The 57,671-nt window shown below is 53.8% G+C and carries 47 protein-coding genes (1 of these 47 running past the window's edge); 5 read left to right on the top strand and 42 right to left on the bottom strand.

Translation table 11 applies throughout. The features are described from left to right. Positions 1-408, bottom strand: partial view of a glycoside hydrolase family 172 protein gene (locus LQ229_RS15655; RefSeq protein WP_216540689.1) — the 5' end (the start) only. The gene continues 675 nt to the left of window position 1, outside the view; only the first 408 of its 1,083 coding nucleotides appear in the window; it begins with the start codon at positions 406-408; its stop codon lies off the left edge, out of view. A gap of 192 nt (positions 409-600) precedes the next feature. Between LQ229_RS15655 and LQ229_RS15650 the strand changes: the two genes are divergently transcribed. Next, positions 601-1,656 (top strand): LacI family DNA-binding transcriptional regulator, encoded by a 1,056-nt coding sequence (locus LQ229_RS15650; RefSeq protein WP_216540690.1) that lies wholly within the window; start codon positions 601-603, stop codon positions 1,654-1,656. A 388-nt stretch (positions 1,657-2,044) separates the two neighbouring features. Here the strand turns inward: LQ229_RS15650 and LQ229_RS15645 are convergent, their stop codons facing one another. Both LQ229_RS15645 and LQ229_RS15640 read right to left on the bottom strand, forming a co-directional pair. Continuing rightward, positions 2,045-3,175, bottom strand: coding sequence for a DUF4185 domain-containing protein (locus LQ229_RS15645; protein WP_230192232.1), 1,131 nt, complete (start codon positions 3,173-3,175; stop codon positions 2,045-2,047). Further along, positions 3,172-5,217 (bottom strand): glycoside hydrolase family 88 protein, encoded by a 2,046-nt coding sequence (locus tag LQ229_RS15640; protein ID WP_230192231.1) that lies wholly within the window; start codon positions 5,215-5,217, stop codon positions 3,172-3,174. Before LQ229_RS15640 ends, LQ229_RS15645 begins: the two co-directional genes overlap by 4 nt. Before the next feature lie 333 nt (positions 5,218-5,550). Between LQ229_RS15640 and LQ229_RS15635 the strand changes: the two genes are divergently transcribed. Further along, positions 5,551-6,024, top strand: a complete 474-nt coding sequence (locus LQ229_RS15635) for a heme-binding protein (RefSeq protein WP_216540693.1) — start codon at positions 5,551-5,553, stop codon at positions 6,022-6,024. Between the two features lie 127 nt (positions 6,025-6,151). Here the strand turns inward: LQ229_RS15635 and rbsK are convergent, their stop codons facing one another. From rbsK to LQ229_RS15595, 8 genes are all read right to left on the bottom strand, one after another. Then, positions 6,152-7,081 carry a ribokinase gene (rbsK, locus tag LQ229_RS15630; RefSeq protein WP_216540694.1) on the bottom strand — a complete coding sequence of 310 codons (930 nt, stop codon included), beginning with the start codon at positions 7,079-7,081 and terminating at the stop codon, positions 6,152-6,154. Between the two features lie 26 nt (positions 7,082-7,107). Next, entirely contained in the window at positions 7,108-7,719 is a 612-nt protein-coding gene (locus tag LQ229_RS15625; RefSeq protein WP_216540695.1) for an SIS domain-containing protein, read from the bottom strand. Positions 7,720-7,863: 144 nt separating this feature from the next. Continuing rightward, the gene (locus LQ229_RS15620; protein ID WP_216540696.1) at positions 7,864-8,847 is read right to left on the bottom strand and encodes a LacI family DNA-binding transcriptional regulator; all 984 of its coding nucleotides are present in this window, start codon (positions 8,845-8,847) and stop codon (positions 7,864-7,866) included. A gap of 891 nt (positions 8,848-9,738) precedes the next feature. Next, on the bottom strand, positions 9,739-11,454 hold the full coding sequence (locus LQ229_RS15615) for an alpha-glucosidase (protein ID WP_216538306.1): 1,716 nt from the start codon (positions 11,452-11,454) through the stop codon (positions 9,739-9,741). Between the two features lie 18 nt (positions 11,455-11,472). Further along, positions 11,473-13,182, bottom strand: a complete 1,710-nt coding sequence (locus LQ229_RS15610; RefSeq protein WP_216538305.1) for a glycoside hydrolase family 66 protein — start codon at positions 13,180-13,182, stop codon at positions 11,473-11,475. Between the two features lie 12 nt (positions 13,183-13,194). After that, positions 13,195-14,016, bottom strand: a complete 822-nt coding sequence (locus tag LQ229_RS15605) for a carbohydrate ABC transporter permease (protein WP_230192230.1) — start codon at positions 14,014-14,016, stop codon at positions 13,195-13,197. A gap of 14 nt (positions 14,017-14,030) precedes the next feature. Continuing rightward, a complete protein-coding gene (locus LQ229_RS15600) occupies positions 14,031-14,912 on the bottom strand; it encodes a sugar ABC transporter permease (RefSeq protein WP_216538303.1) in 882 nt (293 codons plus the stop codon). A gap of 95 nt (positions 14,913-15,007) precedes the next feature. Beyond that, positions 15,008-16,309: an extracellular solute-binding protein gene (locus LQ229_RS15595; protein WP_216538302.1), complete on the bottom strand. Its 1,302-nt coding sequence runs from the start codon at positions 16,307-16,309 to the stop codon at positions 15,008-15,010. Positions 16,310-16,495: 186 nt separating this feature from the next. On the opposite strand from LQ229_RS15595, the gene LQ229_RS15590 reads away from it, so the two are divergent. From LQ229_RS15590 to LQ229_RS15580, 3 genes are all read left to right on the top strand, one after another. Beyond that, positions 16,496-18,340 carry a sensor histidine kinase gene (locus LQ229_RS15590; protein WP_216538301.1) on the top strand — a complete coding sequence of 615 codons (1,845 nt, stop codon included), beginning with the start codon at positions 16,496-16,498 and terminating at the stop codon, positions 18,338-18,340. Beyond that, on the top strand, positions 18,333-19,952 hold the full coding sequence (locus tag LQ229_RS15585) for a response regulator (RefSeq protein WP_230192229.1): 1,620 nt from the start codon (positions 18,333-18,335) through the stop codon (positions 19,950-19,952). The genes LQ229_RS15590 and LQ229_RS15585 overlap by 8 nt, the downstream gene beginning before the upstream one ends. Before the next feature lie 137 nt (positions 19,953-20,089). Next, positions 20,090-20,524, top strand: coding sequence for a hypothetical protein (locus tag LQ229_RS15580; RefSeq protein WP_230192228.1), 435 nt, complete (start codon positions 20,090-20,092; stop codon positions 20,522-20,524). Positions 20,525-20,912: 388 nt separating this feature from the next. Here LQ229_RS15580 and LQ229_RS15575 read toward each other — a convergent pair whose 3' ends face one another. The 31 genes from LQ229_RS15575 to LQ229_RS15420 form a co-directional block, all read right to left on the bottom strand. Then, entirely contained in the window at positions 20,913-21,812 is a 900-nt protein-coding gene (locus LQ229_RS15575) for a transposase (protein WP_216538298.1), read from the bottom strand. A 436-nt stretch (positions 21,813-22,248) separates the two neighbouring features. Continuing rightward, positions 22,249-23,403, bottom strand: a complete 1,155-nt coding sequence (locus LQ229_RS15570; protein WP_230192227.1) for an extracellular solute-binding protein — start codon at positions 23,401-23,403, stop codon at positions 22,249-22,251. A 1-nt stretch (position 23,404) separates the two neighbouring features. Further along, on the bottom strand, positions 23,405-24,616 hold the full coding sequence (locus LQ229_RS15565; RefSeq protein ID WP_216538296.1) for a CaiB/BaiF CoA-transferase family protein: 1,212 nt from the start codon (positions 24,614-24,616) through the stop codon (positions 23,405-23,407). Then, positions 24,606-25,673, bottom strand: a complete 1,068-nt coding sequence (locus LQ229_RS15560) for an aldose 1-epimerase (RefSeq protein WP_230192226.1) — start codon at positions 25,671-25,673, stop codon at positions 24,606-24,608. Before LQ229_RS15560 ends, LQ229_RS15565 begins: the two co-directional genes overlap by 11 nt. Before the next feature lie 26 nt (positions 25,674-25,699). Then, entirely contained in the window at positions 25,700-26,488 is a 789-nt protein-coding gene (locus LQ229_RS15555; RefSeq protein ID WP_230192225.1) for an enoyl-CoA hydratase/isomerase family protein, read from the bottom strand. Between the two features lie 19 nt (positions 26,489-26,507). Further along, positions 26,508-27,281: an SDR family oxidoreductase gene (locus LQ229_RS15550; RefSeq protein WP_230192224.1), complete on the bottom strand. Its 774-nt coding sequence runs from the start codon at positions 27,279-27,281 to the stop codon at positions 26,508-26,510. Between the two features lie 114 nt (positions 27,282-27,395). Then, on the bottom strand, positions 27,396-28,991 hold the full coding sequence (locus tag LQ229_RS15545) for a response regulator (protein WP_230192223.1): 1,596 nt from the start codon (positions 28,989-28,991) through the stop codon (positions 27,396-27,398). Beyond that, the gene (locus tag LQ229_RS15540) at positions 28,984-30,771 is read right to left on the bottom strand and encodes a histidine kinase (protein ID WP_216538291.1); all 1,788 of its coding nucleotides are present in this window, start codon (positions 30,769-30,771) and stop codon (positions 28,984-28,986) included. Before LQ229_RS15540 ends, LQ229_RS15545 begins: the two co-directional genes overlap by 8 nt. 41 nt (positions 30,772-30,812) lie before the next feature. Continuing rightward, complete coding sequence (locus LQ229_RS15535) at positions 30,813-31,646, bottom strand: carbohydrate ABC transporter permease (RefSeq protein WP_216538290.1); 834 nt, start codon at positions 31,644-31,646, stop codon at positions 30,813-30,815. 11 nt (positions 31,647-31,657) lie between these two features. Continuing rightward, positions 31,658-32,533 (bottom strand): sugar ABC transporter permease, encoded by an 876-nt coding sequence (locus LQ229_RS15530; protein ID WP_216538289.1) that lies wholly within the window; start codon positions 32,531-32,533, stop codon positions 31,658-31,660. Between the two features lie 90 nt (positions 32,534-32,623). Beyond that, entirely contained in the window at positions 32,624-33,904 is a 1,281-nt protein-coding gene (locus LQ229_RS15525; RefSeq protein WP_216538288.1) for an ABC transporter substrate-binding protein, read from the bottom strand. Between the two features lie 347 nt (positions 33,905-34,251). Continuing rightward, entirely contained in the window at positions 34,252-35,175 is a 924-nt protein-coding gene (locus tag LQ229_RS15520; RefSeq protein WP_216538287.1) for an ROK family protein, read from the bottom strand. 63 nt (positions 35,176-35,238) lie between these two features. After that, positions 35,239-36,999, bottom strand: coding sequence for a methyl-accepting chemotaxis protein (locus LQ229_RS15515; RefSeq protein WP_216538286.1), 1,761 nt, complete (start codon positions 36,997-36,999; stop codon positions 35,239-35,241). Between the two features lie 32 nt (positions 37,000-37,031). Further along, complete coding sequence (locus LQ229_RS15510; protein ID WP_216538285.1) at positions 37,032-38,003, bottom strand: ABC transporter permease; 972 nt, start codon at positions 38,001-38,003, stop codon at positions 37,032-37,034. Beyond that, positions 37,987-39,483: a sugar ABC transporter ATP-binding protein gene (locus LQ229_RS15505; protein ID WP_230192222.1), complete on the bottom strand. Its 1,497-nt coding sequence runs from the start codon at positions 39,481-39,483 to the stop codon at positions 37,987-37,989. Before LQ229_RS15505 ends, LQ229_RS15510 begins: the two co-directional genes overlap by 17 nt. Positions 39,484-39,561: 78 nt before the next feature. After that, a complete protein-coding gene (locus LQ229_RS15500; protein ID WP_230192221.1) occupies positions 39,562-40,728 on the bottom strand; it encodes a substrate-binding domain-containing protein in 1,167 nt (388 codons plus the stop codon). A 59-nt stretch (positions 40,729-40,787) separates the two neighbouring features. Beyond that, entirely contained in the window at positions 40,788-41,957 is a 1,170-nt protein-coding gene (locus LQ229_RS15495) for an alanine racemase (RefSeq protein WP_230192220.1), read from the bottom strand. 95 nt (positions 41,958-42,052) lie between these two features. After that, the gene (locus LQ229_RS15490; protein ID WP_230192219.1) at positions 42,053-43,135 is read right to left on the bottom strand and encodes an ROK family protein; all 1,083 of its coding nucleotides are present in this window, start codon (positions 43,133-43,135) and stop codon (positions 42,053-42,055) included. A 1,029-nt stretch (positions 43,136-44,164) separates the two neighbouring features. Next, positions 44,165-45,754: a response regulator gene (locus LQ229_RS27140; protein WP_290370040.1), complete on the bottom strand. Its 1,590-nt coding sequence runs from the start codon at positions 45,752-45,754 to the stop codon at positions 44,165-44,167. Next, the gene (locus tag LQ229_RS15475) at positions 45,729-47,528 is read right to left on the bottom strand and encodes a sensor histidine kinase (protein ID WP_216538280.1); all 1,800 of its coding nucleotides are present in this window, start codon (positions 47,526-47,528) and stop codon (positions 45,729-45,731) included. Before LQ229_RS15475 ends, LQ229_RS27140 begins: the two co-directional genes overlap by 26 nt. A 34-nt stretch (positions 47,529-47,562) precedes the next feature. After that, positions 47,563-48,417, bottom strand: coding sequence for a carbohydrate ABC transporter permease (locus LQ229_RS15470; protein ID WP_230192218.1), 855 nt, complete (start codon positions 48,415-48,417; stop codon positions 47,563-47,565). 6 nt (positions 48,418-48,423) lie between these two features. After that, complete coding sequence (locus LQ229_RS15465; RefSeq protein ID WP_230192246.1) at positions 48,424-49,296, bottom strand: sugar ABC transporter permease; 873 nt, start codon at positions 49,294-49,296, stop codon at positions 48,424-48,426. Positions 49,297-49,377: 81 nt separating this feature from the next. Then, positions 49,378-50,721 (bottom strand): extracellular solute-binding protein, encoded by a 1,344-nt coding sequence (locus tag LQ229_RS15460; RefSeq protein WP_230192217.1) that lies wholly within the window; start codon positions 50,719-50,721, stop codon positions 49,378-49,380. A 43-nt stretch (positions 50,722-50,764) separates the two neighbouring features. Next, a complete protein-coding gene (locus LQ229_RS15455; protein ID WP_230192216.1) occupies positions 50,765-51,895 on the bottom strand; it encodes a Gfo/Idh/MocA family oxidoreductase in 1,131 nt (376 codons plus the stop codon). Further along, entirely contained in the window at positions 51,892-52,719 is an 828-nt protein-coding gene (locus tag LQ229_RS15450) for a TIM barrel protein (RefSeq protein ID WP_216538275.1), read from the bottom strand. The genes LQ229_RS15455 and LQ229_RS15450 overlap by 4 nt, the downstream gene beginning before the upstream one ends. Positions 52,720-52,782: 63 nt before the next feature. Beyond that, positions 52,783-53,538, bottom strand: coding sequence for a glucosamine-6-phosphate deaminase (locus tag LQ229_RS15445; protein ID WP_230192215.1), 756 nt, complete (start codon positions 53,536-53,538; stop codon positions 52,783-52,785). Between the two features lie 3 nt (positions 53,539-53,541). Continuing rightward, positions 53,542-54,522 carry an ROK family protein gene (locus LQ229_RS15440; RefSeq protein ID WP_216538273.1) on the bottom strand — a complete coding sequence of 327 codons (981 nt, stop codon included), beginning with the start codon at positions 54,520-54,522 and terminating at the stop codon, positions 53,542-53,544. Then, positions 54,519-55,586: a Gfo/Idh/MocA family oxidoreductase gene (locus LQ229_RS15435; protein ID WP_216538272.1), complete on the bottom strand. Its 1,068-nt coding sequence runs from the start codon at positions 55,584-55,586 to the stop codon at positions 54,519-54,521. Before LQ229_RS15435 ends, LQ229_RS15440 begins: the two co-directional genes overlap by 4 nt. Before the next feature lie 491 nt (positions 55,587-56,077). Beyond that, a complete protein-coding gene (locus LQ229_RS15430; RefSeq protein WP_216538271.1) occupies positions 56,078-56,653 on the bottom strand; it encodes a GNAT family N-acetyltransferase in 576 nt (191 codons plus the stop codon). A gap of 15 nt (positions 56,654-56,668) precedes the next feature. Continuing rightward, complete coding sequence (locus LQ229_RS15425) at positions 56,669-56,809, bottom strand: hypothetical protein (RefSeq protein ID WP_230192214.1); 141 nt, start codon at positions 56,807-56,809, stop codon at positions 56,669-56,671. A 14-nt stretch (positions 56,810-56,823) separates the two neighbouring features. Then, on the bottom strand, positions 56,824-57,420 hold the full coding sequence (locus tag LQ229_RS15420; RefSeq protein WP_230192245.1) for an ankyrin repeat domain-containing protein: 597 nt from the start codon (positions 57,418-57,420) through the stop codon (positions 56,824-56,826). Between the last annotated feature and the right edge of the window lie 251 nt (positions 57,421-57,671).

The raw sequence follows: 57,671 nt of genomic DNA, 5'->3' as shown, positions 1-57,671 counted from the left end.
ATTGACGGCAATCGGCAACGAGTTCACATTGCTTCGCTCGCACCAGCCGTTGCAGAAGAAATCGCCGATCGGCACTTCCACCGAAGGCGTCTCTTCCCCGTCCCAATACATGCGCAGAATCATATGGCGCCAACTGTTGGGGAAACAGGTAAGCCATAGGTGCTGAATCGCACCCGGCCCGACAATGTCCGCCAGCACAAACTCGGTTCCCGCCTTGATCTCGACGGAAGGGGAGATCTTCCACCCTTGTCCGAGATCCCGGGCGCATTGCGCCCCCGTTCCTTCCGTGGCCATGCCGGCCTTTCCTTTTTCCCCGGTGAAATTTTCCGCGCTGATCGATCTCGTCTTGGCGTTCGACAGACGCGTCAAATTCCCTAATCCCATGTCCAGTCCATTGAATGTGTTCATGGTATGCCTCCTTCTCACAGGTTTTAATAACATAATGAGTGCGTTTACATTTTTATCTATTACTTTACCGGTAAAGTTATTATACGTGACTCATTCTTGAGGCGCAATTATATTTTTTTCGTACTCAGATTTACTTTTTTTCATTTTTTCTATATAGTTTTATCGATAAAGTAAATAGCGAGGGATACATTGATGAAGAAGCGTGTGACGCTGGACGATATCGCCAAGGAAGTCGGTATTTCGAAAATGGCCGTGTCGCTCGCAATGCGGGACGACGTTTCCGTTAGCCAGGAAACGATCGAACGCGTGAAAGAGGTTGCCCGCCGTCTAGGATATACGCCGAACCGGTTCGCCCAGGGGCTCGTCAACGGCAAATCGTATACGATTGCCTTGTTAATCGGCGGCTCGCTGCACGACGATTATCAGAACAGAATTGTCCGTGGCGCCATACCGTACGCCATTGAGAAAGGCTACACCCTGTCGGTAGCCCCTTCCGAGTGCGATACGAATCTTGAATCGTCCTATATTCGGAAATACCAAAACATGATGGTCGACGGTTTCTTGGCATTCCATTGCCTTTCCGTCCACCCGTACAAAACGTTGAAAAAAAACGGCGTTCCTTTTGTACTCTATACCAAATATTTCGAAGAGCTCGACAGCGATTACGTCGTATGCAACGACGTTTCCGGCGGATACCGGATGACGCAGCATTTGCTTGAGCTCGGGCACCGGGAGATCGCCTTCGTCTATGACGAATATCTGGAACGTTCCAGCGAAGTGGTTAACCGCAAGAAAGGCTTTATAGCCGCGCTCGAAGAGTACGGCATTGCCGCCGAAACGGTCCGATCGATTCCGTTCGCCATGGATCTCCGCACCGGCAAGATCGACCTAACGAACTATGTCGACGCGAACCGCGAATTTGTGGACGCGATGCGGAGCAAGGACAGGCCGACCGCCCTGTTTGTTTGCAACGATGTGCTCGCTTCCTCCGTTTATATGATCTTGAAGCAACTTGGATTGAGCATTCCCGGAGACGTTTCGGTGGCAGGTTACGAAGGCGTTTATTTGGGACAAATTTTGGACCCGCCGCTCACTACGGTGGAAACCCCGATTGAAGAAATCGGGCGCAAAGCCTGCCAACTATTGATCGACAAGATCGAAGGAAATGTCCCGAAATCCGAAATAGCGCAAATTAAACTGGAGCCGGCGCTGGCGATCAGGGCTTCGACCGGAGCTCCGCCGGGTTGAATCGAGGAGCCGCCCGCATTGGAGTCCAGCCAACCGAGGCCGAATTGTCCCGCTTCGATGGGGACCCCTCCAACCGCGGCCGGGTTCCCCTGCTCCGATCGGACCTCATAACTGTTCCAAATGGACTGTTTGAGAGAATGATCGTACACAAGTTGTACGTAGTACAACATTTTGAGAGTTTGAAGGACAGAATGGAGCGCAATGTTGTACATTGTACAACAAAATCGGGAGATGTAAGGGCAGAATCTCCTGTTTGACCCCAATATGTTGTAAATTTTACAACAATGGCATAATTGTCAATTAGCGACAGGGTTTTATGTTGTAAATCGTACAACATAAATCCTCGCCTTCTGAACAGGTGCCGGGAGCGTCCGCGGACGCTCCCTTGTTATTTTTCCAGTGTCGCCTTCATCCAGAACACGTTGTAAGGTTCCCACAGCGATAAGGTAAAATAGATCGTTCTCCCGCCGTCCTCCGTAAACTTCGGATTCATGAAAGGAGCGTATAACCCGGGATACTCGTCTTTATCCGCCAGCGTCATCTCCGGACTCCACGGCCCCCAAGGCTCGATTCCTTCCCGGATGACAATGCCCGTCCCTTCCTTCAGATAGGTCATAATCCACCGCTCCAGATAAGGATTCCAGACGACGGACAGTTCCCCCACGCTCTCATCGTCTTCCACGACGAACGCCGCATCGTCCATCGACTCGGACCATACCGACTTCCCCTTGTCGTCCGTCCCGGCGTAGTACCGATATGCGTTCAGGTCTTCAATCTCTTTCTCATCCACTTTCATCAGCTTCACATCGCCGAACCGCCCGGCCGGAATGCCCCAGAAATAAATGTCCGTCCGGCCGCCGTCCAATTGGACCGCATACGGGCTTACTTGAACGAAATTGCTGTCGCCCGGCCATTGGAGGCCTTCAAGCACCTCCCAGTTCTCGCCTCCGTCGGTCGACTTCGATACCCCCGCATAGTTGGCTTCCCATTGTCCGGGATCGCCCCAATGTTTCACGGACATGAAATATAAGTACATATTATCGCCCGCGGCAATGCCGTGGGTCGGTATCGTCGTCATTTCCCGATGATCGGCTTTCAACGAAGGGATGACTTCTTTCGCGTGATCCCCGTAATCGGCAATCATGCGGTCGATCGTCATGCCGTCGGACGGATCGTTGTCGGAACTGACGGCGATGACGTTGGAGCGCCAATCGGAGCCGCCCGCGCCGGTATGGCCTGGCGGACGGTAACCGAACGTATCGCCGAAGACGAAATAGGTTTTGCCTTGGAAATTGATCATCGATCCCAAATCGGTGCCGTACACATCGTAGCGGGTCGTATCGTTCGGAGATTCCTCCCCTGTCAACTGCGACACCTTCGTCAAACCGCTTATTCCTTTCAGAATAAACGGCGCATCGCTTGCCACGCTTCCTTCGCCGGGCAACGGGCCGGTTGCAGGCGGCGCGCAGGCTGTGGCCAAGCCGAGAACGAGCGCGACGAGCGCAAGTTGGCGTATCATCGTCGCTCCTCCCCGCGCGAAAGCGATTGCCCGTAACGCTCCCTCAACACGTCGCCGTACCGTTCCCGCATGCGAAGATACGCCTCGGCGGCGGCTCCGTTTCCCCAATCGTAGATGGTGAATCGCCCCATACCGCGCCCTTCCGGATTCGTCGCACCTTCGTGGCCGTAGTTTTCCATCATAAATCCGTAATCGCGTTCGGTAAAGAACGGATGCGCCTTCTCCCATTGGATTTTGGTCTTCTCGTTCTCCGGACAATACATCATGACGAAAGAGGCGCGCAAGGCGGCGATTCCCCGCTCGATGTATTCGGTTCTGTCCAGCTCGATCCCGTACCGGACGATCAATTCGGCGAAGAGGCTTTGCCGCGAATCGTTCCATTCTCCGTCGCAATTCATGACCCCGAATCCGCCCAGCGCTTCCACATAAATATAAGGCGGTTGCCAAGACGCCTGCGTCATTAGCAGTTCGTCCATACATCGCTCCCCAACCGATACATATCGCTGCCGGCCGGTCGCAAGATAGCATTGCAGCAAGGCCTCCGCCGTCCAGTAGATCGAAAAATTGCATTGTTTGTACATATTATTGCGCGGCACTTTGGAACCTACCCGACCGTTTCCGTAAGGACAGCAAGACCAGTAGGTTTCAAAGTCCTCCCACCGCCCGTCCGGAACGACCTCGGCCATCACGATATCCATCGCCTTCAAGGCCGCAGTCAAATATTTACCGTCCTTTTTCATTTCATACAGTTTGAGTAAAAAGGTGACGGACAACGATGTCTCCGGCGAGTCTTTCAAGATCTCGTACGGCTCGAGCGTCGACTTGTTCAGCCATGCGGGGAAATAACCTTTTTCGTCCTGCAAAGCGAGCAACCTCTCCGCATACGCCTCCGCATAGGCAAGCAACCGTTCGTCCCGTTCCAATTCTTCGTACCACCGCAGCATTAACAGCGCGGTCCAGCTCATATCCAGCACATGATAAGGCGCATCCCGGAGCGAACCCCAAGGATGAATCGGGTTGCGATTGGAATTGCCCCAGAAGGAAGTGCCCCAGCCTTTGGAGCGGTTGACGGTCTGTCCGTCGATCTGAAGCGTTTCCATTTCCGTCCCGATCACGGCGGGGAATACGCCATTGGACAGCGGCGCCGCCAGTGCCAGCTCTTTCGTCATGAGCGCGCGCCGCACGAGTTCTTCATTGCCTTTGCTTGTTCCATATCTGTACAACCCTTGCGCCGATCTTAACGAGTTGAACCACGCCTGGTTCCAGATCGACCGCGCTTCCCGCTCGCTCGGAATGCCGGGATAATTCGGGCTCTGGGATACGTCGACGATAAACGCGGGCGCCCCTACCTTGACGCCGTCCAGTTCGAACTCTTGCCAGACGCTGTCCGCCCAGTTTTCGAAAGCCCAGCGATAGGTATGCTCCACATACCGTTCCAGCGGCGCGACCTTGGGAGCCCCTTGCCGGAACAATTTCCCTCCCCAGCGGTCCCACAAAAACGCAAGCACCGGACGCCACGGATTCGCAATGGAATCGAGATCGCATTTCATGATATAAAATCCGATGCGAACCTCCCCGGGCGGATATACCGCTCCCTCAGCCTTTTCAAACAGCACATGTTCCGTTACCTTATAATTGCTCATGCCAAGCGTCAGCATATTCCGGCCTGCGTCCATATCCATATACCACCTGACCGGCGTGCCGGCTGCCAGCAGATCCAGATCCGGGATCACCGCCAACCATTGCCGTTCGTCGTGAACGATAAGCGCCGGGGAACGGAAACAATGTTGATCGATTATATGATTGTCCGTCGGCGTAAGATGCGGAGCCCAGTGAAACTTCGGCGCAAAAGCCGGCATGATTTGCAACTGCCAGTCGTCCTGCGGCACCTGCTCCTCCAACGAGAACGACAGCGTAACATGCGTCAATCGGCCGTCTAGCTCCTGTCTCTCCAACGTTGGCTCATAAGGGCCCAACCAATCATACGTCACACTTTTAACAAATGGGTCCGCGGCGTCGTTCCAAATCTTTTTTTGGCTCATCGGGCATCGCCCTCCTGTTCTATTTTGGCTAACGAAGGTATCGCGAATGAATCGCGTTGTTGCTTCATGGTTCGCATTGAAACGCCTCATCTTCACAACTTTACCGGTAAAGTTGTGGTTTACAAAAAAATATAGCAGAGAACGCCAAAGTAAGCAATATCCAATTTCTCTTATAAAGAGAACGCATTCGCTGCCTTAGATGGCGCAAATGGCGGTCACAAATGCGGAAGGTTTTGACCCAAGAAAAATGCGTACCCGCTATCCCTCCCTCCGCATTCACCCTTTCCGCGTTTTCATCATATTCTTTAGCAGTATGAGGAAGGAGTGAGATCGTTGAGTAAGCTTACTTTGGAAACGGCTAAGCGATTGTTGGTTGCTGCCGAACAAAAGTCCCGTCAGATGGGACTGTCCAGCAATATCGCCATTGTCGACGACGGGGGAAATTTGGTCGCTTTTCTTCGTATGGACAATGCGCGAATCGCCGGGATTGAAATTTCGAAGAACAAAGCGTGGACGAGCGTGAGCATGCAGATGCCGACCGCCAATTTGGCGCAATCGGCGCAGCCGGGCGGTCCTACGTTCGGCATCAATACGACCAACTTCGGTAGAGTGACGATCTTGGGAGGAGGCATCCCGTTAACGGTCAACGGGCGTATTGTGGGCGGTATTGGCGTAAGCGGCGGAACGAGCGCCCAGGACATCGAGATTGCCAATGCGGCGGTGCAAGCTTTCGCGGCGATGGGCGGCGGAAAACCGGGGGCTGCGCGGTACGGCGCTCCGTTCGGTTCGGTGCAGCTTCCCAGTTAAACATGCGCGAGCTGTAGTCGAGGCCGGCGGCATGTGCTCGCGATCGCCGTTGCCGATCGCAAAGAAGAGGCTTCCCCTTATCCTTGGGCATCATTCCCGTCAGGATAAGGGAAGCCTTCGCCATCCGTTACGGCTGCTCCACCGCCTTCACATTCATAAACCGCTCCACTTCGCCGAGCGTCGGCAAGGAAGGGATGGCCCCTTCCTTCGTCACGGTTAACGCTCCGACGGCGTTAGCGAACCGAACCGCTTCGGCCAGCGGAACCCCTTGCACGAGCTGCACCGCCAGCGCGCCATTGAACGAATCGCCGGCCGCTACCGTATCGACGGGCTCGACGGCATATCCTTCCACATGTTGGCATCCGCCTCGATGGCAGATCAACGCGCCTTTGTCCGCCAACGTCACGATGACGCATTGAACTCCCCTGGCTAGCAAACTGCGGCCGGCGAGTTCCGCATCGTTCATATTGCGGACGGGCATGCCGCTGAGCAATTCCAGTTCCGACTCGTTCGGCGTCAAATAGCTGACGTTCCGCAGCAATGCATCGCTTAATTGCCGCGCGGGAGCCGGATTGAGCATCACAGGAACGCCGTGGGACGCCGCCAGTTCGGCCGCTCTCTCGACGACGGACAGCTCCATCTCGAGCTGCATGATCAATAGATCCGCCTGCCGAATATCCGACTCAAGCCGATTCACTTCATCGAGCGTATAACTCATATTCGCGCCCGGCACGACAATAATCCGATTTTGGCCGGAACGATCCAGCACGACGGAACCGATGCCGGTAGGCACATCGTCCATGCTTATAATATGTCGCGTATCGACATGTTCTCTTTGTACGGCGGACAGCATCTCTTGGCCGAACATGTCTCTCCCTAGCTTGCCCGCCATCATCACCTTCCCGCCCAGACGGGCCGCCGCAACGGCTTGATTCGCTCCCTTCCCGCCCGGGAACCGGCCGAAGCTTTCGCCGATTACGGTTTCCCCGGCCTCCGGCGCCCGAATGGCGCGAACGACCAAATCCATCATAAAGCTGCCTAACACGAAAATCCCCATATCGTCTCCCCCAGTTACGGCGTGCATTACGCCTGTTTCGTTTCTTTCGACAACTGTTGCCCCAAGCTTCCTCCCGGGTGGTACAAGTAGAAGTCTTCTTTGGAAAAGCCCTTCATCCGGCACAGCACGACAGCCAATGCGTCCCCGATCGCAAGCTGCAGCAAAGCGCTGGTCGTGGGAGCCAGGCCGAGATGGTCGGCTTCTTGCCGGTAATGATACGTTAAGGCGACATCGCTTCGCCGGCCAAGCGTGGAGTCGGCGTTCTTCGTAATCGCAATCCGCGCCGCCCCGATTTTTTCGACAATCGGCAGCAGATTCAACACTTCTTGCGTCTCCCCGCTATTCGACAGCAGGATCACGACATCCCGCTTGTCGATCATCCCGCTGTCTCCATGCACCGCCTCCGCCGAATGCACAAAAAAGGACGGCGTCCCCGTGCTGGATAAAGAAGCGGCGATTTTCTTGCCGATATGCCCCGATTTCCCGATCCCGGTCACGACGACTTTCCCTTGGCATGCGGCAATCAGGTCGATGGCCTTTTCGTATTCTTCTCCGATATGTTGGCTGATGCTCAGTAGAGCGTCCGCTTCGTTGCTGAGCGCCTCTTTGACGAAATTTCTCACCGTTTCGTTAGCCATGCATTTCCACACCTTTCACATAAGTTAACGTTTACATATAAATAAATAAAATCCCGAAAAACTAGTACTCTATTAACACTAAATTTATAGGTTAACGTTTACACATGAAGCAAAAAACTTATCCGTCGGCAGAAAGACCTCTTCCTACTTCCGGATCAATTGCGGATAAAACATCCGATTTTCATAATCGGTTCTTTTGAGCTTCAACCGTTTCAGCACTTGCTCTCCCGCCGCGTCTCCGATCTCGTACGGGTTCTGCCGAATGACCGACAGCTTATGCCGGAACAACGCGGAAAACTCCAAGTCGCCGAAAGAGACGACTTCCACATGATCCGTCGGAATGCCCATTTCATGAAGGCCCAAGTACAACCCATAAGTCATTTCGTTATTCGCGGAAAAGACCGCCGTCGGCTCCGGCGACAGCTTCATTAAATGTCGAATCGCCGCCACTCCCGATTGTTTCGTGTAATCGCCGCTATAGACGTAGCGCTCGTCAAGCGTAAGCCCGGATGCGGCAAACGCGTCGTTCACGCCTGCAAACCGTTCTTTGGCCGTAACGACGGACTTGGGTCCGTTGATGACGCCGATCCGGCGGTGGCCTCTCTCCAGCAGCAACGCAACCGCCTCCGCCGACACGGAACGGTTATCCTCCGCGATGACGTCGAATTTTAACCCTTCCAACCTTCTATCGATCAAAATCACATGAATCCCCAACGAATCTACCATCTTTAATTTCTCGCGGTTTTTCCCCGTACCTGCTATAATTAAAGCTTCGACTCTTTTTTCCATCAAAAAATCGAGCGATTCGCTCTCCTTGCCGGCATCCTCTTCCGAATCCATCAATAACAAATGATAGCCCTCGCTCATCAATTTCCGCTGAATTTGTCTCGCAATCGACATAAAATACGGGTTCGTCATATCCGGCAAAATAATGCCCACCGTCCGCGTCTTCTTCTGCTTCAAGCTTCGGGCGATCAAGTTAGGCTGATAGTTCAGCTTTTGAATCGTTTCGAGCACGTTCTCGCGCGCCTGTTCGCTCACATATCCTGTATTGTTTAAAACACGCGATACCGTCGCCGTAGACACGCCGGATTGCTTCGCGATGTCCTTTACTGTCAACTTTTTCAAAACCATCGATCCTCTCAACGTGAAAAGTCGTCCTGTCGTCTCATCTTATCCCAAAATTATAAACTTTTCCCCGCCAGAATTCCAGTTCACAGCAACGAACGTCGCTTTCTCATCTAACGTCTCCTGAATGATACCGGACCGCTTTAAGGCGGATAACCCGACGCTGTCATCGGACTCACCTCCTTATAGGTTATCGTTTACACATACAGAATGAAGATGCCGCTTGTAACATCATGGTGCTTCGAATGAAAGTTTCAGGCCGTATCGCTGCCGCAGCATCTGACCGTAACGGTCTTTAATGCAAAGATATGCTTCGGCGGCTGCCCCGTTGCCCCAGTCGTAATCGTAAATCATCCCATGCCGCCGCCTTCCGCATCCGTCGCTCTATACGTTCTTGCCGCTCATCGGACATCAACCTCTCTTCCGTACATTGTTATCAAGATGCGACGCGGGTTAGGGACTTTTCATCCCCACATTTCCCCGGCACCGCGGGACGCGAGCAAGGCGGCTACGAAAACGCTGGTGCATAAAGCGCAGTATCTTACGTATGTTATCGTTTACACAAAAATATAACAAAGAACATGGGAGGAAGCAATATCCAATTTTGCGGAATCGCCTCGTCGCTTGTCGCAGTGGAAACTTGTTAATCCGGCACTACCTAGCACAGGTAGATCAACCAACTATGAAGCAGGCTCAGTCGAGTTTGTTCGAAATTTCATACATAAACTCGCGATTGGAGCCCTGATCCTGCTAATGTATGCGAAAAATCGTACACAATATGCGGCGCATGCATCGAATCGACTCACGTCCAAACTATCCGCAATGAATCAGCGGTAAGAAAAACCCCCGGACAAGTCCGGGAGCTTAGCCCTACCGCTTTAGCCGCAACGCTTAATCGCAAATATACACCCTCGCCTCATACGGCTTCAATACGAACCGTTCGCCGGGTACCGACCCGTCGGCCACGGGATAGTTCCCGATCAACAGACGGGCGCCCGCCGCGTCTACACCCGGTTGGGGCAGCCATTCCGGCTCGCCGTCGGAGAAGTTGAGGATGACCAGCAGCGTTTGTCCGCCCAGCTTGCGCGTATAGGCGACAATTTGGTCATGCTCGGGCAGCAGCATGCGGAAATCGCCGTACACAATAATGTCATGCTCCTGGCGCAGACGAATAAGCTGCCGGTAATAATGATAGATGGAGTTCGGATCGGATTGCTCCTTGCTTGCATGGATCGTCTTGTAATTCGGGTTGACCGCGAGCCATGGCGTGCCTGTCGTAAATCCGCCATGCGGGGCGTCGTTCCATTGGAACGGGGTGCGGGCATTGTCCCGCCCTTTGGCATAGATCGCCTCCATCACTTCCCGTTCGTCGGCGCCCTGCTCCATTTTCTCGCGATACATATTCAAGATTTCGATATCCCGATAGTCTTGAATCGAAGGGAAGCGGACGTTGGTCATCCCGATCTCTTCCCCTTGATAAATAAACGGCGTGCCTTGCTGCATATGCAGAAATGTCGCCAGCATCTTCGCGGATTCCACGCGATACTCGCCGTCGTCGCCGAAGCGCGACACCATTCGCGGCTGATCGTGATTATTCAAGTATAAGCTGTTCCAGCCTTTGCCCTGCAATCCGGTCTGCCATTTGTTGAAGACGGCCTTCAGATCGGCCAATTTCCACGGCTTCACATCCCATTTGTTCACGCCGGAATCAAGCTCCATATGCTCGAATTGGAACACCATGTTCAACTCGCCCCGCCCGGAAGACGTATACTTCACCGCTTCCTCGACCGTCGCACCCGGCATTTCTCCGACCGTCATCACATCGTACTTCGCCAGCACTTCCCGGTTCATCTCTTGCAGAAACTCATGGATGCGCGGCCCGTTCATGAAATATTGCCCGCCCCATTGATACCGGTCCGCGGATTCCTCTGCCGCATCGGGATACGACGTATCCTTGGAAATGAGATTGATGACATCCATACGGAATCCGTCGATGCCTTTATCCAGCCACCATGTCATCATATCGTAAATCTCCCGGCGCAGCTTCTCGTTCTCCCAGTTCAAATCCGGCTGTTTCTGCGAGAATAAATGCAAATAATATTCATCGGTCTGCTCGTCAAGCTTCCAGGCGGATCCGCCGAAGAACGACACCCAATTGTTCGGTTCCCGTCCATCCCGTCCATCCCGGCCTTCTCCGCCTTCTCCGCCTTCCCGTCCCGGACGCCAAATATAATAGTCCCGCTTTGGATTGTCCTTGGACGAACGCGCTTCGACGAACCAGGCATGCTCGTCCGACGTATGGTTCACGACCAAATCCATAACGAGCCGAATGCCGCGCCGGTGGGCTTCCTGCAGCAGTTCCTCCCAATCTTCCATCGTCCCGAACTCGTCCATAATCGCTTGATAATCGCTAATATCGTATCCGTTGTCGTCATTGGGCGAAGCGTACACCGGACTGAGCCAAATAATGCCGATTCCCAGTTCCTTTAAATAATCCAGCTTGGAGACGATCCCCTGCAAATCGCCGATTCCGTCCCCGTTGCTATCCATAAAACTGCGCGGATAAATCTGATAGACGACGCTTTCCTTCCACCATTTCCGTTCCAAATCCATCTCTCCCCGTAATCAACTGTCAACTTTTTGCTTAAGTTCGATCGCCAACAGATTCCACACGTCCAGCGCAGGAAGCGTCGCTTCCAGCGTCTTGCCTCGCAAACTGTCGGTAATCTTGTATTCGACCGGCTCCGGTCTGCCCATATTGCGATCCGGCGACATCAGATAGACCGCCTCGACCTCCCGCTCGAGCAGCACCTTCACATGGATATCCGCCGCCGGATGCGGCTTGTTCTTGCCTTCGTTCCACAAATCTTCCTCGTTATTGGTCAGATTGATGAAGCTGATCGTTTTCACATCGGCATTCTCCCGCACGATCGTCCATACTTTGCCCGGTTCGCCGTACGTGCTGTAGTCTACATTTTCAAACACATACTCCAAATTGTCGCCGTCCACATGCGTCATGGACACGTCGCGAAGCGAGTCGTGGTACAGCAGATTGGCATACCGAATGTTGAAATCGTAATAATCGCGTATTTTGCGCAAAAAGTCCGGTTCCGTCTGCGTATAATCCACATAGTACGCCTGAGTCAGCACGCCGCCGTTCTCCCCAAGCAACAAATGATATCCGCCGTGAGATGCAATGACCGCGGTCATGAGCAATGCCGAATATTGCGCGCGAACAGGCGTATCCAGGCGGAAAGGCTGCAAGTACGCCGCCAGTATGACCGGCTTGCCCTCGCCGTAATGTTGGGCCCAGCGCAATATTTGTTGAATATGATGGTAACGCTCATACGGCTTCCATACTTCGATATAGATCGCGTCCTGGCCGGCCGGAGCGACCGTATCGACAGGCCAGTTGCCGACATTGTTGAAGATGAGGCCAATATCGTTCTTGACCTTTACCAATTCGCTTCTTGTTTCATCGATAAAGCTTGGAAAATGCTCTTCCAGCCTCACCACGCGCTCCGAATCCGGACCGTCCAGCTTCGAAATTCCCGTTTTCGGAAACCCGTACGTATCCAAATGAATGCCGTCGAAATCGACCTCCTCGATCGTCCGTCGGTATTCGCCAATGATATGATCGCGCCACGGCGACTTTTCCTCGATATTCATAATGGTGAAAATTTGAATAAAATCATATTCTTTGCCGTCGCTTTGATACAGCGCCCAATCGCGATGCCGTTCGAAGAAGGGCTTGCTCGCCGCATAGATCGCGCCATAAGCGATCGCCTTCATGCCGAAGCCGTGGCATAACGCCACCTTCTCCTTCACGACGTCCAAATTCAACGTACGGCCCATCAAATCGGTATATTCGCTTTGCTCGCATACGAGATCGTCATGCTTATACATCCAATCGTAGAATTGCACCAGGTTGAGATGAAGCTTGTTCATCCAGAGCACATCTTCCCCATCGCCCAGTTCACTCGTATAAAAATCGCTCAAAAATCCGTACCGCGTCGATTTGCGCCAATCGGACACGACGTCGAAGGCGGTCGAAGCGGTCCAGCGCCGTTCCTCTCCTTCCGCCAGGAAGACGTCCACGCCGTACCCGTTGAACTCCGCCGTCTGCGGACTAAGCGGTACCGTCATTTTCCGTTCTTCCCCCGCAGACATGACAACCTCTTGCACGACCCGCTCTACCGTCCGGTTCAGCCAGCAGACTTTGATTTCGAGCCGCCATGTTTTCGCTTCGTTCGCTTCATTATGCAGTTCTACGGCAATATCAACCGGTTGCCCGCTCCTGAATTGCGCCAACACCGGGTATACATCTTTAATCAACAAAATCCTCTCCTATCCCTTCACAGCACCTGCTGTAATTCCTTTAATAAAATATTTCTGGAACATGAGAAACGCGATCACCGCGGGAGCCAGCCCGATCATCGCCGCTGCCGCCATCAAGTTCCAATCCGCGCCGTATTTCTGGAAAAACATCGACACGGCCAGCGGAATCGTCCGCACTTGCTCTTTCTGCAAGAAAAAGACCGATTGCGCATAGTTATTCCATATCCCCAACCCCGACAGGATGACGATCGAAGCCGTAATCGGCTTAAGGAAATGAAACGTCACCCGCCAAAAAGCGCTGAAATAGGTGCAGCCGTCGATAATGGCCGATTCCTCCACCTCGCGCGGCAAGGCTTTAATGAAACTGGTGTACAGAAACACCGATAACGGCAGCCCGTTCGCCGCCAACAGCAAAATCATCGCCCAAAGCGTATTGATGCCGCCGATCGATCTCATTAACGTATACAAAGGCACGGTAATAATAATCGCCGGAACCATCATGCATACGAGCAGCACATTGAAAATAAGCATATTGACTTTATGCGGAAAACGGGCGATCGAATAACCGGCCGCACTTGCCAGCCCCAGCATGACGGCGAGCGCCCCGATCGTAATGATCAGCGAATTGACGATGGCCGTGCCGATGTTGGACACCCGCCAAGCTTCGATATAATTGCTGAAATGAAAATCCGGCAGCAGCAAGACGCCGTCGAACAACGTCCGGGATGGCGTATTTAACGACAGATAGAACAAAACGTAGAACGGAATTAACGCTAATATGCAAATGACCGCGACGGCCGCATATTTCAATATGACACCTATCGATTTCATCATCGTCCCCCCCATTACATCTCGACTTCTTTATTTTTGGTGAGCCATAGAAACAAGGAAACCGGGATAATAATGATCAAGAACAAAATTAACGCCACGGCAGTCGAATATCCGGTAAAGCTTCCGTATTGCATGCGCATAATATATAAGCTGAGCGTTTCCGTACTGTAGCCGGGACCGCCGTCCGTCAACGCCACAACGATGTCGAATACGGAGAGCGAGCCGATAATGTTGGTCACCACATTGATTTTGATCGAAGGGTACAGCATCGGAATGGTTACGTTCCATAACGTCGACCAAGCCCCAGCGCCGTCGATTTTGCTCGCTTCGTACAGTTCGGAAGGAATCGATTGCAGTCCCGCCAAATAAACGATCATCGTCATGCCGACGAATTGCCAAACGTTGACGATAATGAGCACGATAAGCGCGCTCGAACTGTCGCCCAGCCAGTTGCTTTTCAGAAATTCTATATAGAACTGCTCCCCGAGATGATACAGAAACCCTCTTTGCGGCTGTAAAATAAAATACCAAATATACCCCATAATGAGCGGGCTGATTACCGCTGGCAAATATACGATCGCTCTTACCATCCCTTTGCCCGCCAATTTGCGATCAAGCAGCAGAGCATACAATAATCCGAAAATATTCAGCAAAGGCGCGCAGCCGAGCGCAAACAGGAGCGTCGTCATCATATCGTGCGTCGCCCGGTCGTCCCGGAAAAAATCGGAAAAATTCCTGAGCCCGACAAAATTCGCTGCCGATATCCCGTTGGAATCGGTCAAGCTGATGCCTACGCCTTTCGCCAACGGATAGATGAAAAAGAAAGCAAACAATACAATGGCCGGAATTGCCATAAACTTATGCAAATTGTTGTTCACCGCACGTAAAAACCCCATGGTTTACCTCTCCTTAAAACCAGGCTAAAAAAGAAACGGAAGGGATGCCGCATCGCCCGCTGCCGGACGTTTGCCTCCCCCTTCCATCCTCCCTCTTATCTGTTGTTCGCTTGCCAAGCTTTATTCCATGTGTCTTGGAACGCCTGGGCAAATTCCAGCGAGCTCTTATATTTGCCGACCAACAATTCCTGCACCATGCGTCCCGCATCGTCTCCGGAGAATCCGGACGGCCAATCCGTGAACGCGATCGCCGCGCTCGATTCCAGCGCCTGCGCCGCCGCGTCTTTGAGCGGTCCCCAATCGGCATCGACATCCGTGAACGCTGCCGGCGATTTCAACGCTTCGCTATATATCTTCAAATTTTCCGGCTGAAACAGGAAGTCCAGAAACTTCTTCGCTTCTTCCGGATGCTTCGATTCCGCCGTAATCGCATAAGCCGAATCTTCCGCCGACAGGACGACAGGCTTCAAGCCGTCTACCACCGAAGGAATCGCAGCGAATCCGATGTTGTCTTGGAAATCCGGCGCCATCTTGAGCAAGTCGCCCATGACCCACATGCCTTGAATGATCATGGCGGCCTTCCCTTGCACGAACGCCTCTTTCTGATTGTCGTACGTCGCCGTAATCGCGTCGCCGTTGATCAATCCTTCGTCCTTAAGCTCCGTCAGACGCTGGGCGAACATATCCATCGCGCCTTGCGGCTCGCCGAATTGAAGCTGGCTTTCGTCGTTATTGATAAACGCCTTCTTCGCTTCCAAGACGCCTTTCTCTTGCTTGACCGGGCCATGGGCGACGAACTCAACCAATTGCCCTAACGTCCAAGATTCTTTGCCGGCCAGGAACAGCGGCACCACATCGGGACGCTTCTCTTTGATCACCGCAAGATTCGCCTTGAATTCCTCCCACGTATTCGCCGGCTTCAAATTCAACTCGTCAAACAATTGCTTATTGTAGAATATCCCGCCCATCGTTACATTGGACGCGGCTTTGTAATGCTTCCCGGTTTTGACGTCGGCCGTCAGCTCCTGAATGGAAGGCAGAACGCGCGGCCAGAACGGCTCGTCGGATAGGTCCAAATATTGTCCCTGATCGATATATTCTTGGGATACGACCGTCGTAATGTCCGGCACGTCTCCCGAAGCCAATTTCACTTTAAATACGTTGCTTGCGTCTTTTTGAAATTCTTGCTCTACTTCGATCCCCGGATTTTCCGCTTCAAACTTGGCGATCAATTCGTTCATCAGATCGACCGTTTCCACTTTGCCGGTGAAAAATTGCAATGTCACATTCGCCTTTTTGCCGGGCTCGGCTTGATCCGCGCTTCCCCCGCCCCCGCATCCGGCTGCCAGAATAATGACAAGCGCCAGGATTAATGATAATGACAAAAATCGTTTCATCTTCGATGTCCTCCTAAGTCTCTTCAAACCGAAGGGATATGGATTGGCCAATCCTTCTACTCCTTATGTTAAGGTACATTGCCGGCTGGCGAAACACCGGCTTTTTTAGATCGAAGTACTGTTTTTTCATATTTGTTGAAAGACGGACGGCATATTCTTTACACTGTTCATAAGAGGTGATCGGGCATGAAGCGTTTGAAGTCATACCGCAACTGGAGCATTCGGGCCAAACTATTATTTTTCACCGCGATTTTCGTGCTCGTCTCCGTATTCGTAGTCTCAGTCTTATCCTATTTAAAATATACGAACGACTTCCAGCGGCAAGCCGCCAACCAGGTGCAGCAAACGATCGAGCAAGTATCCATGAACGTCAGCACCTACCTGGACGAATTATTCCGCCTGTCGCTGTCGCCGTACCGCAACAACGAAGTGATGGAATCGCTCGAACATCAACATCCGCTCGACAGTCTGGAACAGCTCTATAAACGGAGATTGCTGGAAAACTATTTGGATGAAATTATGATCTATCCGCGGAAAGATATTTTGCGCGTCTTCATCCTAGCGGACGACATATACTTTAGCGGGCGGTTCCCGTTGTCGATCGATACGAGCGTGCCATTCCAGGATTATCCGTGGTTTCAAAAAGCGTTGACGACGAAGGACCCGATTTTCGTTCCGGCGCAGCAGCAGCATATGGTGAAGAATGATAAAGCGGAAGTATTCTCCATCGTCAAACAGCTGCGCAGCATCGACCATACGAATAAAATTTTGGGCGCGATCAAGGTCGACGCCAATTATGAAGGCATTCGGAACATCTCGGAAAAAGTTAACGTCGGGCAAAAAGGCAGCTTCTTCATCATGGACCGGCAGCGCAACATCGTGTACGCCAACGAGCGGAACCGGGAGCTGCTGGACGAATACCGGCATCTTCCCGTCAAGGAGCAGCCTTTCGTGACGACCGACCGAAACCGCAGGCAAATTCTAGTCAATTCCGCCGACATTCCGAAGGTCGAATGGACGATCGTCGCCGTGAACTCGCTCGATGAGCTCAACCGGCATTCGGTGCAAACGAGAAATACGGCTTTCCTCTTCGCCGTACTCTGTTCGCTGCTCTCCATTTTGTTGCTCGCCTTCTTCGTAAGACGGTTTCTGCATCCGCTGCTGCAAATCGTCCGGTTAATGAAACGGGTGGAGCAAGGACAGTTGGACGTCCGCTACCCGGATCCGGGCCCGGATGAAATCGGATATTTAGGCACGTCCTTTAACGCGCTCATCGATAAAGTGAACGACATGCTGCGTACCAATACGGAGCTTGTCAAGGAAGTGTACGAGGCCAAGCTGCTGCAGCAAGAGGCGCAAATTAACGCGCTGCAAAGCCAAATTCGCCCGCATTTCATCTTCAACACATTGAATATGATCTCGCTGCTCATGCAGAGCGACCAAGAGGAGAAGGCGCTGAAGCATATTCATCAGCTCAGCTTCATGCTTCGGAGCATGACGACTTGGGACAAGGAAGTGACGATCAAGCGGGAGATCGAATTGCTGCGCGCATACTTGGACATTCAATGCAGCCGGTTCGAGGATCGGCTGGCGTACCGTATTGCGATCGACGATCGCTTGCTGCAAGCGCTCATTCCGCCGTTTATTTTCCAGCCGATTGTCGAGAATGCCGTCGTGTACGGTTGCGAAGCGAAACGGGGCCAAACGACGATTCGAGTGGATGCGCGGCAAACGGAAGAACAGATCGTCTTCCTCGTCGAAGATGACGGGAAAGGCATGAGCGAGGAGCAGCTCCGATCGTTGCAGAAGAAACTGCAAGGCGGATTGCCTTCGCCGGAAGAGCGGCTGCCGGATACGCCCATGAAGCCAGGGAACGGCGCCGGGATCGGCCTTGTCAATATCGATAAGCGGATCAAAATGAAATACGGCCCCGCATACGGTCTCGAAGTGAACAGTACGCCGGGGCAGGGGACGTTGGTGAAAATCAAATTCCCTGCAACGATCGCAAAAAAGGATGGTCCTCATGTATAGCATATTAGTGGTCGACGACGAGAAATTGACGCGAGATTTCCTGCAAACGAACATTCCCCGCTGGAAGGAACGGTGGGAGGTCCGCTCCGTCGCGATCGACGGGCGTGACGCTTGGGAAATGATGCAGCAGGAGCGGTACGATCTGGTCATTACCGATATTAAAATGTCGGAGATGGACGGTTTGGAGCTATGCCGTCTGATTGCCGCCCGGTTTCCGCAGCAGAAAATCATTATTCTCTCCGGGTACGACGAATTTCCGCTCGCGCAGGAAGCGATTCGTTACGGGGTCGACAATTATTTATTAAAGCCGATTCTGAAGGAAGAGTTGACGCAGGCGCTGGACATGATCGAACGCGAGCTCGAACAGTCGTCCACCAACGAACTGGCGCTGCAAGCGATGAAGAGCGTGTCGGAAATGACGCATAAGCAAGTGATCAAGCAGTTTCTGGCTGCGGCAGCCACCGGCAACGATATCGACGTCAAAACGCTGCATCCCCTTATGTACAGATTAAAGGTCAATCTGATCGAGGCGGATGCCGCCGTTATGGTGCTGGCCTTGGACGAGAATGTGCTGCTCGCCCAATCGGGCGCCGCGTCCGACAGCTCCGTCTTCCGGTTTATTGTGCGCCAAATGGCGGAGGAACTCGCGGAGGAGCTTGGACTCGGCATCGTCTTCAACGATACGGAACAGAATACTTGCGTATTCGTGACGGGAGAGGACGAACGACATATTGCGGCGAATTGCCGCCGGCTTTATGAACCGTTGTCCGAGGCGCTGCTTCGCCATACGAAGCTGACAATTACCGGGGCGATCGGCACGGCCGTTAGCGACGTATTGCAATTGGACGTTTCGTACCGGCATGCCCGGGACGGCATTCAAATGCGGTTGATTCATGGAACGGGGAAGCTGTACGGTTACGACGCCGATCCCGGGCATACGTCGCGGGACCAGGCGCTGATCCGCGAGATCGATCATTGTCTCCTGAATATTGGCGCCGCCCTGCGCGAACCGGACGAATGGGCTTATCTCGCGCCATTGCGCCAATATGCCGACTGCATCGAACCGGTCGGCGTTCGGCAAGCGCAATTGTTCGGCATTGCGATGATTCGGTATGTCGAATCCGTCCGGACCGACAAGCTGCCGGAACAGACGGAAGCGGCCATCAACGCGCTGAAGAAATTGGCGATCTATAACGACCGCCTGACTCGAGAAAATGTAGTGGACATTTTCAAGGAAGCTTTGCAACGGTTGCGCGGCGGCCACGCTCCGAACGGATGGGACGAGCAGGATATGGTCGCCCGGGCGAAAGCTTATATATGCGAACATTACGGCGAGCCGATCAGCCTCGCCCTCATCGCCGAGAAAATCGGCGTCTCTTCCGCCTATTTAAGCAGCGTCTTCAGCCAGCGCCATCAAGAAGGGTATATCAAATTCCTGACCCGAATCCGCATGGAACAAGCCGCCAAGCTGCTCAAGCAATCCAGCCGCCACAAAATCGCCGACATCGCGGCCAAGGTCGGATATTTAAGCTCGAAACATTTCTCGCATGTCTTCAAGCAGCATTACGGCATGCCGCCAGGGGAGTTTCAGGAGAAGTACCGTTCGTCATGATGTGGAGCGGGGTCCGGCCGGGCGAGGTTCCTTTCATTGCAAAAATTTTTTGCAACGAAATTCAATCCGATCCGTAGAAGTATATTAGGGGCAAAAAGTATTTGCAACCATCGCCCCGGAAACGAGGATTTTACCATATGAGCCCGAAACGAATCATTATCGTCAGTACGATGGCAGTCGCCATAGCCATTGGCGTCGTGTGGAATGAAGAAACGAACGCCGCGGCGATTGGCGATAAATATAGCACTTGTTGCAAATTCAAAGGAGCCGATCAAAGGACTCAAGACGCTGACGCACAGAATCAACTGCAGCAAGTGCTTGGCGCCGCATCGGATGAAGAAATCTATGACGGCCTGTATAACGGCAAATCATTGGCAGACATCGCCGCAAGCAACGATGCGGATGTGCAGAACGTGATCGATCTGCAAGTCGCCGAATTAACGGAGCAACTGGACATGCGCCTCGCTAGCGGAAGCCTCTCTCCCGACGCGTATGAAGCGTACATATCGGAAGTATCCGAGATCATTACGCAGAGCGTGTACGGCGGAGCCGTCCCAAGCGGCTCGATTTAACCTAAATACTTTGCGCGAGGAAACAAAACAAGGACCTTTCGAGAACCTTTCGAGGTTCTTTTTTGTTGCCAACGCTCACTGTCTTCTATCCTTGCGGGGGTCCTCCTCTCGCTTCTATCCTTGCGGGGTTCGCCCCTTTCGTTTTCTATCCTTGTGGGGAGCCTCCCCTTTTTCGTTATGCGGCGGGGGCGATATCCCCCTTTTTTCCGCCTTCTGTCGATATCCCCGTCGCTCAGGATATAAGGTACAAAAGGAATTCACGTACCAGCTACCATTTGAAATGAATATTTCGGGCGCCTCAACAGGACAGACATGCACAACATTTGTCCACAGCCGATGTAAAATGAAACAATGACAATCCAATTAAAGAAATGAAACGCTTCTCAAACTAGGATGCGATTTGATAATGAGTCATGCCCGATTCAGCGTCACTGCCGACAAGCTCCCGATAAGTAATCGTTCGAGACTTCACACAGCTATCAAACAGCGGTTTGAGCAGAGACTGCCGGAAATGATTAAACATATAGCAAAATTGATTTAGATAAGCTTGCAAATGTTTGCTGCCAATCCCTCCAAACAAAGCTGCCAACCATTTCTCCGCTTCCCACGCAAGTGAGATCAATCTGAGGTTGCGCCTGCGCCCCGTACAGCGCGTTACAACGGCATGGGCTGCCGCTTTCCTTTCCACATGACGATCGATAAAACCTTCAACCGAAAAAGGCGTATAGGGGTCTTTGATTTTTTCTTTCTTTTGCTTCTCTATTTTCAACTTGAGGATGGTTCCGTTGTCGTCCGTCGAGACACCGACCAAAAGAGGTTGTTCCGGCACGTGCCATGACCAAAAGGGCGGCGTAATCCGTCTTGCATAGATGGCCTCCGAAATGCGAACCAGCCCGGACAACAGCTCCGCCGATTCGGTTTGAGACATGGCATGCCGAAGCTTATGGCAGATCAGCCAAGCCGTTTTGTAGGTGACCTCAATGATCCGGGCTAATTGGACCGCGTTGACGCTCTCCGGCCGGGAATGAAGATAGATCGCCTGAAACCATTTGTGCAGCGAAGTGCGGCTGCCTTCCATGACCGTCCCCGCAATAAGCGAGGTCTGCGCTCTGCAGCTTTGACACTCGTATAAAGGAAGTCTGCGGGTCATAATGACGTAAGCGCCGGGATGCTGACACCGGGGGCAGCGAAAGCCGTCCGGCCATCGCATCTCGAACCATGCTTGTACACACGTCTCTTCCTTCTCATAATAGGCTGAGAACGCTTCAAAGGATAACAACTCGGTCATGGAATAACCTCCCGTCACAATAATGGAAACCTACGTTCCCTTTCATTATATCAAACATATGTTCTGTATACAATCTCTATTTTTATTTTTTTGGAAGAAAAACTAGTTCGCCTTTGCCGAATTAAAGTCTTCCCTGCTTGAATATATGAACGAAACAGTTATTCTGCAGCTCTCTGAGCGAAGGGGATTTCGACAGAAGGGGACGGAAGGAGATGGTGCGGACGAAAACTCAGGATCGACAACCCAGGGCCGATGACGAAACAGTTATTCTCCAGCTTTCTGAACGAAGGGGATTTTGACAGAAGGGGAAAAAATCATGAGTATGGGGGGGATACAACATGCAAATGCCCGATTTTAACGCCAAAAAAACCTCCATCTCCAAACGCGACCTAGGTGCGAAGTGGATTGGAGGTTTTCTCGTCATCCGTTCATGTCTTCAAATAAACGAAGCGTACAACCGGTTCAATTCCGCCAACGTCGCGGATTCGGAGAGCGGCCGCCCCGCCAACGAGCGCTCCAACGCTTCGTGAAGAATGACGCCGGCTTGCTCCTGATAAGCGGGAAACGCCGGATGTCTCGGTCTCATGTAACTGTTCTCCATCGTTCGGCGCGTGGCAACGAAGAAATCGCCGCAGTCCCCGTTGATCCGCTCATCCGTCCAGGCCGCCGCATGCCCCGGTTGCCCGCCCGCCTCATAATAGATCGTGCGCTGCACTTCGGGGCTGGCAACGAACATCGCGTACCGAACGGCAACGGGAATATGTTCCGAACGGGCCGAGACGGCGATCCCAACTCCGCCCAGTAACGCTTGCTCGGGTGCGCCCGTCATCGAAGGAATATCGGCGAACCGCAACCGGCGGCCCGCGTAGCTCGCTCTGGCATAGTTCGTATATCCGAAGGCGAGCGGCACGTACGCGATCTCGTCCGTGGACGACATCCGGTCGTACATTTGGATCGGATTCGAAGCGAGCGAGCATTCGTGAAGCAGCGGAAGCATTCCGTCAAGGAAGGCGAGCGCAGCTTCTCCGGTCGTGCGCGGTATGCCGGCCGCTTCGTCGAAGAACGACGCCCCTCCGATGTTGGCGCATAGCGACAGGAAGCTGCACATCGCATCCGTCGGACAGAGGGGCCAGCCGATCTTGCGGCCAGAAGGCAAGGCATCGGCCAGCTTGCGCACTTCCGTCCAGGTCGACGGAAGCTTATACCCCTGCAGCAGGTCGGGCCGATACGAAGACACCTGCGCCGCGGCATCGACCGCGAGCGCCCATTGGCGGCCGCCCCATTGGTAACTCCGATGGCTCGGCCCTACGCTGCCTTCGGATTGATCGGCGAGGTAATCCGCCGGAATCCAATCGTCCAGCGGAACAAGCACGCCATTCGCCGAGCAGATGCCAACATGAGGATGATCGATCATAAGAAGATCGTATTCCTGCGCCAGCGCGTCCACCGGGTAATCCCCGAAGTCTTTCAACGACCGGCGGTCCCAATGAATCGTTACGTCCGGATAGTGCGCGGCAAACCGTTCGGTCGTTCGCAGCAGCGGATCGTACCCCCGCTCGTGATCCCATGTCATGCCCTTGAGCGCAATCACGTCAGATCACCCCTTTGCCTTTCATGCCGGCAATGCTGGCGCTGTCATACCCAAGCTCTCTCAATATTTCCTCGTTATGCTCGCCGACAAGCGGAGGATGTCGAACGATTTCGCCCGGGGTTTCGCTGAATTTGACCGGGATATTGACCGTCTTCACCTCGCCCGCGGTAGGATGTTGATAGCTCGTAAACGCCTGCAAATGAACGGCTTGCGGATCCTGTTCGACTTCCAGATGGTTCTTGACTTCGGATACCCACATATCGCGTTCCAGCATTTTCTCGACCCAATAGGCGGTTGGCCGTTTCACCACGCTCGCTTGAATGCGGTAGAACACCTCGTCCCGTTTATCGTACAGCGTGTCGGGATCGTTATATTCGTTCAGCCCTTCGTCTTCCAACACTTCCGCCAGTATCGGAATCGGGTTGACCGAGATGCATACATAGCCGTCCGAAGTCCGGTATATGCCGAACGGCGCCGACTGTCCCGGGTGGGCGATTCCCGACAGCGGGCGTTCGAACAACCGTCCCGAATTGAGCGTTACCGCGAATTCTTGAAGCTGATGGGTAAGCAAGCATTGGAACAGATTGATATCGATCTTCTGCCCTTTGCCTGTCCGCTCCCGATAATAGAGGGCGGATAGCAATCCGTATACGATATTGTAGGCGCCCAACTGATCGGCGATGCCCGTCCCGAGCGGCGTCGGATCGGCATCTTTGCGACCGGTCAGCGTTGTCAGACCGCTAAGGCATTGAATCATCAGATCTTGGCCCGGCCGCTCCGCGTACGGTCCGTCCTGCCCGTAACCGGTGCTGGAACAGTAAATGATGCGGGGATTGATTTTCTTGAAATCCTCATAGCCGAATCCCAGCTTCTCCATCACGCCCGGCCGGAAATTTTCGATGACGAAATCGCATTCCCGTACCAGCCTATAAATGACGTCCTTCGCTTCCTGCGACTTCAAGTCGAGCGCGAGAGAGCGCTTGTTCCGGTTGAACGCCAGAAAACAAGGCGACTCCGTTCCCCCCACCCAATATTTCAGGAAAGACCATGCGCGGTAGCTATCGCCGCTTCCTTTCCGTTCGACTTTGATGACGTCCGCTCCCAGATCGCCGAGCATTTGCGTCGCGAAAGGGCCTTGCAGCAAATGGGTAAAATCCAGAACTTTAATGCCTTTGAGTGCCTTCTCCATGTCTTCCATCCTTTCATCTTGCATATCGGGAGCCTTCTGCGGAGGGAAGCCTTGCTCCTTGCTTACTCCTTGTTTGCTCCTTGCTCGCTTCTTGCTCGCTTCGAGCTTCTCCTTCCATCGATTCCGCCTGCCACGACCATTCCATCCGGCGCCGTTCTCCCGCTTGAAGCCCCGCCGCCCCCGTCCATTTCGGCGGCAGGGGCGAATTATTCGCATCCGAGATGCAGCTCCAAGGTTCAAGCGACAACGCGTTCATCCAAGCCGGTTTGAAGACGATGAGATAAGGAAATCCGCGATCGTAGTCGAACCGGATCCGCAAGTTATCCTCTTTGCGGAAGATCTCGCAATGTCTTGCGTCTTCTTTCATCCTGAACACGAAATGATCTACATCTTTCGGCAGCCGATCCAACGTCAACTCTTCACCCATCTCTTCGCATAAGCCGGTACGAACGGGCATCCGGCGACAGACTCCGTCCGCGTCGGCGAAATACTGCAACGCGGCATCCGCCTTGAACGCAACTTCCTCCGCCGCACCGCGAAACGCGAAATACGGATGCAGGCCGAAACCGAACGGAACTTCCTCCTCGCCCTCGTTGGCCGCCTCGATCGTTCCGAAGACCCGCTTGCCGCACAAGCGCCAAGTCATGCGAAGCGCGACGGAATGCGGGTAATAAGCGGGCGAAGCTTCCGTCCGCTCGAAACGGAACTCCGCCGTCGCCGAGGCGCTCCCCTCTTGGTCCGCCTCCAGCGATACGACGTTCCATGGCCGCATGCGAATCTCGCCGTGCAGATGATGGATTCCCTCATGCACCGGATACGCGTACGGCTTGCCGCGAAACGCAAACGCCCCGCGAGCGATGCGGCCCGGCGGCCATAACAGGGGAACCCCGAATTCGGACGAGCGCAGCGCAAGCGTCTGCCTGTCCGGAGGTCCTTCGATCGTTTCATGTCCTCCCAAGCGGCAGCGGATCATATTAAAGCCGACATCCGGCGCAATGACGGCAAGCGAGTCATGCTCCGTATCCGCAAGCACGATGGCGCGGCCGGAAGCGCCGGTTTCTTCGTAAGCCCGAAATCGCATAATCGTCCCACCTCGTCGCAAGCAATTTATTTGCCAGTGAATACCGGATCGCGTTTCTCGACGAAGGCGGCAATACCCTCCTGCGCGTCCCGGCTGTAGAAAAGACTCGCCAAATAGCTTCTGTCGTAAGCTTGGGCCGTTTCCAGGCTGGCGTCGCGCCCCTCGTTCACGAGCTTCTTCAAGGCTTGCACGGCAAGCGGCGCTTTCTCCGCGATCTGTTGCGCAAGCGACGCGGCGGCAGGGAGCAACCGCTCCGGTTCCGTCACTTCATTGACGATACGCAGCTCCATGGCTTCCCCGGCGGACAAAAATCTCCCCGTCATGAGCATTTCCTTAGCCGCATAAGGGCCGACGGCGCGGAGCGCCTTCTGAATGCCGCCTCCGCCCGGAACAAGGCCCAGCTTCACTTCCGGCAGCCCGAACTTCGCTTTCTCCGAAGCGACGATCAAATCGCAGGCGAGCGCCAATTCGAACCCTCCGCCAAGCGCGTACCCGTTGACCGCGGCAATGACCGGCTTCGCGCATTCCTCGATCGCCCGGTACATGTCGCGCCCCTTGTTCTGAAACGCGAAGAAAGCGCCCAAGTCGAATCCGCTGTATTCCTCGATATCCGCCCCCGCCATGAACGCCTTGCCGGATCCGGTCAGTATCGCGGCGCGCACATCCGCTCGCTCGTGTATGCGGCGGAAGCAGTCCGTCAGCTCCGCCATCATGGCGCTGTTCATCGCATTCAGCTTCGCCTCGCGCAGCAGCGTGAGCGTCGCGACCCCTCCGTCTTGCTCGACCTTGATATAGTCGTAATGATTCATGCTCATTGGTCCTCCTCCTTTGCCGTTATTCGCCCCTGACCGACTGGCCGCCGTCCGCCGTGAACGTCTGGCCCGTAATAAACGAAGCGGCGTCGCTGCACAGAAACAGGACCAAATTCGCGACCTCTTCGGGCTGTCCGAATCTGCCGATCGGATGCGCTTCGTTCCAGAGCCGGATCAGCGCGTCGGGATCTTCCGCTTCCGCAAATATCCGCTCGTTCATCGGCGTCATAATCGTGCCCGGCGCCACGGCGTTGATGCGAATGCCCTGCCTCGCGTATTCCACAGCCGTCTGCCGCGTGAAGGCGAGAATGCCGCCTTTGGACGCGCTGTAGGCCGCCCATCCGACGAAGCCGTTCAGCGCCTGGGTCGACGCGCAATTGACGATCGCCCCTTTGCCTTGCCGCCGCATATAGGGGATCGCGTATTTGCACCCGCGAAATACGCCGCCCAAATTGATGTTCAACACCTTCTGCCAATCCGAATCGCTCGTCAGCGCAGCCTCTCCGGCTATTGCCACTCCGGCGTTGTTATATAGAAAGTCGAGCCTGCCCCGTAAGGAAAACGCCTGCTCCATCAGCCGCTTCATCTGCTCGTCGCTGCCGACGTCGACGGGAATGAAATGCGCGTCCGTGCCTTCCCCGCGCAGTTCGCTTTCCAGCAGCCGGCCGCGGGCCTCGTCCAGATCGGCGATGACCGTCGTCGCGCCCGCCGCCGCGAATCCGCGCACCGCCGCTTCGCCGATCCCTTTGGAACCTCCCGTCACGACGGCAACCTGTCCTTGAAATTGAAAAATCACGTTAGGCGTCAATCGGAACCTCTCCTTCTATCCGTGTTAGTATTCGATACTATCATGATAGCGGGTTCCCTCCGATCGCGTAACGTGACGGTTTTTACTTTTCTTCTATTCTTTTTAGGTGTTTGACAAACTGCGATGATCGGCAGGCGTCATGCCGGTAATATCCTTAAAAATTTTATTGAAATACTTGACGTCCCGATATCCGACCGCTTCGCTCACTTCATACACCTTCATATGGGTCGTTCGCAGCAGTCGGCAGGCGCGCTCGATGCGAAGCCGCATTACATGCTTGGTGAAAATTTCCCCGACCTCTTCCTTGAACAACCGGCTCAAGTAAGAGGCGTTAACGAAAAAACGCTCCGCTAGCTTCTGCAGCGATATGTCTTCCATATAGTGCTCTTCCAAGTAATGAAGCACGTCGACAATCAGCTTGCTCTTGCGCTGCATCTTCTGTTTGGCCCCTTCGGATGCCGCCGCCATAAAAGCTTCCGTCACGAACTGCCGGAGCTCGTCAAGCATATCGAATGTGCGGGCTTTAGCCAGCCATTCGTCGAACGCATGGCCCGACTCCGCCTCCGGCGCTCGCTCGCGGCTCTCCCGCAGCATATGCGCCATCGCCTGCAGCATCTCGTCCATTTGCTGTGCCGGGACCGGGTTGCGGCGGATTTCGCCGAACAGTTCCGCAAGCAGCGCTTCCGTTTCTTCCACCTGCCCCGCGGTTATGCAATTGAACAGCTTTACCTGCAAGTCCCGTCCGAACGTCTTCCGGCGATCCTCAAGAATGAGGCTCTCGTAGAACGTCGCGCGGTCGTTCCCGTAATACATTTTCATCTTGAGCGAATTCAACGCTTCCATGTACGCCTGGAACACTTCGCTCTCCGACTCGTGCCTGCCGCTGACGCCGACCGAAACGGATACTTTAATAAACCGTTTCACGCTCTCCCTTATCCGCTCCAGCATGCTTTCCATGTCTTGCGCATGTTCCGTCGACTCGCACCAGATAACGATCCTTTCGTCCAGTTCGAACAGGTAATATTGCCTGCCGCTTTCCTTCACGTATTCCTCCGCGATGTTCCGGATGCCGTAATACAACAGATTGAAATCGCGGCGGCTGTAACGTTCCAGCAACGCATGGAGCCGGTCCGCTTCAAGCAGCATAACGACATAACGGTCCGCCTGCCAATGAATGCCGAGCTCCCGGCACTGCTGCCGAATCCCGTTCTCGTCCGTCTTCTTGCCCGAGAACCAGCTTGCGAGCAACTGCTCCCGCAGCATTTGCCTGCCGTGGTTCCATTTCGATTCTTCCGCGGCCCGCCTAAGCTTCTCCGCTTGCCGTTCGTTCTTCTGCCGGGCAAGCCGGAGGAATAATTGCAGCATTTCCTCGTCATGAACCGGCTTCAACATATAATCGTGGGCGTCCAAACGCATGGCGGTGCGAACATATTCGAAATCGTCGAATCCGGTCAGCATCACTTTGATCGTCTCGGGATGGGTATCCTGAATGCGGGACAATAGCTCCAGGCCGTCCATGATCGGCATGCGGATATCCGACAGCAGGAAATCGACCTTCTCCGTTTGCAAAATGCCGTACGCATCCTCTCCGTTGCCCGCTTCGAAAATGCGGGTAATCCCGCAATGCTTCCAATAATCGGCGTTGACAAGCACTTCGCGCATCCAGCTTTCGTCTTCGGCTATCAAGAGACTATACATGATTCCCTCCCCCACGTTGCGGCAAGATCACTTCCAACGTTGTGCCTTGGCCCGGTTGGCTGTAGATTTGCAATCCGTATTGCTGGCCGTAATAATGTTTGATGCGGTTATTGACATTCGTCAGCGCGAATATGTCGTCGGATGACTGCACGCCCGACTCCAAATGCTTCCTCACTTCCTCCAGTCGTTCCTCCGTCATGCCGAGTCCGTCGTCGCTGACGGCGAATACGACATCGTCGCCCGTCCGGTATCCGGTAACCTCGATCGTTCCTTTGCCCTTCTTCATCTCGATGCCGTGAATGATGGCGTTCTCGACCAGCGGCTGCAGCAGCAGCTTGAGGATCGGCATCTCCATCAATTCGTCTTCCACATCGATCGTCACCTCGAATTTATCGCGATATCGGATCTTCTGGATGCGCAAATAATATTGGATATGGTCGAGCATTTCCTTGACCGTAATCCAATCGTCTCCCTTCAGGCTATGCCGGAAAAAATGCGACAAAGCGTACGTCATCTCCGACACTTCCCGCACCCCGTGAATTTTGGCGATCGAATAAATCGAATTGAGCGTATTGTACAAAAAATGAGGATTAATCTTGGATTGCATCAGCCGGAGCTCGAATTCCTGCTTCAGCAGCTTCTCTTCATATAGATTTTTCACGAGCTGCTGCAAATTTTGCGTCATGCGGTTGAAGCCCTCGAACAAAATCCCGAACTCGTCTTTCCGCTTCTCCTCGATCTGGTAGCCGAAATCCTTCTTGACGGCAAACTGTTTCATGGCGCTTAGCAACCGGAACATCGGACGATAGATATGTTCTATGAACAGAAAGGACAAGATCAGCATGGCACCGACCGCAATGGCGGCCACGAGTGCGATGTCGTTGCGCAAATTGACGACTTCCCGATTCCAGTCTTCGCGGGGAACGAACGCCAAATATTTAAAGCCCGTGCTTTGCGAAGTATTGAATACGACCAGCAGGTCTTCCCCGCCCACCTTCTCGGTAAAACTGCCTTGCTCCTGTTCTTCGATCAGCTTGCTGTTTTTCAGAAAAGAAGGCGATTCGCCGAACCGCAAAGGCGGAAGCAAGCCGTCGTCCTCGGTATGGCTTAAGCTTTGGCCGTCGTTGGTCAATACCAGCATTTTCATCCCGTTGTCGTTTGCATTGATTTTTTTAATATAATCGGATATCGTGTATTCGCTTACATGAACGAATAAAATCGTACCGTCGTCGGTCGGATCGAGCCGGATCGGGTACGTAATATAGTTCGCCTTTCTGGTCATGTACGTGAAACCGGCCTCATTTTCCAGATGCCAATGGGGAGACGCCGCTCCGCGCGCCAGCAGCCCTTCGATATGCAGCACCTCGTTATTGGGGTAAAAATACATCGTTTTCTCCGAGGTAAGCAGCATTCGGTTGCGGCTGTTGTACAGCCTGATCGAATAAATATTGCGGGCGGAATTCTGAATCGAATTCATTTCGCTCATAATTTGATTGATCCGGGAAAGATCGCCGTAATCGGTCAAATCGATCTCTTTTTGCAGAAATTGGCGGTATGGAATATTAATGAGAAACGGAGTCACGCTATACCGCGACTCCCTTAGAACCGATTCGACGCTTTCCTCCAGCATGCGCAAGTTGGTTGCGACCGACTCGCTTACTTTATCTTCAATGATGGCGGTGGAACTTTGATAAGCGAAAAAGGAAACGACGCCCAGGGGCAGACAGATCAGAATCAGGAAATAAACGATCAGCTTGAAACGCAAACTGTGTATGTTCATGCGTCCGTACTCTCCTTTGTTTGCGCGTTTACTGAGTCTATTTAACCTTTCGTAGCCCCTTCTGTCAATCCCGAGATCAGTTGGCGTTGAATAATGAGGAACAGAATAAAGACCGGAATCGAGATGACGATGGAAGCGGCCATCATGGTTCCCCAATTCGTTTCGTATTGCCCTTTGAAATCCATAATGCCGATCGGCAGCGTCCGTTTGGAAGGTTCGGTCATGAAAACTAGCGAGAACAGGAACTCCTGCCATGTGAGCAGGAACACGTAAGCGGCTGTCGCCCCGATGCCGGGACGGAGCAGCGGCACAACGACTTTGACGAACGCCTGCAGTTTGGACGCCCCTTCCATCATGGCCGACTCTTCCAGATCGACCGGAATATGAAGCATGAAGCTGCGCAGCAGCCATACCGCCACGGGTACCGTGAAAGCCATATACGCCAGAATCAATCCGGGAAACGTATTGAGCAGCCCCAGCGAGCTTACGATTTTGTATAGCGGAATGACAATCGCGCTAATGCAGAACATTTGGCTGACCAGAATGACGTTCAGGAAAAATTTCCTGCCTGCAAACTCCAGCCGGGTGAAGCCGTATGCGGCCAGCACCGACACGACGATGACGAGAACGCAGGTGACGACGGATACGAATAAACTGTTTATAAAATAATGGGCGAATTGCTGATGCTGCCAAGCGGCCGCAAAATTGTCAAACGTCACTTGCTCGGGAATCCAGACCGGCGGTACGGCGAACAATTGGTCGGCAGGCTTCAGCGAAGTCGACAGCATTTGCATAAACGGAAACAGGGAGAAAAAGAGCAGCAGCAATATTCCTCCCGCGAACAAAATCCGAGATCCCAGGCGCTTTATTATCATATCAACATCCCTCAATTTCTTTCGTTCTTATGCATTTGCCGAATGAGAATAAGGCTGATCAAAAAGATAAACAGGAAGCTGATGACCGATACCCGCGAAGCTTCCCCGAAATTAAAGTGGCCGAAGCTAAGCTCGTAGATGTAGGTAGGCGCGATATGCGTCGATCGAATCGGCCCGCCCCCGGTCAAGACGTAGATCATCTCGAAATAATTGAACGTCCAGATCGAGACGAGCAGCACGACCGTCTTGAGCACGCCGGATATCGACGGCAGCGTGACGTGAACGAACTGCTTCCACCCGTCCGCTCCGTCGATTTTCGCCGCTTCGTATTGATCTTGCGGAACGCTTTGCAGCGCCGCCAGCAACATCAGCATGGCGAACGGAAAGCCTTTCCAGATGGCGGCCAGAATGACGGAGAACATCGCGAGCCCCGGCGTGCCGAGCCAATCCGTCGCATGCATGCCGAATCCCAGCTTGGCGATTAACGAGTTGAGAAACCCGAATTGCGAGTCGTACACCAGTCTCCAAGTCAGCGCGGCGATGACGCCGGGCAATACCCAAGGCAGCAGCACAAGCCCCCGCACAAGCCATCGGAGCGGAAATTTGCGGTTCAGCAATAGCGCAGCCAACAGCCCGATCACGACCTGAAAGAAAGCAACGCACACAGTCCAAACGACCGATTGCTTCCCTACTCTCCAAAGCTCCCCGTTCTTCCATGAATCCACATAACCGGATAAGCCGATCCATTTCGGCGCTCCATGCGTCAGATCCGTATCCTGCAGCGAGATGTGAAGCGAATAGAGCAAAGGAATAAACAATAGTACGACGAGCAGGAATATCGATGGTCCAATGAACAGGTAGCCGAACAAATTCGAGCGTGTCTTCATGTATGTCTCACTCCCGTCAGTTCCCTTAAATATGAAGAAGGCGCTGCGCCAAACGATTGGCGATCCATGGCAGCGCCTTCGCTGTGTCGATTATTTGTTCAGAAGCGCGTTAATTTTGTCCGCGGCTTCCTGCAAAGCGTCCTTCGCGCTCATCTCGCCGATCATTACTTTCTGCGTCGCTTGCAGCTGCAGATCGGCGATGGCCGGATAGTTGGCGACATTCGGACGGTAGGTGGCCGTCGTCAATTGTTGATAGATGACATCCGGGAATTGCCGCTTCTCTTCCAAATATTCTTTGGCCGCTTGCTTATGCGCCGGCGTCAGCATCGTAATGTTCTTCTGGTTTTCATGATTGGTCGAATATTGAATGAATTCCCATGCCAATTCTTTATTTTTCGAGTTCGCGTTAATCGCCAGGTTGAACCCGCCGAAGGTGCCGATCGATTCGCCGCCCTCAGGCTTCGGCAAATTCGCAACCCCGTAGTTCATATTCGGAGCTCTCGTCTTGATCGTGTCCTGTCCCCATTCTCCGTATATGGTCATCGCCGTTTGCCCGCTCGTGAACAACGTCATGGCATCCTCTTCGTTCTTCCCTACGCTTCCGGGAGGGCTGATCTTGTTCATGTCCGCCCAGAATTGCAGCGCCTTCACGCCCGGCTCTTCGTTGATCAGAATCTTCTTGCCGGATTCGTCAAGCAGCTTTCCGCCGGCGGCCACCGTGAACGCATCCACGAGACATTGCACGGATTCGCTGCTTCCCGCCCAGTTGGACGTGCCGTACTTGCCGTCTTTCGTCAACTTCTCTCCATATTGCAGAAACTCGTCCCATGTAACCGGAGGCTTCTCGGGATCGAGGCCGGCGGCCTTGAACATATCTTTGTTGTAGTAAAGGACTCCCCAGACGCCTACGTCGAATGGAATCGCATACACTTTATTTTGATAAGAGCCGGCGCCCCAAGCCCCGTCGAAATAATCTTCGGCTTTGATGCTCGAACCGTTCAAATAATCGCCCAATGGCACAATATAATTGGCTGCCGCATATTGGGCGATCCAGATTTGATCCAACAACAGCACGTCGGGACCTTCATCGCCCGCGACGGCAGGCAGAAGCTTGCTCTTTAACTGATCGTACGGGAATGCCGTAATTTGCACTTCCGCGTTGAACTTTTCCTCGAACGATTTGGCCGCATTTTCCTGCGCCTCTTGAATATTGACATCCGCTTGCTGCAGCGTCCAGATGACCAGGGACTGCTTCTTCTCCGGCGCGGCGCCGCCGGTTGCTTCGCCGCCGTTCCCTTTGCCCGATGCGCATCCCGTCAACAGGGCCGCAATCAAACATATGGCGAGCGTCCATTGCCCTATTTTTCTCAACTCAAGTTCCCCCTCTGCTATTCGGTGTAAATCTATTCCCAGTATAAAGACATCCTGTGCGGGATGAAATCCGCCGCATCTTACTTTTGTTCTATTATTTTTACTTATCGTTTTCTGAACGAAGGGGATTTCGACAAAAGCCCGGAAAAGGGACGTTGCTATTCGTTCAAGCTTCTCGGTTCTCAATTGCCCCGCTCCCAAGTTCGCGGTAATTGTGACAAACCGCCCGATTTCGGACAGTTGCGGACATACGGTCCAGACAGCAATTTCCCGAAGCCGAAAAAAAATCCCTATCCCGATAGGATAGAGATTTGGCGGAACCGATCCGCTCGATTCCATCATTATGTTCATTCCTCCGCGCCTGCGCGTTCGTTGACAAATAAGCTGACGGCGCCGAGCATCCCCGCCTTGTTGCCGCAGACCGCCGGCACGATGGCGGTGCCCCCGCGCAAATCCTCCGGCAAATACCGCTCGACGATCGCGGCAAGGCGTTCGGTCAGAAACGTCTTTTGCTCCGACACCCCGCCGCCTACGATAATCAATCCGGGATCGAGCATGCAGATGACATCCGCGATTCCCTGGGCGACATCGTCCAACCAAGCGTTCAATGACTCCCCGTAATAGGCGTCGCCCGCCAGAGCTTGTTGAAAGATCGCCTTGCCGTCAAGCTCCCGGGGCGCCGCCGCTCCGGCCGGCAGAAGCTCGCGCGCCCGCCGGACGAGCGCCGACGTCGCCGCGCGCCGCTCGTAACAATCGGTCTGCGACGCGTTCGTCCGCATATAACCGATCTCCGCCGCACGGAACCGAGCGCCTTCGTACAGCTTCGAATCGATGACAATCGCGCCGCCGACTCCCGTCCCAAGCGCAATGCAGACAAACGTCTTCTCGCCCCGGCCCGCTCCCATCCACGCTTCGCCTAACGCCATGGCGTTCACGTCGTTGACGACCTTCGTTTCCAGGCCGGTGCGGCTCTCCAACTCGCGCTTCACTTGGACATGCTTCCAGTGCGGTATATTCTCCACGCCGCCGACCACTTCACCGGTCGACGAATCGACGATGCCCGCCGTACTGACGCCGATACCCGCAACGTGAAGCCCCTCTGCCGCGCCGCGAAGACGCTCCGCCGTCTCGACCAGCCTTGCGACCAGCCGCTCCCGGCCCTCTTCCGGGTTCGTCGGCATTCGGTCGCTTACGAGTACCTCCCCTTGCTCCGTCACCAGTCCGTATTTCACGAAGGTGCCTCCGATATCCAATGCAATGTATGCTTTCATTACATAATCCTCTCCTGCCACAAAAGGCGCGCTATCCGGCAAGCTTGCCGCGCAGCCGTTGTTTTAGTCTTGTCTCGCTGAGGCTGCCGTCTTGAACTTGTCCGCATCCCGCTTGGCCGTTTGAGCTGCGTCGCGGAGATCCAACGCCAGGGCGGATATTTCCTTCATCGCGGCCAACTGCCGCTCGGAAGCGCTCGATGCCGTACGAACGAGTTGCGACGCCTCATTGGCAATTCGCGCCGATTCGGCAATCGAGGCCGCAACTTCTTCGGAGCTGGCGGACATTTGTTCCGTAGCCGCCGACACTTCCTGCGCTTGGTCCGCCACATGACGGATCGAAGCCACGATTCGTCCGAAAGTCTCGCTGGCTGCGCCCGTCGTTTCCGTGCCCCGCTTCACTTCGCGCACGGCGGCGTCCGTCGTTGCTACGGCTCTGTCCGTATAACGTCGTATATGTTCCAGCATTTCGACGATTTTCTCGGACGCGAGCTTCGACTGGTTCGCGAGCTTCCGGATTTCCTCCGCTACGACGGCGAATCCTTTGCCGTGCTCGCCCGCGCGCGCCGCTTCGATGCTGGCGTTAAGCGCCAGCAAATTCGTCTGCGTGGCGATCCCGCCGATCGCCGTAACCGCCTGGGCGATCTCGTCCGAATGCATTTGCAGGTCTTTCATCGCCGTGACCGTTTCCCCGGCGGTTTCATTGATTTGCTCCATTTGACCCGTCGCCTCGGCGACGATGACCGCTCCCTGCTCCGCTTCCTTCGCTACCGCAGTCGATAGTTCCGCTACGATGGAAGCCGCTTCCGCAATTCTCTGAATGCCGATCGCCATTTCTTCCATGACTCGTTCGCTTTCCTGCGCGCTCACCGTTTGGCCCTCCGCACCGACCGCCAATGATTTTAACGAACCGACCAACTCGTCCGTCGCCGCCGCCGAACCGCCGGCAGCTTCCTGCAACGTCTCCGAAGAATTGGTTACTTTATGGACCGTATCTTGCACGTTGATGATAATCGCGCGAATGTTCTCAATCATGCGTTTGAAATTTTCCGCCAACTTGCCGATTTCGTCGCGTCCCGCACTTGGAATTTCCACCGTCAGATCGCCCTCGGCAGCCTGCATGGTCGTGCGGTTCAACGCCAGAACGCCGCGCAGCGTAAAGCGGATCAGCGCGCCGATGAGTATGATGCATATGCCGCCGGCGATGACGCCGATGAGCGTCAATGACCAGAACGAAGCGTTAAGATCCGCTACGATCTCGTCCAAGAGGAAATCGATGCCCAAATAAGCGATACGCTTCCCGCCGGCGTCATGAAGCGGAGCCAGTATGGTCAACCACGCTCCGTACTCGTCTTTGTACAATCCCGTCGAGCCGATGCCTGTTTTCTCAATCTGTCCGAAAGCCTCCACGAATTCATCGGGCAATTCATATTCCGTTTGCGGGACAAAACCCATCTTCTCCACATCATCGTTGGCTTGCAAGAAGCGAACGTGCATTTTGCCGTTCTTCTCGAACGTATCGGGGTAATATACGAAACTGTTGACAACTTTCCCCTCGCCGACAATCCGATCCAAGTACGCCTTCAACGCCCGGGCGTCCGGGTCCGTACTCCAATCGGCCTGCGCGTCGATTCGCGCTCTCGCCCTTTCAATCAGATCGCTCTGATGCTCGAACAGGTTGGCAATCACTTTAAATTCCGTTTGCAATTGCTCGTAATAAATTTTCGACTCCCGCTGACTCGCCGCGAAGATGAAAATTGCTACTAAAATAACTAACAACAACGACAAAAACGTAACCGACTTTACTACGATTTTTCCGCGAAACATAGTATGTATCTCCTATCCGCAAGCGATTGGCCTTATCTCTTCATCGTTTTACGGCCAAACGCCACTGCCAGTATAATAATTAGCCCTTTAATGACCATCTGCTGACTGACATCGAGGCCCATAATAATTAATCCGTTATTGATCATGCCGATCATCAAGGAACCGATGACCGTACCGATCACCGTTCCTACACCGCCGAACAAACTTGTACCGCCCAAGATGACCGCTGCGATGACCGACAATTCGTCGCCCTCGCCGAACGTAAAGCGTCCGGATTGCATGCGTCCCGCATACAGCATCCCCGCCAAACCTGCCATCATTCCGCTGCCGATGAACACAAGCAGCTTGATTTTGGCGGTATTGACCCCTGTGAATCGGGCCGCGTTCTGATTGCCGCCCGTCGCCAGCGTTTCACGTCCGAATTTCGTTTTGCGCAACAGAATATGGCCGCCGATGACAACCAGAATCGTCCAAATCAATAGAAGCGGAATCGGGCCGATATCCCCGGATCCGAACAGAAAATTGTATTGATCGTTCAAGATCGGCACCGGCGCCGTATTGGTGATCCACATGGCCAAGCCGCGTCCGATTCCCATCATGCCGAGCGTGACGAGAAACGAAGGAATCGCGACACGGGTCACCAAGATCCCGTTGACGAAACCGACTGCCGCTCCCGTCGCCAGGCCCACGAGAACCGCCACGATTAGGCTGTATCCGGCGTCGAGCGTAAGCGCCGTCGTTAACGATGCCAACGCCACCGTCGAGCCGACCGAAAGATCGATTTCCGCCGCGGAAATAACGAATGTCATCGCTACCGCCATAATCGATATCATCGCCGTCTGCCGAATAATATTCATCAGATTCATGCTCGATAAAAATCCTTGGTCGTGCAAGGTGACCGAAAAAATGATAAATACGGCGGCGAAGGCGATATAAACGATGTATTTCCGCCAATCGAACGCCCGTTTCGCTCCGGCGGCGGCTGAATTAACTTTGGACTGCATGTTCCAATACCTCCTCTGAAGTTAGATCTTTGCGCAGCAATTCCTGTGAGATCGCGCCGTCCTTCATCACTAGCACTCGATCGCATACCGCATTCAATTCCGCAAGCTCCGACGATACGACGATAATCGATTTGCCGCTATCGGCCAATCGCCGAATCATTTCGATGATCTCCGATTTCGCCCCGATATCTACCCCGATGGTAGGCTCGTCCAAGATGAAGATTTGCGGATCGTTCGCCAGCCATTTGGCCAAAATGATTTTCTGCTGATTGCCGCCCGACAACAGATGGGAAGATTTATAGATGTCGTCGGTCTTGATGCTCAATTCATCCACATATTTCTCCGCAATCTCTTTGCCCCGCTTATCGTCGATGAAAAGCCCCTTTAACAGCTTCGACAATATCGGAAGCAGCATGTTGTCCTTCACGCTATGCTCGAGTATCAAGCCTTGCACCCTGCGGTCTTCCGGCACGAGCGCCAAGCCCGCCTTGATCGCGTCGCGCGGCGATTTGAGCGTTATTTTTTTGCCCCCGACGATCATTTCGCCGCGATCGATCGGATCGATCCCGAACAATCCGCGCATCGTTTCCGTCCGCCCGCTTCCCATCAGACCGGCGAATCCGAGCACTTCGCCCTCGCGCAGATCGAACGACACTCCGTTCACACGGTTGCCGATATATAAGTCCTTTACTTGCAATACCGCTTTGTCGCCGGGCGTACCGGCCCTTTCTTTCCAATCGAAGGCGTTCTTCATATTTCCGCCGATAATATGCCCTACCAGTTCATCCATGGTCAATTCCGCACACGGCGCGGTAATGACGTTTTTGCCGTCGCGCAATACCGTCGCCCGGTCGCAAACATGCAAAATTTCGTCCATTCGGTGAGAAATATAAATAATCGAAATGCCTTTCTTCTTCAGGCGATCCATGAGGTCAAACAGCACTTCGGTTTCTTTCGTCGTGAGAGACGAGGTCGGTTCGTCCATAATTAATATTTTCGTATCCTGCGAAATCGCCTTGGCAATTTCCGTCATCTGCCAGTAACCGACGCCCAGACTTTCCACCGTTGCGTTGGGATCGACATCAACCCGAAGTTCCGCCAGCAATTCCCGCGCGAGGTTCGCACAAGCTTTGTCGTCGATAAAACCGAGGGACGTCCGCGGCTCCCTGCCCATGAAAATGTTTTGCGCTACCGTCAGGGTCGGGATCAGGCTGAATTCCTGAAAAATCATCGAGATGCCGTTTCGGCGAGCATCGTTCATTTCGTTAATATGTACAGGCTTTCCGTCGATGCGGATTTCTCCCGAATCTCCCACATACACACCGGTCAAAATTTTCATTAACGTCGATTTGCCCGCACCGTTGCCGCCAACCAGCGCATGCACTTCCCCCCGGTCGACCGAGAAATCGACCTGTTTCAGCACTTCCACGCCGTTAAACGCTTTGGAAATGCCGTTCATCTGCAAAACGGCTTTCGTCATCGTGTTCTCCCTCCTCCGCCTATGAAGCGAAAACCGCCCCCTGCGGCGGCGGCTTCTCTTGCATCAGGCAATGCCGTTTTATTTCAGCGCGTTCTTGATTAAATCGGGCGCTTCTTGACGATAGACCGATTTCCAGCCTTCAAGCACATTGTCTTTCGTCACGCCCAGCGGAGGAACGACTACATAGGACGGCGTTTCTTTGCCGAGCAGCGCATAACCGGCCAGAATGGCTTCCGCCACGCCCTGATCGTAAGGGCGCTCGGAGCCAAGCCCTTTGACAATGCCGTCTTTCGCGATTTCCAATGCCACATTCGTTCCTAAGTCGCTCGTTGTAATAACCAGATCTTTTTTACCGGCTGTGCGCACGGCAGCGAGCGCTCCTTCGGCCGGAACGTCCCAGACAACGAACATGCCGTCCAGATCGGGATGCTTCGTCAACAAGGCAGACGCCACTTTCTCCCCGTCGCTTGGCTCCACGATTCCGCCGCGAGCGGCGATTTCAATCTCCGGATACTTCTCCTTCATCGTTTGCTCGAACGCTTCGACCCGCTGCTTGGTGACGAAGAAATCCGCATCGTGATAAATGACGCCGATCTTGCCTTTGCCGCCCAACTTCTCGGCCAGAATGTCCGCCGCCTTGACGCCGTTGCCGTAATTATCCGCAGAAACGACGCTGGCGTAGTGGGTGCCGTGCTCCAAGCCGTCCGCGACATTATCCATGAATACGATTTTCGCGCCGGCTTCGGCCGCTTTCTTGAAAGCCCCCGCCGTAGATACCGGGTCGACCGGCAGGCCGATAATTACATCCGGCTTTCTCGCCATGACCGTTTCAATGTCCGAAACTTGCTTTTCCGATTTAAACTGCGCATCGGTCTCGGCAATCACTTCGATTCCCATCTTGCCGAATGTCGTCTTCAATCCGTCCAATTGGGCCGTCGACCAGTCGTTGCCGGCATAATGCAGCACGATGGCCGCTTTATAGTTGCCTTCGCGCAGCTTCTCGACTTCCTCGGCCGTCAACTCGAGCGTTGTTGCTGCTACCGCCGCTTCCCCATGCGGCCCCGTGCTCATAATTTCGGCGTCGCCGTCGGCATCTTTCTCTAATGCGATCGGAGCAGCCGCCTCAAGCGCAGCGTTCGGCTTCCCGTCGTTCCCTTGCGGCGCGGCTCCCTGATTGCCGCATGCAGCCAACATCATCGCTAACGCCAAAATCAAACCCAATCCTGTCATCCACTTTTGTTTCATTCTGTTTGACCTCCCATGTATTGTGCGAACTTAAATTATGAGTGCTTGCTTGTTTCGTGTTATACTCCGCGTTGCACCGGACGCCCCATGGCATCGTGATAGCCGATCACGCGCGGCTTCCCTTCCTGCACGCCGTCGATCGCGGCCACTTGTCCGCGCGTCACGAAGATTTGCGCGCGGAAGCCCAGAATGACCGGCTCGCCTTCCTTCGCGCCGCGCACATAGCCGTAGTAATCGATGCCGTCGTCCGGGATCAGTTCGACCTCGCGCGTGTCCAACGAAGCGCCGACCAATGCAGACAACGTGTAACGGCCGCGCACGCGGTCAACATATAGACCGCCCCCGAACATGTGGCCGTTGCCGCCGTATTCGTGGGATATTTCCGAGAGATACAGCATCGCGGGCGTTTCGGGAATATCCGTATCGAAGCTGATCGGCGTCGAGCCGGTCAAGCCGTGTCCCGGCTCGGCATGCGTGCCGCCGTGCTCGGCAATTTTGCCGATAACGGCCGACGATGTGCTGCCTGGCGTATTAATCTGACGGATATCGATGCCGAGCTCCTTGCGCAATCGCGCCGCCGCATCGACCGCCGTTTGAAAATTCGGCGTCGGCAGCACCGTGCCGGCTTCTTCGTTATATAGCAGCGATGGAAACGCGGTCGTTCCAATGACTCGAACGCCCTTCAGCTTCGATATTTCACGGGCGGCATCGACAACATCCTTCAGTTGGAAGCCGCCTTCATGTCCGGGATAGAAGCGATCGCCTTCTTTATACACGCGCAGCAGCACATTCTGTTCGACGCCGAGCTTTGCGGCCGCCTCGGCCACGGACGCCGCCTTGCGCAGACTGAACACGGTGAACGCTTCCGGGCCTAACGCGACCAGCTCTTCCGCGACGGATTGCGGGGCTTGCACGAGATGGCCGACGTGTCCGACCGGCACTCCTTGCTCGCGCATGAGCCGCGCGCCAAGCCAATCGACGCTCACGAACTTGCCGATTCCCGCTTCCATGATGGTGCGGTGAGCGACAGGGTTATACCCGATTTGCTTGGTCATTCCGTACAAGGTAATGCCGTGCTTGTCCGCTTCCGCGCGAATAATTTCCGCATTGCGGCGCAGCGCCTGCACGTCGATCACGTAAGTATTCGCTTCGAGCGCGCCCTCCGCATGGAGCTTTATGGCTGCGTCGATCAAGGCTTTGTTGCGTTCCTGCAATTTCTTCAAGTACATGCTTCGAAACTCCCTTCAATTCCGATGTCTCAGGTATGGTGCGACTTCACTCAGCGGGCGTTTTGTCCTCTAACGCATCAATTCGCCTTCATGTTCTAGATGCCTTGACGGTTCACTAACTGGATTTGCGAATCGATATGGGAGAGACACATGCTGACGATACCTTGAATGCTGTAAGGATCGGGATTTTGCAAATACACCAGTTGCGGCATATTCCATTGATGAAGCGAATCGGAGAGAGCCTTTTCGACAGAGCGCACGATTTCTTCGTTTGCTAACGCCCCAGTCAATACGATACATTCGGGATTGACGATGCTGACGACATTCATGCACATTTTGAAAATAATGTTCGCCACTTTGTCCCGATTGCGGCCCGCTTGATCCAATTGGCGCTCCAGCAGCCCTTTCGATCTCCACTCATGCGGCGTATTCGAATCGAAACCGTCAACGACCATATAACTCAATTCTCCCGCGAAATTGCTCATACCCTTGTACAGCTTCTTATGGATAATCAATCCGGCGCCGATCCCTTGGCCGAGATAGATATACATCATATTCTCGCCGCGGCCTTCCAAACCGGCGTTAAAATACCCCACCGTCGTCAAATTAATATCGTTTTCGACAAATACCGGGATCTCGTATCGCTTCTCGATTTCCTCCCGCATCGGGAACGATTCCCATTCCGGAATTGTCGGAATGCTATAGACGGTATCATTCACGTCTACCGCACCCGGCACGCCGATGCCGATGGCCTTCAGTTTGTCCCGGCCGATCTTCTCCGTCAGCAAATCAATGACGCGTAGCAAATCCTCGAACCTTGAAATCGCTTGCTTTTCGTCGAAAACATATGTATTCCGTTCGATGATCTCTCCGGTAAACGTCGAAATGCCGCAAATATAAAAGTTGTCCTTCACGTAGATCGCCGCAACGTAGCCTTGATTGGCGTTAATCTTGTACAACTGCGCTTTGCGTCCGCTGCTGGAACCTTCCAAGCCCGCCGCAACGATCTGATCCTCCTGTACAAGAACTTCCACGATTTTATTGACGGTAGGCAAACTAAGCTTTGTCAATTTGGCAATTTCCGGCTTGGAAATCGGGCCGTGTACCGTGATGATTTGCTTGATCATATGCGCATTCACTTTTTTTAAAATGCCAGGTTGGCCAATCATCTTCTGCATGTCCTCACCCCGCTTCGTAAATTAATAAACTTTATTAATTAATTGAATTGAATCACATCTTGTCAAACTTTGTCAATGATTATTTTTCCAATTGTGTGTTGTGCCTGATTTCACAACCTTCCTCGGATGCAAACCCTCCGAATCTCGTTCTCTCCCGTTCCGGTGCATCATTGTTGCATTATGCGCTCATTACTTTTCAGCCGATGAAGCATTTTTCCCGGCCTTCTGTAGAAATCCCCTTCATTCAGAAAGCCGGTTCCTTCGAACGGGGCGCGATTGGATCGCTGCGTGTTCCTGAACGATGATTTGCCCGCAAACTGTCGGAGTTGCCGTTGATGACATTACGCCTCATGATAAAGCCGCCGCACCCTATGACTTGGCACTTTTGGGAAAATGGTGCAGTTGTGCTTTGACCGTTTTTTTCAATTCAATCCCGTAACGAACGCACAATATGATGTCAATCCGCTACATCTATATCTGTAACTCACGATGCTAATTCTCTAAACGCCATATCACTTGAGATCCTGAGATCCTGAGCGAAAGGGATTTCGACAGAAGCGGGAAACAGAGGATACCAGGAGCGGCAAATCAGGAGCAAAAATGGGCGGCAAAATTGAACGAACTTATTAGACAAGAACCAATATAGCCACCAATCCCCTGTGACGAACGCAGCTTACTGCAAAAATACAGTTATTTCTCAACGAAACAAGATGTTACGAAAAAAGCCAGCGAGTATACAGGAATTCCGCATCAAACCACCCCATCCCCTACCGAGACGGGAAAAAAGATGTATTTTCGCTGTATTTTCGCAGGCATTGCTGGAGCAATCGATTAAAACGGTTGAAAGGCTGCACAATTGCGCACAATTGCAGGTTTTTCTCGACGAAAGGTCCGTTGGGCAGCCACATCACACTTGATCAAAACCTTGCCGGAGATATTCCGGCAGCGTACGGTCGAATTCGCTTCGCAACATGCCGTATACATATTCGTCATAATGTTAGCATATAGAACTAGGGAATAGTAGAAATCTTATCGGGAGCGTAACACCGAACGGGCCCGGTATTCGGCCGGCGTCACGCCCTCGCATTTGGCGAATACCTTGTTGAAATAACGGCGGTCGAGATAGCCGACCGTCTTGCCGATATTCGAGATGCTCTGGCCGCTGTTCACCAGCATCGACTTGGCCCAATCGATCCGCAGCCGAGTTAAATGCTCGACGAAGGTTTCGCCGACATGCTGCTTGAACAATACGCTGAAATGGCTGGAGCTCAAGCCCAAGTAATCGGCCACTTCCTCGACGCCCAGATCGCTGGATGCATGCTTCGCGATATAATCCTTGGCCATATCCATCAGCGATTCGTTCGAGCGATTGTTGCCCGCTTCGATCACGGCATCCTCGATCATCTGATTCAAAACGGCGATCAGATCCTTCGCGCTGGCGTATTGCTCCAGCCGCACCCAGACGTCCCGCTCTTCCGCTTCCCCGATCTTCTTAATTTCTTTCAACTCCCGCAATAAATGGAGCACGAGAAAGTGAAGGATTTTCTCCAATTTCAAAGGGGAGACGCTCTTCAACTCATGAATGAGCGAACGATGCGCCTCCCGCATTCGCCGCGTATCGCATCGCTTCAAGCCGGCGACGATCTCTTCGACCCGTTCCCAGAACGACAAGCTCGCGGTTTCTTCCTGCCGATCCGATCCAAGCGCGACGACCCGTTGCCGTTCGCCCGAGAATTGCACTTCCCTCTGTAGCCTTTTGTACGCCTGCGCCAATTCCGCCACAGGGACATATTCGGGAAATACGCCGATATGAATCGCCAGCTTCGTATGATCGAGCACCGCTTGCGCCATTTGTTCCGCCCACCGCACAGCCTCTTCCATATCGAACGGCTTTTCCGAGACGGGCCGGCGAATGAGCACGCACCACTCCCCCTCCCGTGTCTGCAATACCGAGTAGTCGAGGCGGTACGGCTGCAGCGCGTCCTGAAGCACGTTTCGCACGGCAAAATTATGCAGTTTGCGCTCGTTCTCGTTCCAACGATGAGCATTATAAGCATAGCGCTCCAAATCGGCCAGGAAAAAGACGCAGTTTGTCCCTTCCACATCAAATTCGAATTCGGAATAGAACGGTTGCGCGGCCAGCTTCGTATAGTCGAACAAAATATCGGTAATCATCTTTTCGTACAGCAAATGTTTCATATGGTTGAACTGATGCCGTTTCCGCCGGTCGTCCAGTTTATGTTCCCTGATTTGCGCTCCCATCCGTTCGACCACTTGATCCAATTCGATATAATTGATCGGCTTGAGAATCAAGTCCTTCGCGCCGAATTGCATCGCCTGCCTGGCGTATTCGAATTCGGCGAACCCGGTGAGCATAATGACACTGCTTCGGTTTCCCATCTCATTCAACTGCTGCAGAAACGCAAGCCCGTCCAGCTTCGGCATCCGGATATCGCACAGGATCAGATCCGGCTCGTACTCCTTCACCATCTCCAGGGCGGATACCCCGTTGTCCGCCGAACCGACCAGTTCGATCGCATGCCGGTTCCACGGAATCGCGTTCGACAGCGTATCCACAATTAACGGCTCGTCGTCAACTATTAAAGCGCGAATCATCATTCGAATCACCCTCCCGTTTCGGAATCAAGCATTGAATCTTCGTTCCCCGGCCCGGATCGCTGCATATGAACATGCCGTAACCGGCCCCGTAATGCATGCGCAATCGATCCGCCACATTCATGACCCCGAGGCCCACTCTTCCGTCACTCCGCCTCCTGTCCTCCGCCAATTTCGATTTCCGGTAATGAAACGAGGGCAAAATATCGGGATCGATCCCCGAACCGTTATCCTCGACCCATAACAACAAATTCCGCTCCCGTTCCTCCACTCGAACGACGATCATTCCTTTGCGGTCGATATCGTCGAAGCCGTGCTGTATGCTATTCTCTACCAAAGGCTGTAACGTAAATTTCAAGATCGAATACTTCTCCAGTTCCGGCGGCATAACGATCTCATAATCGAACAGATGGCCGAAACGAACCTTTTGGATTTCGAAATAATTTTGCAAATAGCCGATTTCCTTGCCTAATGTAATTTCTTCCTGTTCCTGAAAGCTGATATGCAAATTTTGCCCCAGACGGTACACCATCTGGCTGACCTTGTCCCGCTCGTTCCGCATATTTAAGGCGTTGATCGATTCGAGCGTATTCATAATAAAATGCGGTTTGATCTGCGCCTGCAGCAGCATCAATTCGGCCCTGTTCTTGCGCGCCTGCTCCTGCTTCACTTCCTCGATCAGTTCCTCCACTTTTTCGACCAATCGGTTGAAGCTCCTTGCGAGCGATCCGGTCTCGTCCCGGCTGTCCAAAGCCATGCGTACGCCAAGGTCCCCCAGTTCGATCAATTTCATCGTATGCATCATGCGAATAATAAACCGAATATACCGTTTGATAAACATCATATTGAAGAGCAAGGCAAGCAGCAAAATAACCGCCATCACGATCCCGATCGAGCGGATAATCGCCGTCGTCTCCCCGGTCAGATAGTCCCACGGAACAACCGAGACCAGCGTCAAATTCGATATTCCCAAATCTTTCATATTGAGCGGCTGCACCGATAAAATGCTTTTCGTTCCGTTAAACTCCAGCTTCCCGCTGCCGGAATCCCCGCCTAAGTCGAAAGGCTTCGACACCTTGCCCCGCAGGTTCTCCCCGCCGGCATTGCCCTGGTTATCGTACACGATAAGCCCCTCTTGATTCACCAACATAAAATGATTGGGAATATCCAATTTGCTCGAATAGAAATTGAACACTTGATCCAATTCGTTGAACTGGTATTGCAGCATCACGTACCCGATCGTTTCCTGCCGGTTCAGATCGTTGACGACGCGCAATTGCGTGAAAAACCGGTTCGACGGCGACAGCCCGGAACCTTCGTAAGGCCCGAGCCATACGGAAATGCCGTTGCGCCGGATCATTTCGGACAGTACGCCGCTTTGGCGCAGCTGTTCCATGGAAACCGGCTTCAGATCGGATTTTGATCGGCTGTAAGCCTCGCCGTCCAACGTATACAGCGTTACCGTATCGAGCGGACCGTACATCAGAAACGTCTGGTTGAGCAGGCTCGGAATCTCCGTCATATCCCGTTCGTCCGCATCTTGATTCAGAAAGTCCTGCACACGGCTGGAGAACATCGATTGATCCGAATAGGCCGTAGCGTCCTTGAATATCGTCGCCACATTCCGCGCTACGGAAGCGTTGATCAGCTGCGACTGCTCGGAATATTTCTTCTGCAGCACCGTCTGGAACAGCGCCGAGCCGACAATGCCGAGCGCGATAATCGGAAGAATAATGCATAATACGAAACCTATTAATACTCGATTGCGGATGCTCATACCGGATGATGTCCTCCTCGTCTGTAACCGCTGCTCAGCCTTTCAAGCTTCCCGAGGTCAAGCCTTCGATGATTCGGTCCTGCAGGAAAATATATACGATGACAACCGGAATGACGCTGTACATCGTTGCCGCATACAGGCCGCCATAGTTCGTGTTCAGCATGTCTTTAAATGCAGCCACCCCGACCGCGAGCGTGCGCAAATTTTCTTTGGACAGAAGCAGATTCGCCATAATAAACTCGTTCCAGTTGTTTAAGTAGTTAACGATAAAGACGGAGACGAGCGCGGGCAAACATAGCGGCAGCACAATGCGGAAGAACAATCCGTAGATGTTCAGCCCGTCCATCACCGCAGCCTCTTCCAGCTCCTTCGGCATCGAACTCATAAACGCTTTAATAATGACAACGGAAATCGCCAGTCCGAACGTGACATAAGGGAAGATCAGCGACATATACGTGTCGTAGATTTGAAAGCCGAAATACTGTTCGAATTTGCGCACGAACGAATACAGCGGCACCAGAATCGTAGCTCCCGGGACCATGATGGCGAGCAGCAAAATGCCCATGATCGCGGCGTTCAATAGTTTATAAGGAATTCTCACCAACGCGTACGCCGTCATCGCTGCCAGGAAAACGGTTGCAACGCTGGAAACGGTGCTGACGAGAAAACTGTTCGCTAAATAGACGTTCACGTTGGACGTATTCCATGCGTCGATATAGTTTTGGAACGTAAAATTTTTGATCGGGGCGAACGGCGAGACGATGATGTCGACATGCCGTTTGAACGAGTTCTGAAACGCCCAGAACAGCGGATATAAGGAAATTATAACATAGCCCATCAATACGATATGAAGGAGTATGCCGTTCTTTGGTTTGTTCTTTGTGCCCATCTCTCGTCAGACCTCCTCCAGCTTCTTCGAGATGTAACCGGTAATGCCCGTCAGTATGACCGTAAAGATGACCATAATAAACGCGATCGTATTCGCATAACCGGATTCAAGGTATTGGAAGCCGACCCGATACATATACGTCGCCATTACATCCGTCAGCCCCGCCGGGCCTCCGCCCGTCATCACCATGACGATATCGAGCGTTTTGAGCGATCCGGCCACTTTCAGCAAAACGATGACAGAGATGACCGGACGAATCATGGGAACGGTAATGAACAGCGACCGCTGCCAGAAGCTCGCCCCATCCACTTGCGCCGCTTCGTGGATCTCTCTGGAAATACCGTAAATGGCGGCAAGCGCCAGTACGATGTAAAAGCCGATGCTGGCCCATGCGTTCGTCACCAAGATCGACAGCAGCGCGGTATGATCGTCCGCAAGCCACGCCCTCGCCCAATGTCCGAGCCCGAGATGGCGCAGCGTCAAATTCAGAATGCCAATCTCCGGATGGAAAACGACGAAAGACCAGAGTACCGCCACGACGGGCGTAGACAAAATGGCCGGCATGAAAAACGTCGTCTTGTAAAAACCCGACCACCGGCGGACTTCGGAGATTAGAACGGCGGAACCGACAATAATGGGAAGCTGCACGATCAGCGCGAAGCCGGTGAAGGCCAGATTGTTCCATAGCGACCGGAAAAGCTGTTCGTCTTGCAACGCTCTGCGGAAATTATCCAATCCGTTGAATACCGGCTCCGATAACCCGTCCCAATCCGAGAACGCATAGATCACGGTAGAGGATAACGGGTACAAGTAGAATACAAAATACAGCAAAAGCGTGGGCACGATAAAAAATAGATAAGCGACAGGATTTTTGAACATCCGATTCAATTCCAATCCCTCCGATCCGAATCAATGTACGGGTATCGCGGCCTCGGCGATACCCGCAGCGTCTGGTTGCCGTTACTCTTTGTTATTTTCTCGCTCCTGGAAGGATTGCATATTTTCCAGCATCTTCTCAACGGAAGTTTTATTGCCCACCACTTGCTGCATGCCCGCTTCGAGATCGGTCTTGATCTTCGGCTGCACCAGCGCGTCGAACGCCGGGAACGTAGCCATGCCTTGCGCGGCGTCGCTGACTTCCTTAATGATCGGCTCCACGCCTTCCGTATCGGTCAGCACCATCGATGGGAAGCGGTTGGATTCGAGCAATTGTCTCTTTTGCCATTTTTCCTGATAGTACTCTTTAATAAAAGCTTTCACGGCTTCCATTTCGTTGTCGTCCAGATGGGACGAGAACGCATAGCCTGTGGAGAAGCTGGCGTTAATCGTATTGTCGCCCTTGCCGCCGAAGTTCGGAACTTTGAAGAAGCCGAGATCGTTCGCCACGACCGACCGGTCTTTATTGGCATAGGTGTTGAGCCCCCAAGTGCCGTCGAAGATGATCGCCGCTTTGCCGCTGGAGAATTGTGCCTGCGCTTCGGAATGCTTGAAGCCGAGCGTGTTTTCCGTATAGTAGCCTTTATCGAGCAATTCCTTGACCCTCTTGAACGCTTCGACCATCTCGGGATCGGTCCACTTCGTCTCCCCGGTCTTCAAGCCGCGGAAAAAGTCGGCTCCGCCAAGCGTCGCGGCGAAATTCGTCGGGATCATATTGATCGACCACGCTTCGGCCGCACCGAGGGCGAGCGGCGTATAGCCGTTCGATTTCAGCGTTTCGCACATCGCCAGAAATTCCTCCCACGTTGTCGGCGGCGTGAGATTCAATTCCTCGAATATTTTCTTGTTGTAGAAAAATCCTTCGATATAGCCGTTATCGGGAATGCCGTAAATTTTGCCGTCCACCGTAAATTCGGAGAAATCCTGAATTTTATCCTTCAAGCCCAATTCTTCCACGATCGGGGTCAAGTCCAGCAAATGTCCGGTTTTGGCATAGTTCTCCGTGTCGCTGCCGCCAAAGTTGTAGAACATTTTCGGCGGGGTGCCCGCGGCGAATTCGGCCTTCAGTTTGGTCGAACGGTTAACGACGACATCGACGCCTTCCGTTACGATTTTCAAGCCGGGAACTTGCTTCTCCACTTCTTGAATGACATCGTTCAACATCGCTACGCGCGATTGGTCCGCTTCGTTAATAAACGTGTGCCGCAACGACATTTCGAATTCCTTCACTTTTTCGCCCGGTTGCTCTTGCTTGCCGCCTGTTCCTTGCTCCGGCGCTCCGTCATTGTTGCTCGATCCGCATCCGGATATAGCCAGCATGACGGATAATAGGATTGTCAAACCTGCGATCGGCCATCTCTTTTTCATCTTTCGAACCCCCAATAATGTGTTATTTGTAAAAGGCATTCGGCTATACGGAGACGGACAGGGATTGCGAGAGCGCCGCGGTTTCTTCCGCCGTTACTTCGCGTTCCAGCCGGTCCGACAAGTAGATCCCTTCGCTGATCAACATCGTATTCAGAGCAAGCTCCGCCGTCGGCAGCAGAGGAACCCGGCCCGCAAGCGCGGCGATCCAGTGATGCTGCGACGAATCGTAAGCGGTTTCATCTTCTCTTAACCGATGCCAGCGCAGATCCATTTTCTCCAAATCCACCGTGGCGTCCATGTCGATGTCGCATACGGTGCTGTGGAAGCTGAACGGCTGGCTGATCCCGTTCGCAAGCTCCGCCGGCAATCGGATCCCGCCTTGCGACCCGAGGACGGTTCCGCCTTCGAAGCCGCCCATATGGACCGACCACGCTTCGATCAAATCCAGTGTAATGCCGTTCCGGCATTTAACCAGCCCGACGGCCAACTCCTCCACGTCGAATCCGCTCTTCTCCCGCCGTTCGGCCAGCATCTCCATCTCTTGATACACTTTGCCCGAGACGCTAGCCACTTCCGGATTGCCCAGCAAATACATCATTTGCGCAATATGATAGACGCCCATGTCCAGCAGCGCGCCGCCCGCGGCCGCTTCCTTGCGGGTGAAGAACGGCGTGCCGTATCCGTCCACATAAGGGCGTCCCCGCCGGCGAAAGCCGGTGGAACGGGCATGATAAAGCTTGCCGAGCTTGCCTCCGTCGATTAACGTTTTGGCCGCTTTCGTTTCCGGCCGGTATAACGTGCTAAGCTGAATATGCAGCATGCGGCCGGTTTGCGCCGCCGCATCGAACATCGCTTTGCCGTCGGCGTAAGAACCGGCGATCGGCTTCTCGCAATAGACATGCTTGCCCGCCTCGAACGCGGCCAGCGTAACCGGCGCGTGAAAGTTGTTATGCAAGCATACGTCGACCGCGACGATATCGTCCCGCTTCAGCATTTCCCGGAAGTCCGTGTAGACATGGGGAATTCCGTATCGTTCCGCCGTTCTCCGGGCTTCCGCTTCATTCACGTCGCAGGCGGCGACAATCTCCACGCCGGGAATCGCTTCGTATCTTTCCAGATGCAGCTTGCCGATCTGCCCTACGCCTATCATGCCGATTTTGACCGTATCGCTCATTGCGCCTGTTCACCTCGCTCGATTTCATTGCCGGCGCCGATCAACAATCGTTTCACGGCCGCAATGATCCATTCCATCTCGGCGTACTGATTGCCGGGCGCATTGTATTCCACGCCCCAGTAGCCTTCATAACCGCCCGCGAGCAAGCTTTTGACTTTCGCTTCCGCCTCGGGAAGGACGACGGTTTTCGCATCGAAATGGGTATGGAACGCCCATGGCGCAACCAGTTCGTCCCCTTCCAATTCATCGGCTTTCCACCGGTTGAGATGAAGCAGAAATCCGAATGCCGGATGATCGACGGCCTCCGCGATTCGTTTCATTTCCCGCGGCAGCAAGGAGGCGCCCATATGATTCTCGGGACCGATCTTATACCCGCGGTCCGCCGCCCGGTCCGCGTATTCCCGATAGCGCTTGACCGTATACTCGAATTGTTCGTCCGTCATCGGCTCCGATTCCCGGTAACTGCCGCCCGTATCGATTCGCACTGTCTCGGCGCCCAATATTTCCGCCGCGTCGAGATGGACCAGCGCATTCTCGTACAGCTTCTGCCGAATGTCCGGGTCCGGATCCCACAGATGGGCTCCGTCAACGGCAAAATTGACGACCCTCATCTCTTTCTCGTCAAGCGCTTCTTTGATTTTGCGAATATAGCTTTCATCCGCAAGCTTATAGATCGGCTGGCTCCGATCGATAAAGAAGCCGTTCCATAGATCGACCGCATCCATACGATACCGGTATTTGACCGTCTCCAAATAACCGAATACGTCCATTTTTCCATCGCAATATGTGTTGTTAAAGGAGTATCCTCCGATTGAAATCTTCATCTTTACCTCCCGGACCGTTATAGTCTTGTTCGTATCCTGTATTCGCGACTGCGATCGCCCGCGTTATTCAACAGCGTCTTCCGGCAGACGATCCCGCACTTTCCCGGCGGCATCCCGGTCGAGAACGACGGTCAAGTCCGGATGCAGTTGCAGTACCGAGGCGGGAATCTCCGGCGTAACGGGACCGAATAGCGCCTGTTCCACTATCGTAGCTTTATGTTCGCCGTTCGCAAACAGGAATATTTTTCTTGATTGCATAATCGTCTTGATTCCCAAGGTAATACCTTGCCGGGGCACAAGTTCTCTGGAGCCGAACATTTCCGCCCGCGCTTCGATCGTCTCCTCGCCGACATCTACGACGCGCGTCACGGCATGGAACGGGGTGCCGGGCTCGTTGAATCCGATATGGCCGTTGGCGCCCAGCCCCAGCACTTGCAGATCGATTCCGCCAAGCGCCCGAATGTTCCGCTCGTAAGCTTCGGCAACCTGATGCAGATCCGCCGCCATGCTGTCAAAGAAGTGGATCCGTGACGCATCCATGTTGACTTGATCGAACAGTTGCGCCGTTAATCGGGCCAGGCAGCTTGCCGGATTGGCTTGGGAAGCGCCTTGGTATTCGTCGAGGACAAACGCCTCGACGCGGGAAAAATCCAAGCCCCCCTGACGATAGAGGGCGGCTAATTCCCGATAGATCCCTTTCGTTGTCGAACCAGTGGCAAAGCTGATTCTGCTGTCCGCCTTCCTCCCGATTTGCTCCGTAATCTCCTGCGCGCTGCGCCGGTTGAACGCTTCAGTACTTTGTTCCACAATCCATTTCATCGCTTAAGACCTCCAAACTAATGATGCTGCTCCGAGCAGTCCCACCATATGAATATCCAGTTCCGACGTCTCGATCCGTACGAGCGATTGGGCGGCGGCCGGCAAGCTGAATCGGCGAATATAGTCATTGAGCTCCTCGATCAGGCTCATGTCCCTGAACACGCCCCCGCCTACAATGACGGCCTGCGGATTCAACAGGTTCACCGCATTCGTCACGGCCGAACCGAGCGCCTCCATCGCATTCTGCGCAAGGCGCGCCGCAAGCGGATCGCCTCGACGGGCCTCCTCGAAGATCGCTTGCGATTGCAGACGGTCGGCGTAAGCATGCAGCGACGAATGCGGATACGACGCTAAGTGGGCTCCCGCCCGTTCGACCATGCCGCCTCCGGAGGCGATCGGCTCCAAGCAGCCCCGCCTGCCGCAAATGCAGACGTCCCCGTGCGGATCGACCGACATATGGCCGAACTCACCCGCATAATTGGCCGCCCCTCGAACGAGCACGCCGTCCGCCACGATGCCCATCGCAATGCCGGTGCCGACATTGATGTAGATAAAATGCTCGAACTCCTTGCCGGCGCCGTACAGCCGTTCCGCATGCGTAGACGCTTGCACGTCATTGTCCATTGCTGCAGGCAGCCCGTACCTGCGGGTCAGTTCCGCCGCTAAAGCGACCGGTTCGCGAATCGGAATATTGATCGCCTGCACCCACACGCCGCGGCCGGGATCGACCTGGCCGACCAGGCCGACTCCAATGCCGCAAGGAGCCGTTCCGTCCCAAGGCGTTTGCAGGAAATCGTCCGCCGCGCGGTAGATGGAATGGAGCGCGGCCGCTTGGGAAGAACGGTCCATCGGATATTGCTCCGTCCGCAGCACTTCGCCGTCCTCGGCGACGTATCCGGCCCGGATCTTCGTGCCGCCGACATCGATGCCGACGGCGACCGGGCGCTCGTTCATCTTCTTCCCGCGGCCGGTTTGTCCCCTCATTGCACTTCCACGGCCATTCCCGTTTTCGCCGATCGATACATCGCCTCGACGACCTTTAATGCCCGCAAGCCGTCTTCCAATGTGCTGGACGGCTGCACTTTGCCGCGCACGCAATCGATAAAATGCTTCACTTCAAACGCATGCCCTTGTTGAATGACGTCCTTCGGCGCCGGAAAGCTCCATCCTTTCGTCGGGACGACATGCGGCTTGAGGCTCGCTTCCTCTTCATAGGACTTGCCGTATCCGTTCTGGCTGTAGATGCGCAAGCCGCCTGCTTCATGCGTCGTGCTCACATAGGCGGTCCCTTGATCGCCGAACACTTCCAGACGCACATCCATTCCTCCCGATATCGCCCAACTGATGACGATTTCCGCCATGCCTCCGTTCTCGAAACGAAGCACCGCCATCGCGCTGTCTTCCGCGCCGTTCTTGCAATGCTCCTTCCATTTAAGCACTTCCGTTTCGGCATAGACGCGCTTGATTTTCGAACCCATAATCCATTCGAGCGTATTGACGCCATGGATGCCCATGTCGATCGCCGCACCGCCGCCGGTCAAATTCGCATCCCAGAACCACGGGCTATGGAACGGGCCGTTATGGATTTCGTTCGAGCGAAGCATGAGCACTTTGCCGAAGGCGCCTTCGTCGACAAGTTCCTTCGTACGAATCAACGCCGGCTTAAAGCGCATATTCTCCGCATAGACGGCGACGATTCCTTTCTCCTTGGCCGCCCGGACGATCGCTTCGCCTTCTTCCGTATTGCGCGCCAACGGCTTCTCGATCAGGAACGGCTTCCCGGCCTCGATGCAGGCCATGGCCATTTCGTAATGCAAATGGTTGGGAACGGTAATATCCACGCAATCGATCTCCGGATCGCGGATCAAGTCGAGCCAATGGTCGGTCCAGCGTGCCACGCCGAATTGTTCGGCGACCGCTTGCGCTTTCTCCGCCGTCCGGGAAGCGAACATACCGATTTCTATGTTGAATAATTGGTACCCTTCGGCATGCGCTTTGCCCATAAATCCAGTCCCGATGATTCCTACTTTCACTTGTTTTTCCGCCATGTCGACTCCTCCGCTCTCATAAATGGTAAGGTTGCATGCCCCTCATTTCTGTGCACATCCTTATCTTAAATCAAGCGCGAGGGAAGCGAGCAGGTGTACATTTCTTCGATGGCGGGGGAATTTTCTATGAATCGTGCTTTGAACGCAAAACGACAGCCCTCCGAACCGAATCGGAAGCCTGTCGCTATATTTCTTTATTTCATTTTTGAAGTCGACCTTATGTCGTGGGATTGCGATATCTCTTTATCCCGCCCTCTGTCGATATCCCTTTCATTCAGTAAGCTGGTGTATCGGTATCAGCAGCAAGACCGCCGGGTTCCGAGGGCATGGGATGCTTCAGGACTTCACGCGGCGAGCAAATCGCGATCAGACGGAAAGAAGCCGCGGGGTTTCCTGAACGAGTGGGATTTCGACAGAAGGGCCGAAAATGCATAACCGCTAGGCTTGAAAGGTAGCACCATATCCGGTACAACGCCCAATTTCCCCCATGCCTACCATAGCTTCCGTTCGCCAAGTTCCAACTCGATGTCCGTCTCTTGAAAGGCATGCCGATTCCGGCGCGCTTTATCCGAATACAAACGCATCATCGTCGCCAGCCCCAGCGAATCGCTGCGGAACGGGTTGTCGCGCGTTCCCCCTACCAACACCGTGCCCGCATAATGTTCCCACCCGGCGTGAGCATAGAAAGGAACCAACGAAGGGACGCAAGTAAAAAGGCTGATATCCGGCGAATTGCCGGCAATATAGGCAGCCGCTTCCTTCAGCAGTCTCGCCCCGTATCCTTGCCTGCGGCAATCCGGGTGAGTCACCACCTCGCTAATGCCGAAGGCTTGGTAGCTCTGCCCTTTGTGACTGATCTCTTTCCTCGGCACGGCCACATGGCTCACCACCATTCGATCGGAGAGAAGCACGAACGACGTCGGATGCGTATCCGGACAATCCGGCCACACGACAGGCCCGCCTTCAAAAGCTCGCGGCCATTCCTGCCGCATAAGCCCGATAATTTGCTCCCTCCATGCCGCAGGGCATTCTTCTTGAGCAAAATGCAATATTTCCAATAAAGCCATAAGTTCATGTTCCTCCTAATTTTGCGGATCCATGTGCAAACTTTCTTTCCCGGAATAGCTGCGATCGTTATTTTCCAATACAATGTTCAACGGAATATACGGGTTCGTTTCGATCCGTACCGGTTTCTCATCGCTTACGTCTATCATCTCCAACATCGCTCGGCCCCCTTTTAGTCCTTAGCGCCCGCCTTCTTTAGAATCGACTCCATTTCCGTGAATCCGCGTTTTTGCGCATGCTGCAGCGGAGTGACCCCATCGCCGTCGCTAATATTCACATCGGCTCCATGATCGAGCAGCAGTTGTACGATGTTCTGATGCCTCTCGCCGCCATCCCCTAAAATGACCGCTTCCAACAGCGCCGTCCACTGCAAATTGTTAATGTGATTGACATCGACATCGGAATTCGTGAGCAGTTCCCGAACTACCTCGACATGACCGCGTTCCGAAGCCGGGATCAGAGCCGTGCCACCGAACCGGTTCGTCAGTTTCGTATCGGCGCCGGCGTCAATCGCCAATTTTACAATTTCGAGATATCCTGACGCTCCGGCATACAAAAGCACATTGTCCAAGCTGTTGTCGCGAATGTTAATGTCCGCGCCTTGCTGGATCAATGCTTTCACCGTATCCGCTCGATTGTTGCGCGTTGCCGCCAGGACAGCCGTTCTCCCGCTTCCGTCCGTTGCGTTGATGTCCGCTCCCTCTTGAAGCAGTTGCAGAACCGTATCGGTATCTCCTTCCGCCGCCAAAGCAATCAATTGCAGGTTCATTTCTTCCACCCTCTTTTCATTAAATTGTACTTCATTCGATCCAAGCTGCGAAGAGCCCGGTTCCGATTGGCACGCAGCAAGCATAACGACAAATAGACTTATCAAGAGACGATGCATCATCAAGCCTCCTCATATAGTATTTCTTGAAGGCAGTTTTGAGTTTACTTCCAGTCCCCTAGGGGACTGGCGGCCGCCTTCAAAATTTCCAGTTGATCTTTGAAAAATAAATTTGGGACTGGACTTTCCGGAAT

Origin of the sequence: Paenibacillus sp. CECT 9249, assembly GCF_918697855.1 — a bacterium.
Taxonomy (GTDB): Bacteria; Bacillota; Bacilli; order Paenibacillales; family Paenibacillaceae; genus MSJ-34.
The sequence above is the reverse complement of the archived record's forward strand: the minus strand, read 5'-3'. Positions and strand labels throughout refer to the sequence as shown.

Excerpts from the sequence above, each read along its gene's own strand:
- LQ229_RS15580 (WP_230192228.1), top strand. The coding sequence starts at position 20,090 with ATGAGCCCGAAACGAATCATTATCGTCAGTACGATGGCAGTCGCCATA.
- LQ229_RS15450 (WP_216538275.1), bottom strand. The coding sequence starts at position 52,719 with ATGAAGATTTCAATCGGAGGATACTCCTTTAACAACACATATTGCGAT.
- LQ229_RS15420 (WP_230192245.1), bottom strand. The coding sequence starts at position 57,420 with ATGAACCTGCAATTGATTGCTTTGGCGGCGGAAGGAGATACCGATACG.
- rbsK (WP_216540694.1), bottom strand. The coding sequence starts at position 7,081 with ATGGGGATTTTCGTGTTAGGCAGCTTTATGATGGATTTGGTCGTTCGC.
- LQ229_RS15595 (WP_216538302.1), bottom strand. The coding sequence starts at position 16,309 with ATGAAACGATTTTTGTCATTATCATTAATCCTGGCGCTTGTCATTATT.
- LQ229_RS15490 (WP_230192219.1), bottom strand. The coding sequence starts at position 43,135 with ATGCAGAAGATGATTGGCCAACCTGGCATTTTAAAAAAAGTGAATGCG.
- LQ229_RS15510 (WP_216538285.1), bottom strand. The coding sequence starts at position 38,003 with ATGCAGTCCAAAGTTAATTCAGCCGCCGCCGGAGCGAAACGGGCGTTC.
- LQ229_RS15560 (WP_230192226.1), bottom strand. The coding sequence starts at position 25,673 with ATGCGATTTCGGGCTTACGAAGAAACCGGCGCTTCCGGCCGCGCCATC.
- LQ229_RS15455 (WP_230192216.1), bottom strand. The coding sequence starts at position 51,895 with ATGAGCGATACGGTCAAAATCGGCATGATAGGCGTAGGGCAGATCGGC.
- LQ229_RS15600 (WP_216538303.1), bottom strand. The coding sequence starts at position 14,912 with ATGGGGTTTTTACGTGCGGTGAACAACAATTTGCATAAGTTTATGGCA.
- LQ229_RS15605 (WP_230192230.1), bottom strand. The coding sequence starts at position 14,016 with ATGAAATCGATAGGTGTCATATTGAAATATGCGGCCGTCGCGGTCATT.
- LQ229_RS15625 (WP_216540695.1), bottom strand. The coding sequence starts at position 7,719 with ATGGCTAACGAAACGGTGAGAAATTTCGTCAAAGAGGCGCTCAGCAAC.
- LQ229_RS15545 (WP_230192223.1), bottom strand. The coding sequence starts at position 28,991 with ATGTATAGTCTCTTGATAGCCGAAGACGAAAGCTGGATGCGCGAAGTG.
- LQ229_RS15475 (WP_216538280.1), bottom strand. The coding sequence starts at position 47,528 with ATGAGCATCCGCAATCGAGTATTAATAGGTTTCGTATTATGCATTATT.
- LQ229_RS27140 (WP_290370040.1), bottom strand. The coding sequence starts at position 45,754 with ATGATGATTCGCGCTTTAATAGTTGACGACGAGCCGTTAATTGTGGAT.
- LQ229_RS15650 (WP_216540690.1), top strand. The coding sequence starts at position 601 with ATGAAGAAGCGTGTGACGCTGGACGATATCGCCAAGGAAGTCGGTATT.
- LQ229_RS15465 (WP_230192246.1), bottom strand. The coding sequence starts at position 49,296 with ATGTTCAAAAATCCTGTCGCTTATCTATTTTTTATCGTGCCCACGCTT.
- LQ229_RS15515 (WP_216538286.1), bottom strand. The coding sequence starts at position 36,999 with ATGTTTCGCGGAAAAATCGTAGTAAAGTCGGTTACGTTTTTGTCGTTG.
- LQ229_RS15555 (WP_230192225.1), bottom strand. The coding sequence starts at position 26,488 with ATGAGCATGAATCATTACGACTATATCAAGGTCGAGCAAGACGGAGGG.
- LQ229_RS15585 (WP_230192229.1), top strand. The coding sequence starts at position 18,333 with ATGTATAGCATATTAGTGGTCGACGACGAGAAATTGACGCGAGATTTC.
- LQ229_RS15495 (WP_230192220.1), bottom strand. The coding sequence starts at position 41,957 with ATGTACTTGAAGAAATTGCAGGAACGCAACAAAGCCTTGATCGACGCA.
- LQ229_RS15500 (WP_230192221.1), bottom strand. The coding sequence starts at position 40,728 with ATGAAACAAAAGTGGATGACAGGATTGGGTTTGATTTTGGCGTTAGCG.
- LQ229_RS15445 (WP_230192215.1), bottom strand. The coding sequence starts at position 53,538 with ATGAAATGGATTGTGGAACAAAGTACTGAAGCGTTCAACCGGCGCAGC.
- LQ229_RS15575 (WP_216538298.1), bottom strand. The coding sequence starts at position 21,812 with ATGACCGAGTTGTTATCCTTTGAAGCGTTCTCAGCCTATTATGAGAAG.
- LQ229_RS15520 (WP_216538287.1), bottom strand. The coding sequence starts at position 35,175 with ATGAAAGCATACATTGCATTGGATATCGGAGGCACCTTCGTGAAATAC.
- LQ229_RS15540 (WP_216538291.1), bottom strand. The coding sequence starts at position 30,771 with ATGAACATACACAGTTTGCGTTTCAAGCTGATCGTTTATTTCCTGATT.
- LQ229_RS15590 (WP_216538301.1), top strand. The coding sequence starts at position 16,496 with ATGAAGCGTTTGAAGTCATACCGCAACTGGAGCATTCGGGCCAAACTA.
- LQ229_RS15470 (WP_230192218.1), bottom strand. The coding sequence starts at position 48,417 with ATGGGCACAAAGAACAAACCAAAGAACGGCATACTCCTTCATATCGTA.
- LQ229_RS15645 (WP_230192232.1), bottom strand. The coding sequence starts at position 3,175 with ATGATACGCCAACTTGCGCTCGTCGCGCTCGTTCTCGGCTTGGCCACA.
- LQ229_RS15640 (WP_230192231.1), bottom strand. The coding sequence starts at position 5,217 with ATGAGCCAAAAAAAGATTTGGAACGACGCCGCGGACCCATTTGTTAAA.
- LQ229_RS15535 (WP_216538290.1), bottom strand. The coding sequence starts at position 31,646 with ATGATAATAAAGCGCCTGGGATCTCGGATTTTGTTCGCGGGAGGAATA.
- LQ229_RS15565 (WP_216538296.1), bottom strand. The coding sequence starts at position 24,616 with ATGCAAGATGAAAGGATGGAAGACATGGAGAAGGCACTCAAAGGCATT.
- LQ229_RS15430 (WP_216538271.1), bottom strand. The coding sequence starts at position 56,653 with ATGGCTTTATTGGAAATATTGCATTTTGCTCAAGAAGAATGCCCTGCG.
- LQ229_RS15440 (WP_216538273.1), bottom strand. The coding sequence starts at position 54,522 with ATGAGGGGACAAACCGGCCGCGGGAAGAAGATGAACGAGCGCCCGGTC.
- LQ229_RS15505 (WP_230192222.1), bottom strand. The coding sequence starts at position 39,483 with ATGACGAAAGCCGTTTTGCAGATGAACGGCATTTCCAAAGCGTTTAAC.
- LQ229_RS15530 (WP_216538289.1), bottom strand. The coding sequence starts at position 32,533 with ATGAAGACACGCTCGAATTTGTTCGGCTACCTGTTCATTGGACCATCG.
- LQ229_RS15460 (WP_230192217.1), bottom strand. The coding sequence starts at position 50,721 with ATGAAAAAGAGATGGCCGATCGCAGGTTTGACAATCCTATTATCCGTC.
- LQ229_RS15435 (WP_216538272.1), bottom strand. The coding sequence starts at position 55,586 with ATGGCGGAAAAACAAGTGAAAGTAGGAATCATCGGGACTGGATTTATG.
- LQ229_RS15425 (WP_230192214.1), bottom strand. The coding sequence starts at position 56,809 with ATGTTGGAGATGATAGACGTAAGCGATGAGAAACCGGTACGGATCGAA.